Below are 54,473 nucleotides of genomic sequence, written 5' to 3'. Positions count from 1 at the left end.
GATAGACCGCGCGGGTGCAGGCTTCCGCCGGGCGGGTGGACGCAAGCACGCCGCCCGCCAGCGCCAGCCCCATCACCGCCATGCCGAGAAGCGAGCTGGGGCCGAGCGCGGCACCGAGGCCGAGCCCAAGGCCGGCAAGGCCGATGCCGCGCCATTTTACCAAGCCGCGGCCGGCGGCACGCGGAGCGCTCTGGGCTGTGGCATCGCGGCTGAGGGTAGAGCTGGCGCCCTGGGACATGTTCGGCATGGCGGTTCTCTCCGGAGTCGCGCGCGGCGCGCCGCGCGCCAGCATGGCGTCAAGCGGTACGCTGATATGCGATATTCGAGCTTGAGAGAGAAGAATGAAAGAGGAAGATACCGGCTCCACCCACACAGCCGGGTGGAGCCGGTTATCCATGCCCTGTCTGCCCCGAAAAGACATGGACAAGTGGAAGAAAGCACAGGTCGCGGACCGATTCTCTGAGCTGGATCAAATTTGGGTGTGCCAACCCTGGATTTTGTCTAATCGGGAGGCGAGGCGGCCCCGCCGCCGGCCCGCACCGTTGGAGAGACGAGGATGTACGACAAAGAGTCGAAGATGCCCGATGGCATTCCGGTCATTCGCACCATCGCCATGCCGGCGGATACCAATCCGAGCGGGGACATCTTCGGCGGCTGGCTGATGTCGCAGATGGACCTCGCCGCTGGCAACGTCGCCGCCCGCCGCTCCCGCGGCCGCGCCGCCACCGTGGCGGTGGAGGCCATCAGCTTCCTCTCGCCGGTGCTGGTGGGTGACGAGGTGAGCCTGTTCGCCGCGCTCGAAAAGGCGGGGCGCACCTCCATGCGCATCGTGGTGGAGGCTTGGCGTCGCGCCCGCGACAGCGAGGAGACCACCAAGGTCACCGAGGCGGTCTTCACCTTCGTCGCCATCGACGCCGCCGGCCGCCCGCGCGCGCTCCCGCCCGAGGCGTGAACGGCACTGCGCCGTCCGGTCCGTCGGCTCCCGCGCGTGCCCTGTCCCGTTGGCTTCGTCTTCGTCCGGCGCCTGGGGGGCGCCCTAACCCCGTGTGGGGTTAGCCGAAGGCGCATGGTCGAGGCTGCCGGCTGCTGGCCTCAGGTGCCGCGCGGCTTGGCGCGCGTTGTGGGGGGCGCCTCGGCGGGTTCCTCCGGCCAGGGGTGCTTGGGATAGCGCCCGCGCATCTCGGCGCGCACGTCGCGCCAGGAGCCGCGCCAGAATTGCGGCAGGTCCTTCGTCACCTGGATCGGCCGGTGCGCCGGCGAGAGCAGCGCCAGGGTGAGCGGCACCCGACCGCCGGCGATGGCCGGATGCGTCTTCAACCCGAACAGCTCCTGCACCCGCACCTCCACCTGCGGTCCGCCCTCGGCGTCGTAGGCGATGGCGAGGCGCGAGCCGGTGGGCGCGGTGAAATGGGTGGGCGCCTCCGCTTCCAGCCGCGCCGAAAGGCCATAGGGCAGGAGGGCGTGGAGGGCGTTCGACACCACGTCCGCACCTGCGTCGGCTCGGCCGGTCCGCCCTTCGAGGAAAGGCGCGAGCCATGTGCCGGCGGTGGCGGCGAGCGTGGCGTCGGAGAGGTCCGGCCAGTCGTCGCCTTCGGCCGCGCGCAGGAAGGCGACGCGGGCGCGCCACTGCTTCAGGGCCGGGCTCATGGGCAGGCGCGAGAGATCGGTGCCCGCGAGCCCCTCGGCCAGGATGCGGGCGGTTTCCGCGCCGGGCGGCACGGGCTGCGGCGCATCCGCCAGCACCAGGGCGCCGAGCCGCCGCACCCGCCGCGCCCGCACCGCGCCGGCGGCGGCATCGAAGGCGATCTCCGTGCGATCGGTGATGGCATCGGCGAACTGGGCCTCCAGCTCCTCCGCCTCCAGCGCGGCGGCGAGGGTGATGCGGGCGGCCTCGGCGCGGCCGCTCACCTCCGCCACCGCAAGGAACGGCGCGCGGGCGAGGCTGGCGGCCGGGTCCATCACCGCGCCGCGGCCGTTGGCGAGCAGGAAGCGCGTGCCGTCGCCACGCGCCTTCGCCACCCGGTCGGGATAGGCGAGGGCGAGCAGGGCCGCCGGGGAGGGCGCGGCGCCGCCTTTCCCGCCGCCGGCCAGTTCCGCCCAGCGTCCCGCGAGGCGGCGCGCGTCCTCGGCCCGGCGGGAGCGGTCGCGCCGGAAATCGTCCAGCCGGTGCAGCAGGTCCACGCTGTCGCCACCGAGCCCGCGCTCGGACACCAGCGCGGCGATGTCGGCGGCGAGGGGCCCCGCGCCCCGGTCGGCGCCCGTCACCACCATGTGGGCGAGGCGCGGCGGCAGGGGCAGCCGGGCCATGCGCGCGCCGAGGGCGGTCACGCCGTCGTCGGCATCGAGGGCGCCGAGCAGGCGCAGCAGCGCCTTCGCCTCGCTCACCGCCGGCGCGGGCGGGGGATCGAGAAAGGGCAGGGCGGCGGGGTCGCGCACGCCGACGCGCGCGAGGTCCAGCACCAGCCCGCTGAGGTCGGCGGCCAGGATCTCGGGCGTGGCGAAGGCGGGGAGCGCGGCGGTTTCGCCCTCGCCCCACAGGCGGTAGCACACGCCCGGCTCCGTGCGCCCCGCGCGGCCGCGCCGCTGGTCCGCTCCGGCGCGGGAGACGCGGATGGTTTCCAGGCGGGTGAGGCCCACGTCCGGCTCGAAGCGGGGCACGCGGGACAGGCCGCAGTCCACCACCACCCGCACCCCCTCGATGGTGAGGGAGGTCTCGGCGATGGAGGTGGCCAGCACCACCTTGCGCCGCCCCTTCGGCGCGGGCAGCACCGCCCGGTCCTGCTCGGCCTGGTCCAGGGCGCCGAACAGGGCGACGATATCCGTGTCGGGGGCGCGCACCCGTTCGCGCAGCAGGTCTCCCGTGCGGCGGATCTCGGCGGCGCCGGGCAGGAAGGCGAGCACGGATCCGCGCTCGCGCGCCAGCGCTTCCAGGATGGCGTCGGCCATCTGCCGGTCGATGGGGATGCGGGCGTCGCGGCCGAGGTAACGGGTCTCCACCGGGAACGCCCGGCCCTCGCTTTCCACCACCGGGGCGGGCGCTGTGCCATCGCCCATCAGGGTGGCGACGCGGGCGCCGTCGAGGGTGGCGGACATGGCGAGGAGGCGCAGGTCCTCGCGCAGGGAGCGCTGGCTGTCGAGGGCGAGGGCGAGCCCCAGGTCGGCATCGAGGCTGCGCTCGTGGAACTCGTCGAACAGCACGGCGGCGACGCCGGAAAGCTCAGGATCGTCAAGCACCATGCGGGTGAACACGCCCTCGGTGACCACCTCGATGCGGGTGCGGCGGGAGACCTCGGCCTTGAGGCGGACCCGGTAACCCACCGTCTCCCCCACCTTCTCCCCCAGGGTCTGGGCCATGCGGTGGGCGGCGGCGCGGGCGGCGAGGCGGCGGGGCTCCAGAACCAGGATGCGCCCGCCCTTCACCCAGGGCTGGTCGAGCAGCGCGAGGGGCACGCGGGTGGTCTTGCCGGCCCCCGGAGGCGCCACCAGAACCGCGCACGGGGAGGAGGCGAGGGTGGCGGCGAGGTCGCCGAGGACGGCATCGATGGGCAGGGGAGAGGCGAACATCACGCCCGCCTCATAGGGCAGGGCGCCGGCCATTGGCAAAGGGAGGTTCGCCCGCCTCATATAACAATACTTATATGTTAAATATGTAAAACATCAAAGTGTGACGTAAAATAAATTGAATCACTCGACGATGTTGTCTAAGGAGGCGCCCGAACCGTCCCTCGGAGCCCTTCATGCGCGCTGTCGTCCTTCTCGCCGCCGTCCTCGGCCTTGCCGCCCCCGCCGCCCGCGCCGAGCCGCCCCCGGCGCCGCTCAAGATCGGCGTGCTCAACGACCAGTCGGGCATCTATGCGGACATGGCGGGCCCCGGCTCGGTCATCGCCGCGCAGATGGCGGTGGAGGATTTCGGCGGCAGCGTGCTCGGCCGTCCCATCGAGATCGTGGCCGGCGACCACCAGAACAAGCCGGACGTGGGCGCCGCCCTGGTGAACCGCTGGATCGACGAGGACGGGGTGGAGGTGATCGCCGACATCCCCACCTCCTCCGTGCTGCTGGCGGTGCAGGAGATCGGCCGGCGCAAGAACAAGCTGGTGCTGGCCTCCACCGGCGGCTCGTCGGACTTCACGGGCAAGGCCTGCGCCCCCACCGGCATCCACTGGACCTATGACACCTACGCCCTGGCCGCCGGCACCGGAAAGTCGCTGGCCAAGGACGGGCCCTGGTTCTTCGTGACCGCCGACTACGCCTTCGGCGCGGCGCTGGAGCGCGACACCGCCAAGGCGGTGACCGAGGCCGGCGGCAAGATCGCGGGCGCGGTGAAGCATCCCCAGGGCACCACCGATTTCTCCTCCTACCTGCTCCAGGCCCAGGGCTCTGGCGCCAAGCTCATCGCCTTCGCCAATTCCGGCGCCGACCAGGTGAACGCCATCAAGCAGGCCAACGAGTTCGGCATTCCCCAGTCGGGCGTGAAGCTGGCGGGGCTCTACCTCCACATCACCGACATCCACGCCATCGGCCTCGAGGTGGCCCAGGGGCTGATCCTCACCCAGGGCTTCTACTGGGACCTGAACGACGAGACCCGCGCCTGGTCGAAGCGCTTCTACGAGCGGCACAAGGCCATGCCCACCATGGGCCAGGCCGGCACCTATTCCGCCATCCTGCATTACCTGAAGGCGGTGAAGGCCGCCGGCACCACCGACACCGAAAAGGTGACGGCGCAGATGAAGGCGACCCCGGTGGACGACTTCTTCTCCCACGGCGGGCGCATCCGCGAGGACGGGCGCATGGTGCACGACCTCTATCTGCTCCAGGTGAAGGCGCCCTCCGAGCAGAAGTATCCCTGGGACTATCTGAAGCTCATCCGCGTCATCCCCGGCGACGAGGCGTTCCGGCCCCTCGCCGAGGGCGGCTGCCCGCTGGTGGCGGGGCACTGAGGCTCGCGCCAGCGCGCGTCGCGGCCGTGTCCGCGACGCGCTCCGGATTTTGACCGCGGGCATTTTCTTCACGCGAACCGGTATCCACTTCGCTCGAAAATGCTCTAATACCAAGGCCCCGCGCCCGACTCGCGGGCCCTGGTTCAGCCCGTGCGGCGCCGCAGCGTCATCCTTCCGGTGTCGGTCGACGCAGGGGGCGATGGCGGAGCGGGGCGCTGCGCGGCGGTCGCGTTTTCGGAGCTTCGCCCTCATGTCCTCCGCGCCCACCTCGTCCGCCCCCTCCAGCCTCACCGGCAAGGTGCAGCCGTTCTCCGTCGATGGCGAGATCATCGCCGTCGCCTTCCTCGGCGCGGCGCCGGCCTGCGTCACCGGCGGCGGCAAGGTGGTGCTCCAGGGCGCGGCGGCGCGGACGGTGGAGGCCCATGCCGGCGCCATCCTCGCCGCCGTCGGCGACGGCACGCGCCTCGTGACCGGCGGCGACGACGGGCGGGTGGTGGAGACCCTGGCCGGCGGGGAAAGCCGCGTGCTGGCCGAGCACAAGGGCCGCTGGATCGACCGGGTGGCCCTGGGGCCGGACGGCGCGGTGGCCTATTCCGCCGGCAAGACCGCCTTCGTGGTGGGCCCGAAGGGGGAGCCGAAGAGCTTCGAGGCGCCTTCCACCGTGGGCGGCCTCGCCTTCGCGCCCAAGGGGCTGCGCCTCGCCATCGCCCATTACGGCGGCGTGACGCTGTGGTTCCCCAACGCCGCCGGGGCCAAGCCCGAGGTGCTGGGCTGGAAGGGCTCCCACCTCGGCGTCGTCTTCTCGCCGGACGGGCGGTTCGTGGTGACCACCATGCAGGAGCCGGCGCTGCACGGCTGGCGGGTGGTGGACGGCGCCCACATGCGCATGAGCGGCTATCCCTCGCGGGTGAAGTCCTTCGCCTTCACGGCCGACGGCAAGTGGCTCGCTTCTTCCGGCTCGGGCGAGGCGATCCTGTGGCCGTTCCAGTCCAAGGACGGGCCCATGGGCAAGCAGCCCACCATGCTGGCGCCTTCCCCCGCCTCGCGCGTGACGATGGTGGCGCCCCACCCCTCGGACCCGGTGCTCGCGGTCGGCTACGAAGACGGCATGGTGATGATGGCGCGCATCGGCGACGGCGCGGAGATCCTGCTGCGCGCGCCGACCGATGCCGCCGGCGGCGACCGGGTGAGCGGCCTTGCGTGGCATCCGGCGGGCGGGGCGGTGGCGTTCGGCACCGCGTCCGGGAAGGGCGGCCTGCTCGCCTTCTGAGGAGGGCGGAACGATTTGGCCGCATCGCGGAATCCGTGTCGCGGGGGTGTCACGGCCGGGTTTTATTGGCTAGGGCATTTCCCTGTTTCCCGGAATCGGGGAAATGCCCTAGATTCTTGAGTTGACGCGTTTTCTTCATGCGAACCGGTTTCCACTTCGCGCGAAAACGCTCTAACGTGCGATGCCATTCTCGCACCCGCGAGATCCGCGCAGCCGGAGATTTCCGCCGATGAAGATCGACGACGTCCGCCGCACCGCCTATTCGATGCCGCTCACGAGCCCCTCGTTTCCCAAGGGCCCCTACCGCTTCATCAATCGCGAGTTCATGACCATCACCTACCGCACCGATCCCGCGGCGCTGGCGAAGGTGGTGCCCGAGCCGCTCGAGGTGGTCGAGCCGATCGTCAAGTACGAGTTCATCCGCATGCCTGACTCCACCGGCTTCGGCGACTATACCGAGACCGGACAGGTCATCCCCGTGAAGTTCAACGGGGTGGAGGGCGGCTACGTCCACGCCATGTACCTGGACGACGAGGCGCCCATCGCCGGCGGCCGCGAGCTGTGGGGCTTCCCCAAGAAGTTCGCCAACCCCAAGCTGGAGGTGGAGACGGACACCCTGGTGGGCACCCTCCACTACGGCAGCGTGCTCTGCGCCCAGGGCACCATGGGCTACAAGCATGTGGCCGCCGACAAGGAGAAGGTGCTCGCCTCCCTGCTCGCGCCCAACTACATGCTCAAGATCATCCCCCACGTGGACGGCACGCCCCGCGTGTGCGAGCTGGTGCGCTACTTCCTGGAGGACGTGACGCTGAAGGAATGCTGGGTGGGCCCGGCCGCCCTCGGCCTGTTCCCCCACGCTCTGTGCACCGTCGCGCAGCTCCCGGTGCTGGAGGTGCTTTCCGCCGTGCACCTGAAGGCCGACCTCACCCTCGGCCTCGGCACGGTGATCTACGACTATCTCGCCGAGCCGGCGAAGTGAGCCTCGGCCGGCGCCCGTGCGGGGCGCCGGCCACCCGCCTTTCGGAGCATTTGGCGCCCGCGCAGGCTCGCGGCAATTGCTCCAGGCTCTTGAGACCACGCATTTTCCTTAACGCGAACCGGGACCGGCTTCGCTCGAGAATGCTCCAGACGCTGCCGCGGGCACCGGCGCATGGACCGCCGCCACCGCCGCAGTGCCGTTCCATCCCGATGCCAGGACAGATGGTCATGACCGAAAGCCCGCGCGCCAAGAAGCTCTTGCCGCCCGACCTGTGTGACATCGTCAACCAGTATGACCGCATCGCCCTGGTGTTCCAGGGCGGCGGCGCGCTCGGCGCCTACCAGGCCGGCGTCTACGAGGCGCTGGCCGAGGTGGGCTGCGAGCCCAACTGGATCTCCGGCGTCTCCATCGGCGCCATCAACTCGGCCATCATCGCCGGCAACACGCCCGAGAACCGGGTGCCGCGCCTGCGCGAGTTCTGGGAGACCGTCTCCGCCCGCAAGGCCGCGCCCTGGGCGCCGGAAGGCGACATCTTCCGCCAGTGGCGCAACCAGGTGAGCGCCATGCTCACCATCGTGCAGGGCCAGCCCGGCTTCTTCCGCCCGCGCGTGCCGAGCCCCTGGCTGCTGCCGGCCGGCGCCACCGGCGCCACCTCCCTCTACGACACCTCGCCCCTGCGTGACACGCTGCTGAAGCTGGTGGACTTCGATCTCATCAATTCCGGCGCCAAGCGCTTCTCGGTGGGCGCCGTGAACGTGCGCACCGGCAATTTCATCTATTTCGACAACCGGGAAACCGTCATCGTGCCGGAGCACATCATGGCCTCCGGTGCCCTGCCGCCCGGCTTCCCGGCCATCAAGATCGACGGCGAATACTATTGGGACGGCGGCGTCGTCTCGAACACGCCGCTCCAGTTCCTGCTCGACCAGCCCGACCATCCGAGCGCGCTGGTGTTCCAGGTGGACCTGTTCAGCGCCCGCGGCGCGCTTCCGCGCGACATGTACGACGTCTCCGAGCGGCAGAAGGACATCGGCTATTCGAGCCGCACCCGCTACACCACCGATGTGTTCCGCCGCGTGCAGGAGCTGCGCCAGAAGCTCTACGAGGCGCTCCAGCGCATTCCCGAGCAGCTGCGCTCCGAGGAGGACCGGGCGCTCATCGACGACTATGCCTCCTCGGGTCCCGTCAACATCTGCCACCTGATCTACCAGGAGAAGACCTACGAGAAGGAGTCGAAGGACTACGAATTCTCGTACGCCTCCATGCGCGACCACTGGCAGACCGGCTACGAGGATACGGTGAAGACCCTGCAGCGGGGCGAATGGCTGAAGAAGCCCGAGGACATCGGCATCGTCGTGCACGACATCCACCGCCTGTCCGAGTGACGCCGGCGGCCCGTGGGCGTCGCTCACGGGCCGTTCCTGCCGGCTCGCGGTCAAGTCCGCGCGGTGTCCGTGCGAAACCCGCCTGCGCGTGAAGCGCCGCTTGGCGTCGGTCGAGGACCGGGGCCGGTGGCATCGCCCGCATCCCGGCGCATCCGCCGTTCCCGCCGGGCGGCTTCGCCCGCCCCGGTCCCCGCTCCATGTGCCACCGCGCTTCTTGTCGCCGTCTCAGGCGGCGCGGGCGGCGGGCTGTAGCAGCAGGTCACGCGCGTCCGAGAGCGCGGCGGCGATGCGGGCGGGGTCGTCGGCGTCGCGGTCGAGGGGCTCCAGGGTGGCGATCAGGGCGTCGAGGCGCGCCATCGCCGCCCGCGCCGAGAGGCATTCGCCGGGGTTGGCGATCCAGTAGGCGCCGAGCGTCAGGTAGCCGAGGTCGCCGATGGTGGTCTCCGCCTCGTGCCAGGGCTCCAGCGCCGCATCCTCCTCGGTGGCGCGCGTGAGCACCGCATTGTTGGACTGCAGCTCGAACAGCAGCTCCACGCGGGCGCGGCGCCCCTCGGGCGCGAGCGCGCGGCCCGCCTCGATCACCGCGAGGGTGCGCCGGATGGCGGTGACCGTGCGGCGGAACTGGTCGCGTACCAGGCGCCGCGGCGCGCGCAGTCCCGTCACCCAGGTCACGGCCACGGCGATGCCGGCGCCGATGAGGGTCTCCACCAGCCGGTCGAGGATCAGGTCGCGCACGGGCCCGCCGGTCGCCGCCTCGATGGACAGCAGCGACATGGGCGTCACGAAGATCATCGCCACCGCATAGTTGAGCGGGAGCGTGATGCACATGGCGATGACGCAGGCGACGATCACCGCCACCAGCACCCACGGCGCGGGATCGGCGAACCCCACCAGCGCCACCACGCCGAGGCCGAGCACGGTGCCGGCGGCCCGGTGGATCGCCCGGCGGGTGGTGGCGAGGCGCCCGATCCACAGGTGCAGCACGATGGTGGAGGTGAGGATCGCCCAATAGGGATGCCCCAGCGCGAGCCCCTGGGTGAGCGCGCCCGAGATGCCCGCCGCGAGCCCGATCCGCCAGGCCGTGAACCAGGCGATGGAATGCCGGCGGAAGCCGTGGGCGAACAGGTAGGACAGGCTCGGCCGCCCGAGCATGGCCGGCGTATCCGGCTCGATGTGGACGAGGCGCGCGCCGGGGAAGGCGCGGGCGGCGATGGCGGCGCCGAGCCGCCGGTTGATGTCGAGCATGGCGGCCGTGAAGGCGCGCTGGGCCGGCATCCGCAGCGGGCCGATGGCATTGTCCTGGAACATGAGCCAGGCGCGGTTGACGGCGAAATAGGCGCGGTGCCGCAGCACCCGCAGCCCGTGGTCGAGGCCCGCCCGCGCCGCCGCCTCCCGCTCGAATGCCGCCACCGCCTCGCCGGCCTCGAATACCGCCTGCTTCTCCGGCCGGTGCAGGTCCGGGATCAGGAACGCGAGGGTGAGGAGGGCGGTGAGGAGGCAGGCGAAGCCGGTCATGCCCACGGCGTGCCAGCCGATATCGCCGAACAGGCCGAAATAGCTGCCGATGGCGGCGGCGTAGAACAGGTGGAGCGGGCCGGGCCCGCGGGTGAGCACGAAGGCGTAATAGGCGGTGGAGGTGGCGAGGATGATGGCCACCGTGGCCGGGATCACCAGCCATTGCAGCGGCGCGATGAGGACGCCGACCGCCATGGAGAGGGTGATCGCGCTGCCCACCAGCAGGCCGGTCTTGATGCGCGCCAGCAGCGCGCGCCCGCTCTCCCATTGCGCCAGCATGGCGCCGAACAGCGACATGGGCCCGATGGTGGTGCCGAAGATCGCGCAGGCGGTCACGATCGTCACCGAGGAGGTGATCCCCGTGCGCAGCGCGTTCCTCAAGGCGCCGGTCTCCCGGCTGTTGATGATGAAGAGGCCGATGATGAACCGGCGGATGGCGGAGGGCGTGGTCATGCGCGCGCTCGCGCGCGCCGCCGGCCGGGGCGGGGGAGATGGGTCATGATGGGCAGATGGGTCCGGGCGGTCTGGAAGGCTGGTCCTGCGTCCCTCGGGAGGGGCGTAAAATGACCTAATGTTCATTTAAAGTCCAGCCGTCCCCCCGGTCCTCATCCGTCCCCTTCGGGCGGCCCGAAGCACAAGGTGATCTGCGCCGCGAACAGCGCGGCGATGTCCACGCGGTGGAGCGGGTCGATGACGCCGTTGTGGATCACGCCGATCCAGAGCGGCGCCGCCAGCAGGTGCGGGTGGCGCGCCAGGGTGTCGTCCTTCACCTCGCCGCGCGCGTGGGCGCGGCGGGCGAGGGCGCCGAGGTGGGCGAGGAAGGGGTCGTACACCTCCCGTCGGTAGGTCTCGATGAGGAACGGGAACTTCGCGCCCTCGGCGATGACGAGCCGGGCCACCGCCGCCCGCCCGCCCTGCTCGATGGTCTCCATCACCGGCAGCAGGGTGCGCCTGATATAGGCGGCGACGCTCTCGCCGGGGCCGATCTCCTGCTGCTCCGCCTCGCCCAGCGGATTGGTGATGACATCGCTGACGATGCCGGCGAACAGGGCTTCCTTGGTCTCGAAATAGAGGTAGGAGGTGCCCTTCGCCACGCCCGCCCGGCGCGCGATGGAGGCCATGGTGGCGGCGGCGAAGCCGCGCTCCAGGAACTCCGCCATGGCCGCCGCGATGATCGCCGCCCGCGTGCGCGCCGTCTTCTCCCGGCTCGGCCCGCGCGTGCGCGGCCGCGCCTCCTCCTGCTGCCCGCCCCCGGCCACGCTCCACCCTCCGCGACGTTTCGGGTCCCGATGGACCCCTCCGTCATCTGCGCGAGGTCCACCGGAGATTGCAAGGCGGCGTGGGCCCGCGCGGCGCCATGCCCCGCCGCATGGCGGCCGAAGGACGCGGGCGCCGCGCGGGCCCACGGCCGGCGGAGATCCGGTTCTTCCCGTCCGCCCGGCGCATGGCGCGTGCCGGAGGGCGCGCACCCGTGGGAACCGCCCGCGCCTTGCGCGCGCCGGCCGGCGAGACCATGTTTCCCGCCCCGGCGCGCATCGCGGGGGCCGGGCCCGCCCGCCCCGCCGGTGCGCTGGAGGCCGGTGGAATGCAGGTGATGGGGAACGGCATGGCGTCCATCCCACGCGCGCGGGCGGGGGACCTGACAGCGGGGCTTTGCGTCGCGGGCCTGCTGCTGCCCGAGGCGGTGGCCTATGCGGGCATCGCCGGGCTGCCCCCGCAGCAGGGCATCTTCGCCGCCATCGCCGGCTGCCTGGTCTATGGGCTCGCCGGCCGCAGCCGTTTCGCCATCGTCTCGCCCACCTCCTCCTCCGCCGCCATCCTGGCGGCCACGCTGGCGATGCTGCCCGGCTCGGGCGCCGTCAAGGTCGCGGCCACCACGGTGATGGTGGCGTTCGCCGCCGCCTTCCTGCTGATCGCCGCCTTCGCGCGGCTGGGCAACTTCACCGGCTTCGTCTCGCGCCCGGTGCTGCGCGGCTTCGCGTTCGGCCTCGCCGTCACCATCATCATCCGCCAGCTCCCGCACATGGTGGGGGTTGAGCCGCAATCCACCGATCTCGTTCACATCCTCGTCCAGCTCGCGGGGGAGCTGCCGCGCTGGAATCTCGCCGCGCTGGCCACCGGCGGCGGCGCCCTCGCGGCGCTGCTGGCGCTCCGGCGCTTTCCCGCCGTCCCCGGCGCCCTGCTGGTCCTCGCCGGCGGGGTCGCGGCCTCCATGGCCCTCGACCTGCCGGCGCGCGGGGTGGCGGTGGTCGGGGCCATCGACATCGTGCCGGCGTGGCCCGCGTGGCCGTCCCTGACCTGGGCCGAGTATTCGCAGCTCGCCCAGTTCGCGCTGCCGCTGGTGCTCATCCTGTTCGCGGAATCCTGGGGCACCATCCGCGCCATGGCGCTGCGCCACGGCGAGCCGGTGGAGGCGGACCGCGAGCTCGCCGCCCTCGGCCTCGCCAACCTCGCCGCGGCGCTGGTGCAGGGCATGCCCGTGGGCGCGGGCTTTTCCGCCGGCAATGCGAGCGAGGCGGCGGGCGGGGCCACCCGCGCCACCGCCATCGTCACCGCGCTGGGGCTCGCCGCCCTGGTCGCCTTCGGCGGGACCTTCGTCGCTCACCTGCCGGAGCCGGTGCTGGCGGCGGTGGTGATCGCGGCCCTGGTCCACGCGCTGGACCCGGCGCCGTTCGCGCGGCTTTTGACCCTCGGCCGCGACCAATATGTGGCGCTGGCGGCGGCGGCCGCGGTGCTCACGCTCGGCATCCTCGACGGGATGCTGGTGGCCATCGCCCTGTCGCTGGCGGCGGTGGTGCGGCGGCTCGCGGCGCCGCAGGTCCTGCGGCTGGGGCGGCTCGGCGCCACCCATGATTATGTGGACATCGAACGCCACCCGGATGCCGTCCCGCCGCCGGGCATCGCCATCTGGCGGCCGGCGCAGCCGCTGTTCTTCGCCAATGCCGATCGGGTCCTGGGCCTCATCCTCGCCCGCTCGCGCGCCATTGCCGGCCTGACCGCGGTGGTGGTGAGCCTGGAGGAGAGCTTCGACCTGGACAGCACCGCGCTCGAGGCGCTGGTGGAGCTGGATACGGCCATGGCGGGTGCCGGCCTGCGCCTGCAGCTCGCCCGCGCCCATGACCGGGTGCGCGACCTGCTGCTGGCCGCCGGCGCCCGCGATCTCGCCGCGCGCTGCAGCTACAGCGTCGATGACGCGGTGGCGGCGGTGGGCCCGCCGGGCGACACGGCGCCCCCCTCCGCCGGCTGACGGCAGGGCGCGAGAACCCGCCGCGCGGCCCCTTGGGCAAGCCCGCGCGGCGCTGGAGCGAAGGCCGCCCGGCGCGTCCGCGTCTCTCATGCGATGGTGTGCGGTTTCGGCCCCGAACGGTCGTGAGCGGTCGCGGCGCGCCGACGCGGTCGCCGTGCCCCCCTGCGTCCCGTCATGGGGGCCGGGCTCAGCCTCCGGTGAAGGGGGCTTGCGCGCGCCGGTCAAGGACCGGGGTCGATGGCATGCGGCTCCGGCGCGTCCGCGTCTCTCATGCGATGGTGCACGGTTTCGGCCCCGCACGGTCGCGAGGCCGCGGCGCGCAGATGCGGTCGCCGTGCCCCCTGCGTCCCGTCATGGGGGCCGGGCTCAGCCTCCGGTGAAGGCGGGCTTGCGCGCGCCGGTCAAGGACCGGGGTCGATGGCATGCGGCTCCGGCGCGTCCGCGTCTCTCATGCGATGGTGCACGGTTTCGGCGCCGCACGGTTGCGAGCGGCCGGGCCCGCAGGCCCGGTCGTCGTGCCCGCCTGGTCCCGCCACGGGCGCGGCCTCAGCCCCCGGTGAAGGCGGGCTTGCGCTTTTCGTGGAAGGCTTCGACGCCCTCGTTGAAGTCGTGGGACTGGCGCAGGCGGCTGTAGCAGTGGCCTTCCAGCTCGATGGCGATGGACAGGGGGCAGTCCTCGGTGTCGTTCAGCAGCTTCTTGGCGGTGCGCTGGGCGATGGGCGAGAAGGCGACCAGCTCCGCCACCAGGGCGTCGGTGGCCTTTTCCAGGTCGGCGTCGGCCACCTTCTCGGTGGCGATGCCCCAGGCCAGGGCCTCGTCGGCGCTGATGCGCTTGGAGCGCATGACGATGTCCTTGGTGCGGGTGATGCCGACCATCTTCTGCAGCCGGGCCGAGCCGCCGGAGCCGGGGATCTGGCCGAGCTTCTGCTCGGGCAGGGCGTATTGGGTGGTGTCGGTGACGATGCGGAAATCGCACGCCAGCGACAGTTCGAAGCCGACGCCGAAGCAATAGCCGCGGTTGGCGGCGATCACGGGCTTGGCGGCGCGGGCGGGGGCGGCGATGTTCCAGGCGAGCCGGGAGACGTGCTCCGGGGTGGCTTCCATGAAGCCCTTGATGTTGCCGCCGGAGGAGAAATGCTCGCCGATGGCGCGCACGACGATGACGCGCACGCGCTCGTCCTCGTCCAGGGTCTCGAAGGCGATGCGGAGCTGGTCGCGCTGGGCCATGGAGACGACGTTGTAGGGCGGGCGCTCCAGGATGATGTCGGCGCGGGCTTGGGCCTCGTCGATCTCGACGCGGAAGCCGTCCAGGGCCGAAAGGCGCGGATCGGCGAAGGGGTAGGCGGCGGGCATGGATGAGACCTCGTTGTCGGCCCCGGCGGTAGAGGCTTCGGTTTCGGGGCGTGCGCGCGCGGCCTCAGCCCTGGGCGGGCCCCGGCGCGGCGCCGGCCTCGCGCAGGGTGCGGCGGTCGATCTTCAGCAGGGTGGTGCGGGGCAGGCGCTCCGCGAAGGTGATGAAGCGGGGCACCTTGTAGCCGCCGAGGGCGCGGTGCACCCGTTCCCGCAGCTCCGCCTCCAGCGCCGGGCCGCCCGCGTGCCCCGGCCGCAGCACCACATGGGCGCTCACCTGGGTGAGGCCGTCGGCATCCGGCGCCGGCACCACGGCGGCCTCGTAGACCGCCGCGTGGGCGGTCAGCTCGGCCTCGATCTCCACCGGGGAGACCCACAGGCCCTTCACCTTGAACACGTCGTTGGAACGGCCGGCGAACCAGAAGAAGCCGTCCTCGTCGTAATAAAGCTCGTCCCCGGTGCGGGCCCAGCCGCCGCGGAAGGTCTCCAGCGACTTCTCCAGCTTGCGCCAGTAGAAGAGAGCGCCGGTGGTGCTGCGCACCTCCGCCTCGCCCACCACGCCGGGCCCGGTCACGGGCGCGCCGTCGCGGTCCACGAGGCGCAGCTCGAAGCCGAACACCGGCTTGCCCAGGCTGCCGCGCCGGAATTCCGCCGGCCGGTTGGCGATCCACTCGTAGGTCACCTCCGAGGAGCCGATGGAATCCATCAGCTCCACGCCGAATACCTGTCCGAACCGCTCGAAGATCTCCGGTGGCACCTTCTCGGAGGCGGTGATGGCGAGGCGCACCGAGGAGAAATCGGGCGTGTGGCCGGTTTCCTCCACGTGGGCGATGAGGTTCTTCACGATGGTGGGCACGGTGATGAGCTTGGTGGGCCGCTCGCGCTCCACCACGGCGATTACGTTGCCCGGCGCCGCCGGGGCCCGCGAGATGACCGCCCGCGCGCCCCAGTAGAGCGGGATCAGCACGCCCGGCCACAGGCCGTGGGTGAAGAACTTCTTCGAGGTCGCGTGCACCACGTCATCCGGCGTGTAGGACCAGAACGCGCCCTGCCGCTCGGGGATGAGGCGGAAGTCGTGCACGAGATGGGGAATGCCCTTCGCCGTGCCGGTGGTGCCGCCGGAATAGAACATGTAGGCGATGTCGTGGCGGTGCGGCCGTGCCGGCGCCACCGGCGGATGCGCCTCGCCCAGCAGCGCGTCGAGCCGCAGGCGCGGGGGGCCGCCGGCCGCGCTCACCTCTGGGGTTCCGGCGTCGGCGGGGCGCACCAGCACCCGGCGCAGGGTCTGCGGCAGGCGGGCGGCGATGGCGTCGAGCTTGGCGGCCTGCTCGGCGTCGATCAGCAGCACGGCGGCGTCGGTATCCTCCAGGAAATAGAGGAGGTTCTCCGCCCGGTAGGCATCGGAGACCACCACCGGCACGGCGCCGAGGCGCACCGCGCCCAGCCAGAAGGCGATGAACTCCAGGCTGTCGCTGCCGAAGATCAGGAGGCGCTCGCCGCGCCGCAGCTCCACCGCGGCCAGGGCAGCGGCGGCGCGCTCCACCTCGCCCAGCAGGTCGGCATAGGTCAGGTGGCGCCCGTCCACCGAGAGCGCGACGCGCCCGCCGTCGCCGGCGGCCACGTGGCGGTCGAGCAGCAGCGCGGTGGGCTCGAAGCGCTCCTCCACCGGCGGGTCCTGCCAGGACAGCCAGTCGGGGGAGTGGGGGTAGGCGGAGGAATCTCGAAGGGTCATCTGTGCTTCAGCTCGATCATGCGGCGGCGGGCAGGCCCGCTCAGGCCGCCCGGTCCTGGGCCTGCCGGCCGTTCTTGTAGGCGGCGATGATGTGGCGGCGCCCGGCCTCCCGGCGCGGGTCGCCCTGGTGGATCAGCTCGCCGTGGTGCAGCACCGCCGCCCGCTCGGCCACCGACAGCACGAGGTCGAGATCGTGCTCGATCCACAGCACCGAGAGGTCGTTGCGGGAGCGGGCGAGGCCGATCATCTCCGCGATCAGCGGCCGCTCGTCGTGGGCGAGGCCAGAGGCCGGCTCGTCGAGCAGCAGCAGCGCCGGCTCGCTGGCCAGCGCGCGGGCGAGGTCCACCCGGCGCAGGATGCCGAGCGGCAGGTCGGCGCAGCGCTCGTGCGCGGCGCCCGCGAGGCCGGTGAGCTCCAGCAGGGCGGCCGCGCGGGCGGTGTTCTCCCGCTCCTCGCGCAGCGCCCGCAGCGGCAGGAGCAGGGAGGAGAAGGCGCCGAGGCGGAAGCGCGGCACCAGGCCGAGCAGCACGTTTTCCAGCACGCTCAGCCCGCCCACGAGGTGCATGCCCTGGAAGGTGCGGCTCACGCCCGCGCGGATGATGCCGTGCGGGGGCAGGCGATCGATGCGCGCGCCGTCCACCGCGATGCTGCTGCCGGCGGAGGGCCGGTAGATGCCGCTGACGCAGTTCAGCAGGGCCGACTTGCCCGCCCCGTTGGGGCCGATGAGGGCCAGCACCTCGCCCGGCGCGAGATCGAGCGTGATGTGGTCGAGGACGCTGACCCCGCCGAATTCCAGGCTGACGGAGCGGAGGGACAGGCGCGGTGCTTCAGCCATGGGCGGCCTCGCTGGCGGGGGAGAGGCCGAGCATCACGTCGTGGATGGCGTCGAGGTCGCCCTCGTCCAGCCGCGCGAAGTCGGCGACGGGCCGGCCGCGGTCGATCACCACCGCGCGGTCGGCGAGGTGCGGCAGCCAGTTGCTGTCGGATTCCGCCACCAGCGCGGAGAGGCCCAGCTCGGCCCGCAGCCGCCGGAGGCTGGCGCAGAAATCCTCGATGATTGGCACGGCGAGGCCGAGGGTCGGCTCGTCCAGCAGGATCAGGCGGGGGGTGCCGAGCAGGCTCACCCCCAGCGCCAGCATCTGCTGCTCGCCGCCGGAGAGGTTGCCGGCCAGGGTCTCCCGCCGCTCGCCGAGGCGCGGGAACCAGGAGAGCACGTCGTCGAGCCGCACCCGGTCGCCGCGGGCGCGGGCGGCGCCGATGCGCAGGTTCTCGCGCACGGTGAGGAGCGGGAACACCTTCTCGCGCTCCGGTACCAGCGAGATGCCGGCGGCGAGGCGCGCCCGCACGTCCCCCCACGGGAAAAGGCGGCCTTCGAAGTGCTGGGTGCCGGAAATCCGCGCGACGGAGCGCAGGGCGCCGGAAAGCGCCAGCAGCGTCGTGGTCTTGCCGGCGCCGTTGGCGCCCACCAGGGCCACGCTCTCGCCCGCCTCCACCTTCAGGTCGAGGCCGCGGACCGCCGGGCGCAGGCCATAGGCCACCTCCAGGCGGCCGAGGAGAAGACCGGAGCTCATCGCCCGCCCTCCTTCCGCAGCCACGCCAGCACCCGCGACGGCGCCTTCAGCAGGCTCGCCGCCAGGATGGCGCCCAGCGCGATGTTCTCGATGCCCGCCACATGGGCGGCGGCGGGAATGGCGAGCGCCCGCAGCGTCCCGTCGATGGCCACCGGCAGCAGCAGCACCACATAGGAGGCGACGATGGCGCCGCGCAGGCTGCCCGGCCCGCCCAGGGCGACGATGGTGAGGAAGGCCACCGCCAGGTGCAGGGAATAGCTACCGGCCTGCACGTTGCCGAGGTGGTAGGCGGAAAGCACCCCGCCCGCCGCCGTGATGGCGGAGGTGAGGGTGAACACCGCCGCGCGCGCCCGCACCTGGGAGATGCCGAACACGGTGGCCGCCGCCGGGTCCTCGCGCAGGAAGGTCCAGGCGCGGCCCACGTGGCCCCGGCGCAGGAAGGAGAGCCCCGCCCACACCAGCGCCAGCGCCGCCAGCACCAGCCCCCACCAGCGCAGCTGCGTGTCGATGGGGAGGCCGAGCACCACCGGCGGCTCCAGCAGGAAGCCGGTGGCGTGGGTGACCTTGATCTCGATGTCGCTGGCGACGATCTCCACCACATAATGGAAGCCGAAGGTGGCGACCGCGAGATAGAGGCCGGACACCCGCAGCGTGAGCAGCGCCAGCAGCGCGCCCAGCAGCAGCCCCAGCGCCGCCGCCACCGCCACCGCGGGCAGCAGGCCGAGCCCGAGCTGGGTGGCGAGCAGGGCGGCGGTGAAGGCGCCCACCGCCATGAAGGCGGCCTGGCCGAGGGACAGCAGGCCGGCGGTGCCGGTGAGCACCGTGAGGCTCATGCCGCCGATGGCGAGGATGCCGCCGGAGACGGCCAGATGCAGGGCATAATCCCCCAGCAGCACCGGCAGCACGATGCCGGCGGCGGCCGCCGCCGGCCACAGGGCGGCGCGCGTGCTCCATCCATGGGCGGCGGCCGGCGCGGCGGGGGCCGGCGTCGAAGGGGCGAAGGAAACGGTGGCGGCGGGTTCGGCGGACATCGCTCACACCCTCTCGATGCTTTCGGCGCGGTTGCCGATGCCGCGCGGGCGCACGATGAGCAGCGCCAGCAGCGACAGGATGGGCACCACCTGGCTGTAGCGGGCATCGAACCACGCGGTGGTGAGGTTTTCCGCCAGCGCCAGCAGGAGCGCGCCGATGACCGCGCCGGCGGGATTGGTGAGGCCGCCGATGATGGCGGCCACGATGCCCGAGAGCCCCACCGAGGCGCCCTCGATGGAGACCGAGGAGAAGGCCGCCGACGCCATGCCGCCGATGGCGCTGAACACCGCCGCCAGGACCCAGATGCTGAGCAGCCGGCGGTTCACGGGGATGCCGCGCAGGCGGGCGAGGCTGCGGTTGGAGGAGAGCGCCTGGCTCTCGATGCCGAAATCGCTGTGGCGCAGCAGCACCAGCACCGCCACCAGCAGCACCGCGCCGATGGCGATGATGGTGGGGGTGAGCAGCGGCACCCGCGTGCCGAACACGGTGGTGAAGCCGAGGCGGATGGGCAGGCGGGAGATCTCGCCGCCCCAGCCGGCGGCCAGCAGCCCCAGCAGCACCACGCCCACCGCCACCGTGATGATGGTGCCGATGAAGTGGTCGTTGCCGGGATTGAGCCGCTCCACCAGCAGGTAGAGCACCGCGCCGATGGCGGCGGCGGCCAGCAGCGCGGCGGCGAGCCCGGCCGCGAAGCCCGGCAGGCCGGGGCCCGCCAGGGCCCAGCCGTCGCGCAGCACGTAGGCCGCCACCGCGCCGATCTCGCCGACGCAGAATACCAGCACCCGGCTCGCCCGGTAGACGAACACGACCGCCAGGGCGAGGATCGCGTAGACGACGCCGATGCCGAGCGTCGACAGCGCGAAGGAGATCGACAGCATCGGCGCCGGCCTCACTTCTTGGCGACGGCGGGCGCGCTGGTGGCCGGCAGCCACGCGCCGACCGGAGAGAAGCTCTTCTTCTCATGGTCGAAGCGGTAGAGCCGGTAGGCCGAGCTGCCGTAATGGTCGGTGGCGGAGAACTTGACGGGCGCGCCGGAAAGCCCGCCGGTGTCCACGGAAACCTGCTCCAGCGCCTTGGTGAAGGCGGCGCGGTCGCAGGGCTCGCCGCACTTGGCGGCGGCGTCGGCCACCACCAGACCCAGGGTCCAGCCGGCGGCGTGGTAGGTCAGAAGCTCCTTGAAGCCGGCGGACTTGGCGGCGGCGCGCAGGGCTTCCGCCTGGGGGCCGGGGCCCTGGCCGTCCACGATGTAGCGGCTGTAGGTGTAGAGCTTGAGGTCGGGCGCGTCGCGCACCGCGTCGCGCAGGGCATCGACGCCGATGCCGGATTCCATGTTGAGATAGACGCCGTCATAGCCCGCAGCCCCCAGGGCCGGGAGCAGCGACACCACGTGGCCGCGGCCGAAGCAGTCGGTGACCACGTCGGGGTTGATGGCCATCACCTTGTCCACCACGCCGCGGAAGTCGCGCTGGGTGAGCGGCACGATGATGCTCTCCACCTTGGTGAAACCGTTGGCCTCTGCGGATTTGGTGGCGGCCTCGCAGGCCAGGATGCTGCCGGGCGACTCGAAGCCGAGGCACACCAGCGTCTTGCCCTTGGGCGCGATCTCCCGCGCGAACTTGCCGGCGGCCTCGCCGGTCACGGAGAAGATGAGGCCGGTGGCGAAGGCGTTGGGGGTGGCGGGCGGCAGCGCCAGGGGAATGTTGGCGGGATAGGCGGCCACCACCGGCAGGCCCAGCTTCTCGGCCGAGGCGTAGACCGCCGCGTGGGTGTTGGAGACGGCGAGGCCGAGGATGGCGAGCACGTTCGCCGCCGCCAGCTCCTGCACCGCGTTCACGGAGCGCTGGGTGTCGCTCTGGATGTCGCGCACCTCGATCTGGAAGGGGCGCCCATTGACGCCGCCGGACCTGTTGAGCTGGTCCACGAACAGCTGGAACCCGTCGAGGGTCGCCTTGAACGTGCCCTGCATGGGGCCGGACGCGTCGGTGAGATAGCCGAAGCGGAAGGGCTCGGGCGCCGCCGCGGCGGGCGCGGTGGCGAGGCAGGCGAGGGTGAGGCCCAGCGCCAGCCCCCCGAGAACACGGCTTTTTTCAGAGGACATTCCACGGCTGCCTTGATTGATCTGCCAATTCAAGCACTTGGAGAATGCGGCCAGCGCGGCGGGCGGCATCGTCCAGGCGACTATAATTTAATAGATGGATTTTATCATAAATCTGTCAAGCGAATTTTGGTATTCGCAGATGCAAATTCGCGCGCCGCAGGGCCTGAATGAGGAGGAGGGGCTGGAGCGCGGCGCTTCGCAACCGCTGCTTCGGTGCCGAGTGTGCGGGCGGGGTGGCCAGTCGCCCTGGGTCGTGCCCGGCTCCGGCCGGGAGCTTGGCGCCGCGTCGGCGGCCCGCGTGAGGGAATGCGTCCCTCATGCTCTGGAGCGATTGCTGTTAGCCGATGGGGGCGACAGGAGCTTCCGGCCCGCGCGGCGTTCGCGCGGGCCGATGCCTCAGATGTCGACGATCCAGGGCGGCGGAGCGAAGCCCGCGTCGCTCGCCCCCGCGGCAGGTGTCGCGGGCGTCGCCGCGGCGTGGCGGCGGCCGTTGTTGATGAGCGTCTGGATGGTCACGGATTTCAGGGTCGCGGAGGCGATGCGGTCGATCTCGTCGAGCACCCTGTTGACCTCGCGCGCCAGGGGCGGCAGCGCGCCGCCGCCGGGCGGGTGCGCCTCCTCGTGCCCTTCGAGCAGGAGGATGAGATCGTACATGGTGAGCCGCTTGGCGTTGCCCGTGAAGGTGCAGCCGCCGCCGGGCCCGCGCACGGATTCCACGATGCCGGCCAGCGACAGGGTGCGCAGCACCTTGGCGAGATGATGCTGGGACATGCCGTATTTCGCGGCCAGCTCGCTGGCCGAGACCTGCTCGCCCGGCCGCGCCGCCAGCTCGACCACCGCCCAGATGGCGTACCAGGTGGAATAATGCAGCTTCATGGCGGTCAGGCGGATGCGGCCGGGTCGGCCGGCGGGGTCGAGGTGAGCATCTCCAGCTCGATGAAGGGGCCGGCCATCATGCCCTGGCTGCGGAAGAAGGACATCAGCAGGTCGTCCTCCACATGCAGGATGGTGCGCACCTTGCGGATGCCGAGCTGGCGGAAACGGACCCGCAGCGCCTCGAACAGCAGGGCGCCGAGCCCTTCCTGCCGCGCGTCCGGGTCCACGCCGATGGCGTAGAGCCAGCCGGAGGGCGGGGCGCCGAACTCCCATTCGCGCACCTCGCCCAGCACATAGCCGAGGATGCGCTCGGCATCGTGCGCCACCAGGAATGGCCGGGCGTGGGCCAGGTACTTGGCCGAGGAATACTTGCCGTACCAGAGGTCGGGCTTCGAGATGCCGGTGATGCGCGCGTCGATGTCGATCACGCGCGCCACGTCCGCCACCTCGGCGTCGCGGATGAGCATGGCCGTCCTTTCCGGGTCCATGGCTGGGGTCGGGTGTCCGAAGGCGGTTGTCAGGGTGCCTTTATTCGTATACTCGTACTATAATTCAATTTAACAGCGCGGCCCCAATTTTTGAAGGATGCCGCGGGAGTTCCGCCTTGCCGCCTGCCCTCCAGCCTCCTCCGCACGGTCGCCGGGTCTCTCCCGCCCGCCGGGAGCGCCGTCCATGACGGTGCCCCTGGGCGGGGGCGTGCTCGGCCAGCCGGTCCCGCGAATCGAAGATACCGCGCTCCTGACCGGTCGGGGAAGATATGCCGACGACCTGCCTGCCCCCCGCGGCACGCTGCATGCCCATGTGGTGCGCTCGCCCCACGCCCATGCGCGCATCCTCTCCATCGACACCGCCGCCGCCCGCGCCGCCGAGGGCGTGGCGGCGGTATTCACGGGCGAGGACCTGCGGGACATCACCTCGCCGTTCATGGTGGTGCTGAAGGCGCCCATCGACCAGTGGCCGCTGGCCCTGGAAGAGGTGCGCTTCGTGGGCGAGCCGGTGGCGCTGGTGCTGGCCGAGAGCCGCTATCTCGCCGAGGATGCCGCCGAGCTGGTGGAGGTGCGCTACGCGCCGGAGCCGGCGGTGCTCACCATCGCCGAGGCGCTGCGGGAGGGGGCGCCGCTGGTGCATGCCGCCGCCGGCGCCAATGTCATCTCCACCCGCGACTTCACCTATGGCGACCCGGACGGCGCCTTCGCCGGCTGCCACCGGCGCGTGCGCATCCGCTCGGAATATCCGCGCAGCTCCTTCACCCCCATGGAATGCTTCGTGGTGGTGGCGCAATACGAGCCCGCCGACGACAGCTTCGACATCCAGGCCAACTTCCAGGGCCCCTACACCGTCCACCCGGTGATGGCGCGGGCGCTCCGGGTGCCGGGAAACCGGCTCCGGGTCCGCACCCCGCCGGACAGCGGCGGCAGCTTCGGCATCAAGCTCGCCATCTTCCCCTACATGGTGCTGATGGCCGCCGCCGCGCGCCGCGCCGGTCGGCCGGTGAAGTGGGTGGAGGACCGCAACGAGCACCTCGTCGCCGCCAATTCCGGCCCCAACCGCCTCACCGAGATCGAGGCGGCGGTGGCGGCGGACGGGCGCGTGCTGGCCCTGCGCTTCGACCAGATCGAGGATTACGGCGCCTTCCTGCGCGCGCCCATGCCGGGGCCGCTCTACCGCATGCACGGCGCCACCACCGGCGCCTACGACATCCAGAACCTCTTCGTCCGCAACCGCGTGGTGCTCACCCACCGCGCGCCGGTGGGGCTGGTGCGCGGCTTCGGCGGGCCGCAGCTCTACCTCGCCCTGGAGCGGCTGATGCACCGCGTCGCGGTCGAGCTGGGGCTCGACCCGCTGGACGTGATCCGCCGCAATCTCGTTCCGGCCGGCGCCTTTCCCTATCGCACGGCGGCCGGCGCGCTCTACGATTCCGGCGACTATCCGCGCGCGGTGGATGAGACCGTCGGCGCGGGCCGGCTGGAGGATCTCCTGCGGCGGCGCGCGCGGGCGCGGGCGGAGGGGCGCTTCTACGGCATCGGCTTCGCCGCGGTGGTGGAGCCGGGCATGTCCAATATGGGCTACCTCTCCAACATCCTGCCCGCCAGCGTGCGCGAGCGGAACGGGCCCAAGAACGGCGCCGTCTCCCTCGCCACCGTCAGCATCGATCCGCTAGGCGCGGTGCTGGTGACGGCGGACGTGACGGTGCAGGGCCAGGGGCACGCCACCGTGCTCTCCCAGGTGGTGGCGGACGCCCTCGGCCTCTCCATGGACCGCATCAAGGTGGACCTGGAGCTGGATACCCGGAAGGATGCCTGGTCCATTGCCGCCGGCACCTATTCCTGCCGCTTCTCGCCGGGCACGGCGGTGGCGGCGCATCTCGCGGCCATGAAGCTGCGCCGGCGCCTCGCCCGCACCGCCGCCGGGCTGCTGAACGTGGACGCCGCCGAGCTGGAGTTCGCCGACGGCCGCGTGTTCAGCCGCGCCAATCCGGCCAACGGCCTCGATTTCGCCCGCGTGGCCGGCACCGCCCACTGGGCGCCCGCGCTGCTGCCGGACGGCGTGCCCGCCGCCCTGCGCGAGACCGGCGTGTGGAACCCCGAGCAGCTTTCCGCCCCGAGCCCGGACGACCGCATCAACACCTCGCTCACCTACGGCTTCGTGTTCGACATGTGCGGCGTGGAGGTGGACCCGGTGACCTTCGAGGCGCGGGTGGACCGCTACGTCTCCATGCACGACGCCGGCCGCCTGCTCAATCCGCTGATCGCGGAGGGGCAGATCCGGGGTGCGTTCGTGCAGGGGCTGGCCACCGCCCTCTACGAGGAGTTCGTCTACGACGCGGAGGGCGCCTTCCTCACCGGCACCTTCGCCGACTATGTGGTGCCCTCGGCGCGGGAGGTGCCGGCGCTGGAGCTGCTGCACATCGAAAGCCCCTCGCCCTTCACGCCGCTCGGCGCCAAGGGGCTGGCCGAGGGCAATTGCATGAGCGTGCCGGCCTGCGTCTCCAACGCCATTGCCGATGCCCTCGGCCTCGCCGACGTGCCGCTGCCGGCCACCCCGCGCCGGCTCCACGCCGCCATGGCGCCGGCGGAGGCGGGGGCGCCGGTTGCCGCGAACCCGGGCGTGGACGCCGATGCGCCGGCCAGCGCCGGCTTCGGCGGGCGCAGTCTGCGCGGCACCGGCGCGGTGGAGGTGGCCGCCCCGCCGCAGGCGGTGTGGGCGGCGCTGCTCGATCCCGAAACCCTGCGCCGCGCCATTCCCGGCTGCAGCGCCCTCACCGCCACCGGCCCCCATGCCTATGCGGCCGAGGTGGCGCTGGGGGTGGGCCCGGTGCGCGGGCGCTTCTCCGCGCAGGTGGAGCTGAGCGATCTCGACCCGCCCCGCTCGGGGCGCATCGGCGGCGCCCTCTCCGGCCCGCTCGGCACCGCCGCCGGCGGCGGGCGGCTGGTGCTCACCCCCACGGCGGAGGGCACCCGCATCGCCTACGACTTCTCGGTGGAGGTGGGCGGCAAGGTGGCCTCGGTGGGCGGGCGCATGCTGGATGGCGCCGCCCGCATCGTCATCGGCCAGTTCTTCGAGCGGCTGGCCGGCGCGCTCGCCCCCGCCGATGCCGCGCGCGCCGGCTGGCTGGCGCGGCTCCTGCGCCGTCTCGCGCGCCGCCGGAGGCCCTCATGAAGCCGCGTCCGTTCGATTATGCCCGCCCCGACACGGTGGACGAGGCGCTGGAGCTGCTGGCCGCCCACGGCGAGGCCGCGCGCATCCTGGCGGGGGGGCAATCGCTGATGGCCCTGCTCAACCTGCGCCTCGCGGAGCCGGCGCTGCTGGTGGACATCGCCCGCATTCCGGAGCTGCGGCGCATCACCCGGCGCGGCGGGTTCGTGGAGTTCGGCGCCGCCGTCACCCAGAACGCGGCGCTGAGCTGGCCGGAGCTGGCCGACGCGGTGCCGCTGCTGGCCCGCGCCCTGCCGTGGGTGGGCCATTTCCAGACCCGCAACCGCGGCACCCTGTGCGGCTCGGTGGCCCATGCGGACCCCTCCTCGGAGATCCCGCTGTCGCTGGCCGCGCTGGAGGGGGAAGTGGTGCTGCGCTCGGTGCGCGGCACGCGGGTGCTGCCGGCCTCCGCCTTCCAGAAGGGCCTGCTCTCCACCGCCCGCGCGGCGGACGAGATGATCGTGGCGGTGCGCTTTCCCGAGCTGCCGGGGACCGGCGCCGCCTTCCGCGAGGTGGCGCGGCGGCATGGGGATTTCGCCATCGTGGCGCTGGCGGCCGTGGCCGGGCGCGACGGCGCGGTGCGGCTCGCGGTGGGCGGGATGGCCGACCGGCCCCTGGTGCGCCGCCTCGCCCCCGCCGAGACCGGGAGCGACGCGGCGCTGGAAGCCGCGGCGGACGCCCTCGCGCGCGCTGCGGGCGGGCAGGACGATGTGCACGCCAGCGCCCATTACCGGCGTGATCTGGTGCGCCGGCTGGGGCCGGCGGTGGTGCGGGAGGCGCTTGCATGCGCAGCGTGAAGAAGGACGAGCGGCCCGTCATCCGCTTCACCCTGAACGGGCGTGCCGTGGGCGCCCCGGCCGAGCCACGCCTGCTGCTCACCGATTTCCTGCGCGAGCGCCTCGACGCCACCGGCACCCATGTGGGCTGCGAGCATGGCGTGTGCGGCTGCTGCACCGTGCTCATCGACGGGGTGGCGGCCCGCGCCTGCCTCACCCTCGCGGTGCAGGTGGAGGGCCGCGACGTGCGCACCGTGGAACACCTCTCGCCGGACGGGCGCACGCTGGGCGCCCTGCAGCAGGCCTTCCACGCCCATCACGCCCTGCAGTGCGGCTTCTGCACGCCCGGCATCCTCATGTCCTTCACCGACCTCCTGGCGCGCGATCCCGATCCCGGCCGGGCGCAGGTGGAGGACGTGATGGGCGGCCACCTGTGCCGCTGCACCGGCTACCACGCCATCGTCGAGGCGGTGCTCGACGCCGCCCGCGCCCTGCGCGCGGCCCCCATGGAGACCACGCCATGAGCGACCTTGCGCCCTCTCCCGCCTCCGCCTCCGTTCCTTCCGACAAAGTCTCCCCCGCTTCCTGGAGCCTGGAGGAGGTGGCGCCCGGCGTGCTGCGGCTCCACATGCCGCTGCCGTTCCGGGGGCTGAAGCAGGTGAACCTCTGGCTCATCCACGGGGCCGAGGGCTGGACCATGGTGGACTGCGGCTTCGGCTCGCCCGCCCATCGCGAGATGCTGGAGGAGGCATGGCGCGCCGCCCTCGGCGGGGGCAGGATCGCGCGCCTGGTCGTCACCCATTTCCACCCGGACCACATGGGCAACGCCGGCTTCATCGCCCGCCGCTGGGGGCTGACGCCGGAGATGACGCAGCTCGAATGGCTGGCCGCCCACGCGGCCTGGCACGACGGCTACAGCGACGACATCGCCGCCTCCCAGCCCTTCTTCCGCCGCCACGGGCTGGACGAGGCGCTCATCGACACCTACCGCGAGGGCTTCCTGCGCTATGGCGCCAGCGTCGAGCTGCCGGCCGCCTACCGGCGCATCGCCGACGGGGACGTTCTGCGCCTCGGCGGCGACGACTGGCGGGTCGTCACCGGCGCCGGCCATTCGCCGGAGCTCGCCACCCTCCACGCGCCGCGCCTCGGCCTCTACATCGCCGGCGACCAAGTGCTGCCGGGCATCACCCCGAACGTCAGCGTCTATCCCGGCGAGCCGGACGCCGACCCGATCGCCGCCTATGTCGCGTCCCTCGGCCATATCCGCCGCGCGGTGGCGGACGACGTGCTGGTGCTGCCCTCCCACAAGCTGCCGTTCCGGGGCCTCCACGGGCGCCTCGACGCGCTGGGCGCCCACCACGAGGAGCGGCTCGCCCACCTGAAGGCGGCCTTCCCCGCCGATGGGCGGCCCATCGCCGCCGCCGCCGCCATGGCGCACCTGTTCCCCTTCGCCCTCGACGGACACCAGGTCTCGTTCGCCATGGGCGAGACCCTCGCCCACCTCAACCATCTGCGCCGGCGCGGGGAGGCCCAGGAGCTTTCCGTCGGCGACCGGCTTCTCTACCGCCTCACCCCCTCCGCACGGGACGCCCTGCCATGACCACAGCGAAAAGCACGTCCAAAAGCACCGCGAAGTCCGCCGCCAAGAACACCGCGAAGACCGCGGCGGAGCCGGCCACCTATACCGAGAAGGTGACCATCAACGGCAAGAACGTGGTGATCGCCCACCATGCCCCGCCGGTGGCCAATGCCGGGGTGCTGGAGAATGGCGACATCTTCCGCCTCATCAACGTGTTCGACGAGAAGTTCGCGCCCACCAACGCCACCCGCGCCGACGGCACGCCGCTGCGCCTGTTCACCTCTCCCCGCACCAAGGTGGACGTCTCCAAGCGGCGCACGGAGGACATGTCGTTCTGGCACCGCAACGTCGATGCCCACGAGATCATCTTCTGCGTGAAGGGCGCGCTGGCCTGGGAGACGGAGCTGGGCAACGTCACCATGAAGCCGGGGGACATGCTGTTCATCCCCCGCGGCATCGCCCACCGCTCGCGCCTCGCTCCCGAGTCGACGGACGAGAACGTGCTCATCGAGCTCAAGATCGCCGACGAGCTCGAATATGTGGGCGAGAACCACTGATCCGGCGCCGGGGAGCACTTTCATGCACGTCACCGTCAACGGCATCCGCCTGAATTACGAGATCGAGGGGCCGCAGGACGCGCCCGTGGTCACCTTCGCCCATGCCCTCGGCAACAGCCTCAGGCTGTGGGACGATGTGGCCGCCGCCCTCAAGGACCGCTACCGCGTGCTGCGCTACGACCAGCGCGGCCACGGCCTGAGCGCGGCCAAGCCCGGCCCCTACACCTTCCCGGAGCTGGAGGACGACGCCCTCGGCCTGCTCGACGCCCTCGGCATCGGCAAGACCCATTGGGTGGGGCTCTCCATCGGCGGCATGATCGGCTACGGCCTCGCCATCCGCGCGCCGGAGCGCCTCGCCTCCCTCGTCGCCTGCGACGCGCGGCCGGACGCGCCGCCGGACTATGCCGCCTATTTCCAGTCGCGCATCGACAAGGCGCGCACCCTGGGCATGGCGAGCCTCGCCCAGCTCTCGGTGGAGCGCTGGTTCACGCCGCGCACGGTGGCCGCCGACCCGCCGGTGCTGGAGAAGATCCGCAATCTCGTCGCCACCACCGATCCGGTGGGCCACGCGGGCTGCTGCGAGGCGCTGAAGACCCTGGCCTATGGCCCGCGCCTCCACCTCATCCGGGTGCCCACCCTCATCCTCGGCGGCGCCGAGGACCTGGGCGCCCCGCCCGACAAGCTGGCCGAGGCGGCCGCGAAGATCCCCGGCGCGGTCCACGTGACCCTGCCGGACGCCGGCCACATCACCCCCATCGAGGCGCCCGAGGCCTTCCTCGCCGCCCTCAATGACCATCTGGCCCGTCACTGAGCGGCCATGGAGAGCGCGCCCATGCCGCACGCCGCCGGGCAGGCCGTGCCCGTCACCCTCTCCGACGGCGCCAGCCTTCACCTGCGCCGCGCGGGCCGTCCCGATGGCCCGCGCCTGTTCCTCTCCCACGGCAACGGCTTCGCCATCGACGGCTACCGCGACTTCTGGGAGCCCCTGGCGGAGCGGTTCGAGCTGGTGCTGTTCGACATGCGCAACCACGGGCAGAGCCAGCCCGCCGGCGGCGACGGGCATCATTATCGCCAGCTCGCGCGGGACCTCGAAAGCGTCGCCGCGGCGGCGGGGGCGGCCTTCGGCGAGAAGCCGGGCATCGGGGTGTTCCACTCCATGTCCGCCCGCGCCGCCCTGAAGCAGGCGGTGGAGGGGCCGCGCCTGTGGGCGGCGCTGGCGCTCTACGATCCGCCGAGCGTGCCGCCCCCCGCGCACCCGCTCCACGCGGCCATGCGGGCGTTCGAGATCAGGCTCGTCTCCTTCGCCCTGGACCGGCCCGAGCGTTTCGCGAGCCCGGATGCCCTGGAGGCGCAGTTCGCCACCGGCCGGGCCCAGGCCCGCTGGACGGCGCGCAGCCGCGCCGAGATGGCCCGCGCCATCCTGCGGCCCGACGGCGCCGAATGGACCCTGCGCTGCCCGCGGGAGCTGGAGGCGGCCATCTATCTCCAGGCCCTCACCCTCGACCTCTGGCCGAAGGCGGCGCAGGCGCCGCTGCCGGTGAAGATCATCGGCGCCGACCCGGATCTGGAGGGCACCGGCCCCACCGGCCGGGCCAATGCCGCGCTCGCGGCCGAGGGCGGCTTCCCCTACGAGGCGGTTTCCGGCACCGGCCACCTGCTGCAGATCGAGCGGCCGGAGGCCTGCCGCGCGGCCCTGGTGGGGTGGCTCGAAGGGCTGGGGCTGGCCTGATCGCGGCCCGCCCCGTCACGGCGCCGGGCCCGGCCCGGCATCCCCGCGCCCGGTGATGGACACGCTGGCGGTGAGGCCGGCGGCGAGGGTGAGGGCGGGCGGCGGATGGTCCAGCGCCACCCGCACCGGCACCCGCTGGGCGAGGCGAACCCAGGTGAACACCGGGTTCACCGTGGCGAGGCCGGAGGCATCGGCCTGGGCATTGGCGATGGCGATCCCCCGCCCGATGCCGGTGACATGGCCGGCGAGCGTCTGCGGATACGCCATCAGCCGCACCGCCGCGGCATCGCCCACATGGATGTCGTTCAGCACCGTCTCCTCGAAATAGCCGTCCACCCAGAAGCTGTCGGCGTCCACCACCGCGAGCGCGCGCTGGCCGCTCGTCGCATAGTCGCCGGGCTGGATGACGAGGTTGGTGACGTCGCCGTTCACCGGCGAGACGATGCGCGTGCGGTCGAGGTCGAGCTGCGCCTTGTCGCGCGCGGCCAGCGCCTGCCGGTACGCGGCCTCGGCGATGGCGGCCGCCGCCGCGTAGCGCTGCTGCTCCTCCTGCGAGACGGAGAGCGTGGTCTGCAGCGCCCGCCGCCGGGCCTCCGCCTGCTTGTCGTCGAGATCGGCCTTCGCGCGCGCCACCTGCGCCTCGGAGGCGGCGAGGGCGATGCGGTAGTCGTCGGGCTCGATCTCCATCAGCAGGTCGCCCTTGCGGACGCTCTGGTCGGCCTTCACCGCGAGCCGCGCGATGCGCCCCGAGACCTGGGGCGTGACGGTGACCACATAGGCCCGCACGGTGCCGTCGCGGGTCCAGGGCGTGGCCATGTAGGCGTCCCACATGCGCCAGCCGAGCCCCCCGGCGAGGGCAAGGACGCAGAGCGTGGCGAGCACCGCCGGCAGGCGGCGCGGCCAGACGGGGCGGGCGGCGTCCAGGGCGGTCATGGGCGGCCTCCCGCGCCGAGCACGACCAGGGACAGCACGATCACGTAGACGCACAGGCCGAACAGGCCGGGATGCCAGACGCGCCGGGAAACGCCCCAGCGGTCGCCCGCCATGCGCAGCGGGATGGCGAGCAGCCACGCCGCCAGCATCATCACCACGAACGGCGCGACATAGACGCCGAGAATGTCGATCTCCCTGAACATGGCTTCTCCTCCCTCGGATGGACGATCTCAGATGGATGGGGGCGAAACGCGCTCACGCCCCGCGAGCAGCCCGGCATGGGCGTCGATGGCCTCGCGGATCACCGTGATCCGGGCCCGCAGGTGCGGGTTCGCCGGCGCCCCGGCGCTCGTGGCCTCCAGCGCCGCGAACGCCGTGCGCGCATCGGCGACGCGCCCGGCGGCGAGGGGGGCGAGGGCGGTGGCGAGGCGGCGGCGTGCCTCGCCGCCGGGCAGCCCCTGCGCGAGATCGATGATCGCCCGGCCGAGCGCCAGCAGGGCCATGAGCGCCGCGGCATCCTCCGCCGGGGCCTGCGCGGGCAGGGCTTCGAGGCGGCCGGCCATGAGCGCGGTCCAGCGCGCGGGACCGGCCGGAAGGGGGCCGCCGGCCAGCCGGCGGAAATCCCGAAGCGACAGGGCGAGCAGCCGCCGGGCGCGGGCCTGCGGGTCCATCACCGGCATGGCGACGAAGAACAGGGTGCCGGAGACGGTGCCGGCGATGACCGCCAGCGCCAGGTTGAGATAGCCGGCCGCGTCGTAGGCGGCGGGGTTGCCCACCCCCAGCAGCGGCAGGCTGGCGATGGACATGGCCAGGAACGCCACCGGGTGCCACGCGCCGGCCTGCATGATGCCGAGCGGCACGAACAGCGCGGCCAGCACGGCGGCCAGGGCCGGGAAGGTGGTGAGCGAGGGCAGCACGCAGAAATAGAGCACGGCGCCGAGCGCCGCCATCACGGCGGCGCCCGCCGCATAATCCCCGGCGCGGGCGCGGGCCTCGTCGCCGAACGCGCCGAAGATCAGCGTGGTGGCGGCGGCGAACACCATGGCGAACGGGCCGGCGGGCCATGCCGTGGCCACCCAGAAGGCGGCGGTGGCGGCCACCGCCGCGAACGCCCGCGCCCCGTTCAGCACGGCGGGAAGCGGGTCCGCGATCACAAAGGGGGCCCGCCAGCGCCGCCGCGCCCCGCGCCCCGCGCGCAGCAGGACGATGCCGGCGGCCATGGCCTCGATGCCGGTGGCCACCGCGAGGGCGGCATCCGCCACCATGCGGGGCGTGGCATCCTCGCACCTGATGGCGCGGATGTCCGCGATGGCCTGCCGGCAGTCTTCCGCGCCGCGTTCCGGGTCGCGGCCGAGGTCGGCGGGATCGATGCGGGCGAGCGCGGCGGCGAGCGCGTGCCTCAAGCCGGCGCAGTCCGCGCCGCGCCCTTCGAGGTGGTCGCCCATGTCACGCCAGGCCACCAGCGCGTCCAGCAGGGCCGCGGCGGCGGCCCTGAGGTTGCCGGCGCGGGCGCGCAGGAAGGCGGATTCGCCGATCGCCGCGTCGATGGCGGCATCGAGGGCGCCGAGCGTGCGCACCAGGTCGTGCCGCGCCGCGCGGATCTCGGGTGTGTCCGCGCCCGCCGCCAGCGTCTCCATGAACCCCTGCGAGAGCCGGGCCGCCGCGTGGCCCAGCAGGCCGGCGAGCTGGCGCCCGGCGGCGCCCGCATCCGTGAGCAGCGCCACCACGCCGGCCGCGAAGATGCCGATGGCGATCTCGCCGACGCGGACCACGGCGAGAAGGAAGGCCGAGGACGGATCGGCCAGCGTGTCGGCGAAGATGATGGCTGAGGTGATGCCCGCGAGCGCCGCCGCGTAGGAAGCGAAGCCGCGCAGCGCCACCGCCGCGAAGCCGCAGGCGCCGCACCACAGGGCGAGGCCCAGGATCAGCGCGGCGCGCTGCTGGGGAAAGAGCGCCAGCAGCGCCACCATCGCCAGCCCGCCGAGGATGGTGCCGAGGGCGCGGTGGCGCCCCTTCTGCAGCGATGCGCCGAGGCTGGGCTGGCACACGGTGGCGGCGGTGGTGGCGGCCCAGAAGGGGTTTTCCAGCTCCAGCCCGTAGGTGACGAACAGGGCGAGGCACACCGATGCGGCGAGGCGGATGCCGAACAGCACGCGCGGGAGGAAGGGCGCCGCCGCCGCGATCGTCCCCGCGCCGGCGGGGGCGCGGGGCGGGGGCGCGTGCTGGGGGCGGGCATCGGCGGCGGCGTGCATCGCTGTCTCGTCCGGGCTCAAGGTGTTCCGCGGATGAGGATAGGCGGCGGCGGGCGCGGGGAAATCATACTTGGCAGCGCGGCGATGATACATTGGTGTGCTTCAGGCGCCGCCGCGAATGCCTGCGCCGCGTCTTGGAAGGGCGTTTCAGAAAGGCGGAGTGCGGTCGCCACCGGGCGCGCCGCCCTCAGCCCAGCGTCTGGCCCAGCCGCTGGCCATAGGCGACGATGGCGCGCCCGTCCGGGGCGCGCGCGGCATCGAGGTCGGCGTGCGCCGGGATGCCGCCTTGGCTTGCTTCAGGCGCCGCCGCGAATGCTTGCGCCGCGTCTTCGAAGGGCGTTTCAGAAAGGCGGAGTGCGGTCGCCACCGGGCGCGCCGCCCTCAGCCCAGCGTCTGGCCCAGCCGCTGGCCATAGGCGACGATGGCGCGCCCGTCCGGGGCGCGCGCGGCATCGAGGTCGGCGTGCGCCGGGATGCCGCCTTGGCTTGCTTCAGGCGCCGCCGCGAATGCTTGCGCCGCGTCTTCGAAGGGCGTTTCAGAAAGGCGGGGGCCGGCTGCCATCGGTCGCGCGGCCCTCAGCCCAGCGTCTGCTCCAGCCGCTGGCCATAGGCGACGATGGCGCGCCCGGCGGGAACGCGCGCGGCCTCGTAGGCGGCGAGCGCGGCTGTGGGGTCGGCGTGGGCTGCCAGCGCATCGCGCAGGGCGAAGGCGTCGCCCGCCGCCTTGGCGACCCCCATGGCGGTGTGCGGCCGCGCCACGAAGGCTGCATCGCCGAGCAGCGCGATCCGCCCCGCCGCCATGCGCGCCGGCGCATAGTCGAAGATGGCGTGGATGAAGGGGCGCGGCTCGGCGGCCACGGCGGCGGCGAAGGCGGGCGGCAGCAGGCGCTCGGCGTCCGCGCGCATGGCCGCCACGGTCTCGGCGCGCACCCGCCCCGGCGCCAGGGAGAAGGGCCGGCGCACGCCCTCCACGTCGGTCAGCACCGCGTCGAGCGCTTCGGCATCGTAGCGGCGGTACCAGACCCAGTTGTAGCGGCGGCGGCCCGGCTCGATGGAGCCGTCCGGACCCGGAACGAGATAGCCGAGGATGTGCGATCCGGGCATCTCGTAGAAGGCGAAGCGCTCGAACAGCCGGCGCGCCGCCGCCTCGGGCACCGCCGCCTCGGGAACGAGGCCGCGCCAGGTGGCGTAGCCCACATAGGCGGGCCGCGCGCCGGGGCCAGACACCGCTGCCCGGACCACCGAGCCGATGCCGTCGGCGCCCACCAGCAGGTCGGCCCGCGTCTCGTTGCCATCGGCGTGGCGCACGCGGGCGCCGTCCGCCTCGGCGATCGCCTCCACCACCCGTTGGCCCTTGTGGTAGCGCGCATCTGGCAGCATCTCGCGGAAGGTGCGGAACAGGACGTCCCAGGAGAGCTGCGTCTGCGGCGTGTGCTGGCGGTGGACGATGTCTCCGGCGCGGTCGAGATGGATCCGCTCCTGCGCCACCACGCCGAAGCGGGCGAGGTGCTCCACGCCCACCTCGCGCAGGATGGCGAACACCTCGCGCTGGGCGACGAGGCCCGCGCCCCGCCCCTCCAGCCCGTGGACCGAGCGCTCGGTGACGGTGACGTCGTAACCGGCGCGGTGCAGCAGCACGGCGGCGAACAGGCCGCCGATGGATCCGCCGACGATGAGGATGCGCGGGCTCATGGCTGTGGTTCTCCATTCCTGTCGGGCGTCGCCGGGGAGGGGCCGGCCGCCGGGCACGGCCGCCCTGCGACCGTGAACGCGTCCTTGAATGCGCTCATGAATAGGCGGCCGGCCCGCGTGCCTCTTCCGAAAAAGCATAGAATAGCTGCGTCCGGCCCCGGTCGTTTCCGCGCGTGGCGGCGCCGGCCGCAGCGCCCCGCGGACGTTCCTATCGCGGGCGCGCGTCTCACGCTCGGGCGCACGGCTTTTCCCGAAGGGGCCCAGGCCCGGCGCAGCCGCGCGGGCGGTTCCTGGGAGGGGTGTTGCCGGCACGGCTGCCGCGTGGCGGCCTTCCCGGCGCCTCGAAGGGCGGTTCATACTTTGGTTTTGGCCGCGCGCTGGGAAGTATATCTTCGCCAGATGCTTGGATAATGGAAGGCGAAGGCACCCGCTTCTACATTGAGAACATCAAGAACGGAGTGCCTGACATGACCATCAAGACCTATCTTCTCGCCGCCGGCGTCGCCCTCACCCTCGCCACCGCCAGCGGCACCGCCTACGCCGATCCATATATCGGCGAGCTGAACCGCGAGCAGGTCGCCGTCTCCGCCCAGGAAACGCTGCTGCCGGCCTCCCGCGCGGCCGCCCTGCGCGAAGAGCAGAAGATCGAGCGCCCGAGCGCGTTCGGCACCCCCGGCCCCTATTATGCGCCGTCCGCGCCTTTCCAGTCGGGCGATGCCCACTGGGGCCCCGCCCATGACGCCGACGACGAGTGAGGCGCCGCAACACGATCGTGCAAGAGGGGCTGCTCCGGCGGCCCCTTTTTCCTGTCCGCCGGGGCCGGCGGCCTCACGCCTCGCCCAGCTCCAGGGGCAGCGCCGCGTCGGCGGTCCATTCGGCGAGGGAGCCGTCATATTCCAGCGTCGGCTCGTAGCCGATGACGGCGAGCGCCAGCGCGCCCACGGCCGAGGCGACGCCGCCGCCGCAATAGGTGACCACCAGCTCGCCCGCCAGCGCCGTGCGCGCGCGGAACAGGGCCAGCAAGGCCTCGGCGGGCTTCAGCGTGTTGTCCTCCTCGCGCACCAGCGCGGCGAAGGGCAGGTTGGCGCTGCCGGGAATGTGGCCCGGCCGGGCGCGGCCGGAGACCCGGCCCGAGAAATCGTCCTTCTGCAGGAAGCAGATGAGCCGTCCCTCACGCCGGCCGCGGACGATGTCGAGCACCTCCGGCATGGTCGCCACCGTGTCGCGCGGGAGCGGCAGGGGGTAGCTGGTCTTCGCATAGGGCGTGAGGCCGCGCTCCACCGGCCGGCCCTCGGCGCGATGCTTGCGCAGGCCGCCGTCCAGCACGCTCACCCGCGCGTGCCCATAGGAGCGCAGCACCCACCACAGGCGCGCGGCCCACTGGTTCGCGAGGTTGTCGTAGACCACCACGTGGGAGCCGCGGCCGATGCCGAGCCGTCCCGCCGCCGCGGCGAGCTGAAGGGCGCTCGGGCGGGTGAAGGGGAAGGGGGCGAGCGGATCGGAGAACTGGGTGAACAGATCGGCGAAGCGCGCGGAGGGGATGTGCCCCTCATGCTCGTAGGCATCCAGCCCGCTGCGGAACTCCGCCCGCGCGCCGTCGGGTCCGGGTTCGAGATAGACGCTGGCGTCGAGGACGATCAGGCTGTCGTCGTGGAGGTGATCGGCCAGCCAATCCGTGGAGACGAGGGGCGGGGTCTTGTGCATCCTGGAGATCCGGTCCGGAATGGAGCGGCGGCTTGCGTTGCCGGACGAGGCGGGCTAAATTCTAAATTAGATTTATCTTTAAACTGAAGATAACACGGGAATGCGCGGCGCACCAGCCAGGACGGACGCGGCGAAGTCGGACGCGGCGAACGACCGCGGCGATCCCGCGTCCGAGGAGGGCGCGCGCGCCTCCGCCCGCTACGCTCCCTCCGTGAAGGAGCTGGCCGTGGACGAGGTGGAGCGGCGGCGGCTGCGGAACCCGCGCGACCGGACCATCTACCGTGAGGTCGCCCGCCAGTTCGGCGTCGGCGAGCAATCCCTGCGCCTGTGGGTGAAGAAGAAGGATGCCGCGCGGCTGGAGGCGCCTCACTCGGCCGCAGCCGGCGCCGCCATGTCGCCCGAGCAGATGCAGAGCGAGCTTCACGCTTTGCGCCGGCAGATCCAGAAATTGCGCACCGAGAACGAGGTGCTGAAGCGCGCCTTCGTCGTCTTTTCGTCCGAATGGGGGGAGGGCGAGCCGCGCGCCGCCGCCCCGGCCGCCGTCGGCGCGGAGCCGGGCGCCGAGACGGCGGAGCCCGCCCCGGATCAGGCTTCGAGCGGGCGCTCGGGGTCCTTCGACCACTCCGAGAGCGAGCCGTCGTAGACGCGCACCCGCGCGTGGCCGAGGGCGCGCAGGACGAAGCCGTCGACGGTGGCGGCGATGCCGCTGCCGCAATAGGCGATGACGTCCGCCTCGCCGCCGATGCCCTGGGTGTCGAGCGTGGCCTTGATCTCATCGAAAGGCTTCAGGCTGTTGTCGGCGGCCACCAGCGATCCCGCCGGCAGGCTGAGGCTGCCGGGGATGCGCCCGCGCCGGCCGTGGGGGCCGGGGGTGGCGCCGCTGAAATGCTGCGGGCTCAGGGCGTTCAGCAGGGTCGCGCCGCCCTTCTCCACCGCCGCCGCCACCTCGGGAAGGTCCGCGAACAGGCCCTGCGGCCGGGGCGTGAGGGCGTCGGCCGCCGGATAGGGCACGGCGCGGCCGGCGGCGGTGGGGCGCCCTTCGGCCACCCATTTGGCGAGCCCGCCGTCCAGCACCGCCACGCGGGTGAAGCCGATGTCGTTGAGCAGCCACCAGGCGCGGGTCGCCCAGCCGTAGGTGGAGGTGGAATAGAGCACCACCGCGCTGTCGGGCCCGATCCCCGCCCGGGCAAAGGCGGCGGCGGCGGCGTCCGGGGCGAGGCGGGTGAAATCGAGGCCGGAGGTGCTGTCGGAAAGGTCGTTCTTCAGGTCGAGGTAGCGCGCGCCGGGAATGTGCGCCGTCTCGAACACCGCCCGCGCCGGCTCGCTCTCCCCGGCGCCCGGCGCGATGGCGGCGCCGGCGGTGGCATCGAACAGCCGCAGGCCGGGTGCGGAGAGGTGCGCGGCGAGCCACGGGGTGGAAACGAGGAAGGGCGAGGGGAGGCTGGTCATCGGGGGAGTCTTTCCTTGGAAAATGCGCCGCCGTTCAGGCCGGGCCGGCCGGCGAGCGGGTGGAGTGGCGATGTCCGCTCAGCTCCTGCCCGGCGCCGGGCTTGAGGCCCAGCGACACCGGCACCGCGGCGAGCACGGCGGCGGCGAGCACGAGGAAGGCGAGCGCATAGTCGTCGCCCTCGGGGTGGGGGCGCTGCGCCGCCCAGGCCGAGAGGTTCACCACCGTGACCGAGAAGGAGATGCCGACCATCACCGCGAGCTGCTGGAAGGTGGTGTTGAGCGAGGTGGCCGGCGCCACCGCGCGGCGCGGCAGGTCGGCATAGGCGATGGCCGCCAGGGCATTGAGCTGGATGGCTCGGAAGAAGCCCCCGGCGGAGGCCACCAGCGCGATGAGGGCGAGGCTCCAGCCGGCGGCGAAGGCGGCGCAGCCGGCGAGCGCCAGCCCGCACAGCAGGCCGTTCCAGATGATCACGCTGCGAAAGCCGAAGCGGGCGAGGATGCGGGCGGTGAAGGTCTTGGTGACGAACGCCACGAGGCCGCTGGCGAGCAGGACCAGCCCACTCTCGATGGCGGTGAAGCCGAGGCCGAGCTGGAGCTGCAGCGGCAGCAGGAACGGCAGCGCCCCGTAGCCGACCCGCACCAGGCACCCGCCCCAGAACGACACGCGGAAGGTCGGCACCTTCAGCAGCGCGATGTCCAGCAGCGGCGGGTGGGTGCCGGCGCGCAGGCGCCGCCCGTAGGCGAGGCCCGCGAGCGCGAGCGCCGCCGCCAGTGCCCCGTACACCTCAAGGCCGATGCCGGGATGGCGCACCAGGGCGAGCATGGCGGCGCCGGCCGCCAGCATCACCGCGAGCCACGCCCATTGGCGCAGGTCGATGGCCGGCGGCGTCTCCTCGCGGACCTGCGGCATCAGCCGGCCGGCGGCGATGTAGCCGGCGATGCCCAGCGGCAGGTTGATGAGGAAGATCCAACGCCAGGAGGAATAGGTGGCGATGACGCCGCCGAGCAGCGGCCCGACCAGCGGCCCCAGCATGGCGGGGGTGATCATCCAGGCCAGCGCCATCACCAGGTCGGCCTTGCTGGTGGCGTGGATGATGGCCATGCGCCCCACCGGCATCATCAGCGCGGCGCTGGCGCCCTGGAGCACGCGGGCGGCGATCAGCATCGGCAGGTTCTCGGCGAGGCCGCACAAAGCGGAGCTGAGCGCGAACAGCACCAGCGAGCCCTTGAAGACGGCGCGCGTGCCGAGCCGCGCCGCCAGCAGCCCGCTCAGCGGAATGACCGCCACGTTGGCCAGCAGGTAGACGGTCATCGTCAGGTCCAGGCTCAGCGGGCTCACGCCGAAGGCGGCGGCGATCTGCGGCAGCGCGGGGGCGATGATGGTCGAGTCGAGCTGGTCCATGAAATAGGCCAGCCCCACCAGGACGGAGAGGGGCCGGTAGCCGGCGGTCTGGGCGGTCATGGGAGCGTTCGAGGGTTGGAAAAGGTTATATCCATATAGTCCATCAATTTTATAAAATAAATGTTGAAATTAGAATTTTAGCCCGCTAGCGTCGGGATGTTCCGGCCGCGCCCTTCTGGCATCGCCGGCACCGCTCCGGCGCCACGGGAGCCCGAAAGCCCCCGCATTGCGTCCGCCGCGAGGACGCACCGCGTCCCCGCCCGCCCCCGCTGGAGCGCGAACAAGATTTCGAACGCCGTTGGAGCGAAACATGAGTGCCCTGCCGCAAGCTTCCGAAGGAGCCGCCCCGCAGGCCGCGCGGGTGCTGCACATCCCCGTCGAGCGGCTCGACAGCGTCCAGGCCAAGGTCCTGTCCATCGCCGATTATCGCGGCGAGCGCGAAGCCTTCCGCGACGTGGTGGTGGAGCCCTATTCGCCTGTGGTGGGCGCGCGGGTGCGGGGGCTCGATCTCTCGGCCGCCGGCGCGCAGGAGCCGGCGCTGGCCCAGTTCCTCCACGACCGGCTGGTGCGCTACGGCTTCCTGTTCTTCGAGCCCGGCGTGGTGCGGGTGGAGGAGTTCGGGCGCCTCGTCGGCCTGTTCGGCAGCGCCCGGTTCGCCGGCACGCCCTATACGCCGGCGGCGCGGGAGAATGCGGACATCAACACCATCGATTCCTCGGTCAAGAAGACGCGGATGAACCTGATCTGGCACGTGGACCAGGCGTTCGTGCCCGATCCGCCGCGCTTCACGGCTCTGTTCGGCAAGAATGCCCCGCCGGCCGGCGGCGACACCCTGTTCGCCAACGCCACCGCCGCCTACGACCTGCTCGATCCGCAGTTCGCGCGCTATCTGGAGAGCCTCACCGCGGTCCACGACGTGGAGACCCAGGGCTTCCTGAGCCTCGCCTACCAGGACCCGCAGGCGCTCGCCGCCCAGCGCGCCAAGTATCCGCCGGTGGAGGCGCCGGTGATCCGCGTGCATCCGGACACCGGCCGCAAGCAGATCTTCGTCAGCGAGCTTTATACCCAGCGTATTCTCGGCGTGCCGCGCACCGTCAGCGACCACCTGCTGCAGATCCTCTTCGACTATGTGAAGTCCCCGGACGTGCAGACGCGGGTGGCCTGGCAGGAAGGCGCCGCGGTGATCTGGGACAATCGCGTGGTGCAGCATCGCGGCGTCGGCGACTACGGCGACGGCCTGCGCGTGCTCTATCGCGCCATCGTCCAGTAGGCCCCCGCCGTCCCCCTTCGCGAGCCCTCGACGGGCGGAGTGTCCAAGATGAACAGAAGAGACAGCCTCAAGCTCCTCGCGGGCGCCGCGGCCGCGGCCCTGCTGCCGGTGCGGGGCGCCCTGGCCGCGCCGGCGCCGGTGCGCGTCACCCTGCCGTCGCCCGGCAGCGCGGGTTCCGTGTGGCGGCCCCTGGTGGCCCGGCTCGGCCTTGCCGAGGCGCTGGGGCTCGACATCGAATGGGTGGTCGCCGATCCCGGCAAGATGCAGACCCAGCTCACCGCAGGCTCTATCGATGTCGGCGTGTTTGGCCCGGTGGGGCTGAGCGGCATCGTCAACAAGGGCGGCGACATCGTGCTGTTCGGCCCGGCGCTGGACAACAACACCCGCTGGGTGGTGCGCGGCGACAGCCCCTACAGGACGCCGAAGGACCTCGCGGGCAAGACCGTCGCCTCCACCGCCGAGACCAGCGAGACCTACCAGCAGGCGCGGATCGCCGCCTCCCTCGCCGGCCTCGACTTCTCCGATCTCAAGATCGTGTTCGGCTCTCCGCTCGCCAACCTCGCCATGTTCGAGCGCGGCGACGTGGAGGCGATCCTGACCCTGGAGCCCACCGCGACGCGCCTCGTCGCCCGCGGCGCGCGCGACCTCGCCCTGGTGGCGCAGGAGTGGGAGAAGGGCACCGGCCTCAAGGGCGCGCCACTGCTGGTCGGCCTCGCCGCCAACCGGGCCTGGCTCGACGCCAACAAGGACACCGCCGCCAAGGTCGTGGAGCTGTTCAAGCGCGTCAATTCCGCCATCCGCGACAACCCCGGCCTGCTCGTGGACGTCGCCGGCGAGATCGGCATCAAGCCCGACGAGACGAAGGCCCTGGCCCTGCTGCCGGAACGCGCCCGCGCCTCCTATGCCACCGCGTGGAACGAGGAGGTCTTCAAGGGCATCGACAAGCAGATCGAGGTGGCGGTGCGGCTCGGCCTGCTGAAGCAGGCGCCGGCCGGCAGGATCTACGTTCAGGTCTGAAGAAACCCGATGGATGCTCCGGGGCGGGGCCCCGGCGATGAGAAAGAGGAAAGATGTCGCTCCTGGACAAAGCGGACACGGTGAAGGCGGACATGCCCGCGCGCCGCCTGCGGGCGGCGTGGGTGCCGGCGGTGGCGCGCGCGGCCGGCGCGGTGCTGCCGTTCCTCGCGTCGTTCGTGTTCATGGCCACGGCATGGGAGCTCATGGCCCTGTGGCTGCGCTCCCCGCTGGTGCCGGATGTCTCGGCCATCGCGCGGGAGTTCGTCCTGATCTGCGCGAGCGGCAAGGCGTTCCACGAGATCTGGGTCACCTTCTACCGCATGGGCCTCGGCTTCCTGCTGGCGGTGGTGGTGTCGTTTCCCATCGGCATCGCCGCCGCCGTGTCCCGCACCGCCGAGCGCTTCCTGGAGCCCGGCGTCATCCTCGGCCTCACGGTGCCCGGCCTCGTGTGGGCGCTGCTGTGCGTGATCTGGTTCGGGGTGAGCCTCGCCTCGCCGGTGATCGCGGTGGCGCTGGGGGTGCTGCCGTCCATGGTCATCACCGTGCAGCAGGGCGTGCGCTCGCTGTCGTCGGACATCGTCGAGATGACGCGGGTGTTCCGGCTGAGGCGCACCACGGTGCTGCGGCGCATCTGGTGCCCGCTGCTCTACGCCACCACCGTTTCCGGCGCGCGGGTGGGCTTCTCCATCGCCTGGAAGGTGATCGTGCTGGTGGAGATCTTCGGCATGTCGAACGGGGTGGGCTACCAGCTCAATTCCCAGTTCAGCCTGCAGAGCGTGGAAGGCGTCATCGCGTGGACGCTGGCCTTCTGGCTGGCGATGATGGCGGTGGAATACCTGGTGTTCCGCCCCATCGAGAACAGCACCAGCCACTGGAAGAAGCGGGCCTATGAGTAGCGACATCCTCATCGCCGGGCTCGGCAAGGCCTATGCCGCGCGCGGCGGGCGGCGCCCCTCCGTCATCTTCGAGGGGCTCGACATGCGGATCGCGGCCGGCGAGCTGGTGGCGCTGGTGGGGCCTTCCGGCTGCGGCAAGTCCACCCTGCTCAACCTCATCGCCGGGCTCGACGCGCCGGACGCGGGCTCCATCCGCTTCGAGGGGCACGGCGGGCCGGGCAACCTCGCCATGGTGTTCCAGCAGCCGCGCCTCGTGGACTGGCTGACGGTGGAGGAGAACGTCGCTCTGGTGTTCGAGCGCGAGGGCGACCGCCCGCCGGGCGACCCGCGCGAGGTGGCGCGCGCGCTGCTGCGCAAGGTGGGCCTCGCCGACCATGCCGGCGCCTATCCGCAATTCCTCTCGGGCGGGCAGCGCCAGCGGGTCGCCATCGCGCGGGCGTTCGCGGCGGCCCCCGACATCCTGCTCCTCGACGAGCCCTTCAGCGCGCTCGACGAGCTGACCGCCCGCCGCCTGCGCCTCCTGCTCCAGAGCCTGTGGGCCGAGGCCGAGGGCCGCCGCCCCACCGGCGTGCTGGTGACGCACAACATGCTGGAGGCGGCGCTGCTCGCCGACCGCATCTTCGTGCTCTACGGCCATCCCGGCCGCTTCGCGCAGGTGATGGACATCGACATCCCCCACCCGCGCGATCCCGAGGACCCGGCCCTGTTCGCCATCCACCGCCAGGTGCTGCACGCCCTCGGCGAGGCCTGAGGGCGAAGCCCCGGTCTTCGGCCGGCGCCGGTCGCGTGTCGCTCAGGCGTGGCGCGGGTCTTCGGTCGGAGGCGCCGATCCGGCCGTGGCGAACCACGCCCCCGGATAGGCCGGCGGCCGCCGCGCGATCCAGGCGTCGAGCCCCTCGCGCAGGTCGGCGGTGGGCGCCATGCGGGCGAACTGCTCCGCCTCCACCAGCAGCCCTTCGGCGATGGGCAGGTTGATGCCCCGCGTCACCGCCGTGAGGATGGTGGCGACGGCGAGCGGGGAATGCTGGAGGATGCGCTCCAGCAGCGCCCGCGCCGCCGGCAGCAGCGCCTCGTGCGGCACCACGGCGTTGACGAGCCCCAGCTCCAGCGCCCGCGCGGGCGAAAAGGCCTCCCCGGTGAGCAGCAGCTCCATGGCGCGCTTGCGCCCGGCGAGGCGCGGCAGGCGCTGGGTGCCGCCGAAGGTGGGCGGCATGGCGAGGCGGATCTCCGGCTTGGCGAAGACCGCGCGGTCGCTGGCGATGGCCAGCGGCGCGGCCTCCGTCACCTCGCATCCCCCGCCGTAGGCGAGGCCGTTGACCGCCACCACGATCGGCTTGCGGAACGCCTCGATGCGGGCGGTGAGCCGCTGCCCGCGCGCCACGAAGTCCCGCAGCGCCGCTTCCGGTCCCTGCGCCACCGAGCGCGAGAATTCGGGGATGTCGCCCCCGGCCGAGAAGGCGCGCCCGGCGCCGGTGAGGATGACCCCGCGCACCGCGTCATCGCCCTCGATTCCGTCGAGGAACGCCAGCAGGGTGTCGACGGTCTCGTAATCCAGGGCGTTGAGCTTTTCCGGGCGGTTGAGCGTCAGCGTCGCGATCGCGCCGTCGGTGGTCTTCAGGACGGGTTCGGTCATGGGCGTCTCCTGTGGTCCGGCCGGGTTCCGGCGAGGAGGGCAGGATGGCGGCGGAGCCGCCTTGAGTATACTCACTGTACGGTATACTTTCAGGATCATGCCCAGGCACCCCGACACGCGCGGACGCATCATCAAGGCTGCCTCCAGGCTGTTCTACGCGGAGGGAATCGGCCGCGTGAGCGTGGACGCGGTGGCCGAGAAGGCGGGCGTCACCAAGCGTACGCTCTACTATCATTTCCAAAGCAAGGACGAGCTCGTCGCCGCCTATCTCGACGCGCGCGACCAGCCCAACCTGAAGCAGATGGCCGCCTGGTTCGAGGCCGCGGAGGGCGGGCCGGAGGTGAAGGTGCAGGCCGTGTTCGAGGCCCTGGCGCGCAGCGCGCGCCACCCGAAATGGAAGGGCTGCGGCTTTCTGCGCACCACGGCCGAGCTCGCGGCCCTGCCGGGCCATCCGGCGGTGCGGATCGGCGCCCGCCACAAGAGCGCCTTCGCCGCTTGGCTCGCGGGCGAGCTGAAAAGCGCCGGCCTTGCCGCGCCCGAGGCGCTGGCGCGGCAGGTTTTGCTGCTGCTCGACGGCGCCTTCTCCGCCTCCCTGGTGCACCGGGAGGCGGAATGGTTCGAGGATGCCGGGCGCGCGGCCCGCGCTTTGGTGGCCGTTCATCCCCGCCGTCCGGCAACCGGTGTGGACGCGCCCGGCTGATCCGCCGGCGGCCGCCCGCCGCGCGGACGCGACGGGATGGGCGCTCAGTCGTCGCGCCGGACGGCGCCGGCCGCGCCGAGCACGGCCTTGAGGGAGGCGGCGGCCACGTCCGCGTCGATGCCGACCCCGAACACGCGGCGTCCCTGCGCGCTCACGCATTCCGCATAGGCCACCGCCTGCGCGTCCGCGCCCCGGCGCAGGGCGTGCTGCTGGAAGTCCACCACCTCCAGCGCGATGCCGAAATGCCCGGCCATGGCGGCCACCGCCGCCGAGACGAGGCCGTTGCCGCGCCCGGCCACCGGCACCTCACGCCCGCCGTGGCGGATGCGCCCGGCGAACAGCCGCTCGTGCCCCGCCGGCCCGCGCGCGCCGTCCTCATAGGCGAGGAGCGTGAAGGCAGGGTCATCCAGTCCGTAGGCGCGGCGGAATTCGGCCCAGATGTCGGCGCCCGAGAGCTCGCGGGAGGTCTCGTCCGCCAGCGCCTGCACGCGGCGGCTGAAGTCCACCTGCAGGGCGCGCGGCAGCTTCAGCCCGTGCTCCTGCTCCAGCACGAAGGCGACCCCGCCCTTGCCCGACTGGCTGTTGACCCGGATCACCGCCTCATAGGTCTCGCCGATGTCGGCGGGATCGATGGGCAGGTACGGCATCTCCCACAGGCCGTCGTTGCGCGCGGCGTGGGCGGCGAAGCCCTTGCGGATGGCATCCTGGTGGGAGCCGGAGAAGGCGGTGTGCACCAGCTCGCCCGCATAGGGGTGGCGCGGGTGCACGGGCAGGCCGGTGAGGCGCGTGACGCTCTGCGCCACCTGCCGCAAGGCGGGGAAGGAGAGGCCGGGGTCGATGCCCTGGGTGTAGAGGTTGAGCGCCAGGGTCACGAGGTCCACGTTGCCGGTGCGCTCGCCATTGCCGAACAGGCAGCCCTCGATGCGGTCGGCGCCCGCCATCACCGCCAGCTCGGCGGCGGCCACGGCGGTGCCCCGGTCGTTGTGCGGGTGCACGGAGACGACCACGCTGTCGCGGCGCGAGAGATGGCGGCAGAACCACTCGATCTGGTCCGCATAGACGTTGGGAGTGGCCACCTCCACGGTGGCGGGCAGGTTCAGGATGGCCTTGCGCGCCGGGGTCGGCTGCCACACGTCCAGCACCCGCTCGCAGATCTCCAGCGCGAATTCCGGCTCGGTGAAGCAGAAGGTCTCGGGCGAGTATTGGAAGGTGAAGTCGGTCTCCGGCCGCTTCAGGCTCTCCTCCAGCATGGCGGTGACGCCGGAGACGGCCAGCGCGACGATCTCGTGCCGCTCCATGGAGAACACCACCCGGCGGAACAGGGGCGCGGTGGCGTTGTAGAGGTGGACGATGGCGCGCGGCGCCCCCTCCAGCGCCGCGAAGGTGCGGGCGATGAGGTCGGCGCGGGACTGGGTGAGCACCTGGATGGCCACCTCGTCCGGAATGCGCCCCTCCTCGATCAGGGCGCGCACGAAGTCGAACTCGGTCTGGGAGGCCGAGGGGAAGGCCACCTCGATCTCCCTGAAGCCGGCGCCGACCAGCATGTCCCAGAAGGCGAGCTTGCGGGCCACGTCCATGGGGTCGGCCAGCGCCTGGTTGCCGTCGCGCAGGTCGGTGGAGAGCCAGCGGGGTGCCGCCGTGATGCGCCGGGAGGGCCAGGCGCGGTCGGGCAGGTCAACGGGCGGGGCGAAGGGGCGGTACTTGGTTTCCGGCTGCTTCAGCATGGGGAAGTCCGTCGCGAGCGAGGGGGGATCGATGAGGTCGCGACGCGGTACGGCCGCCGGCGTGTCGCTGCTTCCGGCGGCCGCCGGTAAGTCGCAGGCCCGCGAGGCGCGCTTGGAGCGCGCGGGCGGACTGCGAGGCGGCGGCGATGGGGAGCGACACGGGGCTTTCCTTCCTGATGCCCCTTGCATAGGCCGGCGGCGCGCGGAATTCTCGCGCGGAGGAGCCATTCATCGTCGTGATCGGATCATAGATGGAAGTTCATGCGGCCACGCCGGGCGTCGCGGTCATCCGCCGCGACGAGCCGCGCTTCGAGAGCCCGTGGCATGCCCACGAGGCGGCGCAGCTCATCTTCGCGGTGGCGGGCGTGGTCGCGGTGACGACGGACCGCGGCACCTGGGTGGTGCCGCCGAGCCGGGCGGTGTGGGTGCCGGCGGGCATCGTGCACCGCACCGCGAGCCGGGGCCTCGTGCAGTTCCGCGCCCTGCTGGTGGAGGCGGGGCCCGCGCGCGGCCTGCCGGCGGGCTGCGCGGTGGTGGCGGTGACGCCGCTGCTGCGGGAGCTGATCCTGAGGATGGCCGAGGCGGGATGCCCGGCGGACGTGGCCGCGCTGGCCGCGCGCCTCGCGCTGAAGGAGCTGGCGGTGCTGCCGGTGGAGCCGCTCAGCCTGCCCATGCCCGCCCACGCGGGGCTCGCCGCCTTGTGTGCGCGCCTCGTGTCGGCGCCGGCGGAGGAGGTGGCGCTGGAGGCGGCTGCGGCGGAAACCGGCCTCAGCCGCTCCGGCTTCATCCGCCTGTTCCGCCGGGAGACGGGGCAGAGCTTCGGCCGCTGGCGCCAGCAGGCGCGCCTGCTCCACGCCCTTTCCCTGCTGGCGCAGGGGCAATCGGTGCTGACGGTAGCGCTCGACTGCGGCTATGAGAGCCCGAGCGCCTTCACCGCCATGTTTCGCCGCACCCTTGGCCGCGCGCCGAGCGAGTATTTCGCCGCCGCGCGGGGGTGAGGCGCGCCCGGCCGGGCCGGACGCGCGGACGATTCACGAGCGGTCCTTGCTCACGGGCGCCGGCTCTCGTTCCGCGGGTTCTCCAGGGCCTCGCGCAGCAAGGTGCGCAGGGCGAACTTCTGGATCTTGCCCGAGGCGGTGGAGGGGAGCTGGTCGCGCACCTCCAGCCGCTCGGGATAGTATTGCCTGGCAAGCTGCTGGCTATCGAGGAAGCGCACCATCTCCTCGAAGGAGAAGCTCCTGCCCTCCTTCGGCACCACGAAGGCGCAGGCGCGCTCGCCCAGGCGCGGGTCGGGATAGGCGACGATAGCCACCTGCTGCACCGCCGGGTGCCGGTAGAGCACCGCCTCGATCTCCACCACCGGCAGGTTCTCCGCACCGCGGATGATGACATCCTTGGTGCGCCCGCAGATGCGGATGTAGCCGGCCGCGTCGATGCGGGCGATATCGCCGGTGTCGAACCAGCCCTCGGCGTCGGTGGCGTTCCACTGGGGCCGCTTCAGGTAGCCCACGAAATTGGAGCAGCCGCGCACATAGAGCGCGCCCTCGCAGCCGGCGGGCAGCACGGTGCCGTCGGCGGCGCGGATCTGCAGCTCCATGCCGGGCAGCGCCAGGCCGTCGGTCTCCACGGAGCGGACATCGGGCTCGGACGGGGGCACGACGGTGACGGCGCCGTTCTCCGTCATGCCCCAGGCCGAGACGATCCTGGTGCCGAGCACGCGGTGCGCCCGCTCCACCAGGGCGCCGGGAATGGCGGTGCCCGCGCACAGGAAGATGCGCAGCGTGGGGGTGCCCGTGCCCTGCGCCTCCACCGTGTCGGCGAGGTCCATCAGGAACGGCGTGGAGGCCATGGTGAAGGTGACGCCCTCCTGCGCGATCAGGCGCGCGGCCAGGGCCTTGTCCCAGCTGTCCATCAGCACCATCGGCGCCTTCAGCATCACCGGCAGCAGGAAGCCGTACATGAAGCCGGTCTGGTGGGCCATGGGCGAGGCCATCAGCACCACGTCGGCGGCGCCGAGCCCGAGCCGCGCCGCATAGGCGACGAGGTTGGAATACATGGTGTTGGCGGTGTGCATCACGCCCTTGGGCTCGCCGGTGGTGCCCGAGGTGTAGATGAGCTGGCACACGTCGTTGGCGTCGCCCCGGTCGCGGGCGCTGACGGCGCGCGCGGCCTCGATCTCGGCGTCGAGGGCGCCATCGAGCAGCAGCGTCTCGAAGCCGGAAGGCCCGCCATCGCCGGCGACGATGACGTGGCGCAGGTCCGGCAGCTCGGCCTTGAGCGCCTCGGCCATGGCGGCATGGTCGAAGCCGCGGAACACCCTCGGCACCACGAAGGCGCGCGCCTCGCCGTGGCGCAGCATGAAGCGCAGCTCGTGCTCGCGGAAGATGGGCATCACCGGGTTGAACACCACCCCCAGCCGGCGGCAGGCGATGTAGAGGACGATGAATTCCCACCCGTTGGGCAACTGGCTCGACAGCACGTCGTTGCGGCCGAGGCCGAGGCGGCGCAGCCCCGCGGCGGCGCGCCAGGCGAGGCGGTCGATCTCGGCATAGGTGAGTGCGCGGCGCGCGCCGGTGGCCGCCACCACGCTCACCAGCGCCAGGGCGTCGGGCTTCTCGGCGAGGCAGGCCTCGAAATAGTCGAGGAGCGTCCTGCCCGGCCAGAAGCCCTCGGCCTCCATGCGGGCGCGGCGCGGCTCCAGGAGCACGGCGTCGAATTCCATGGGTGTCCTCCCGTTGTTCCGGCTCAGCCGATGGCCGCCCGGCCCGCCCGTTCACGGGCGATGATGTTCTTCATGATGTGCGCGGTGCCGTCGCCGATCTGGAGGCCCAGCACGTCGCGCAGGCGCTGCTCGAACGGCAGCTCGTTGGAATAGGCGGCGTGGCCGTGCACCAGCAGGCAGGCGTGGATGGCCTCGTAGGCGAGGAGCGGCGGCCACCACTTGGCCATGGCCGCCTCCGCCACGTGGGGGCGGCCGTTGTCCTTGAGCCAGAGCGCGTTGTAGGCGAGCAGCCGCGCGCCCTCGACGCGGGTGTCGAAATCCGCGAGCTGGTGGGTGATGCCCTGGAAGGCGGCCAGCGGCTTGCCGAAGGCGCGGCGCTCGCCGATGTAGGCCCAGGCCTCCGTGAGGGACTGGCGCGCCGTGCCGAGGCATTGCAGGCCGATGAGCGAGCGCGAGAAGTCGAACCCCTGCATCACCTGCACGAAGCCCTTGTTCTCCTCGCCCAGCAGGTGATCGACCGGCACCCGCACGTTGTCGAAGAAGATGGAGCCGCGGCCGATGGCATGCTGGCCGAGATCGGTGAAGCGGGTGGTGGAGATGCCGGGGGTGTCCATGGGCACGAACACGGCGGAGATGCCGCGCGCCCTGTCCTCCGGCCTGCCGGTGCGGGCGAACACCACCGCCGCCGCGGCTTGGTCCGCCGCCGAGATGGAGGTCTTCTCGCCGTTGATGACGTAGTGGCCGCCGTCGCGCTCCATCCTGAGGCCGAGGTTGGCCGCGTCGGAGCCGCCGCGCGGCTCGGTGAGGGCGATGGCGAGCATGATCTCGCCGGCGGTGAGCTTCGGCAGCCAGTGGGCCTTGATCTCGGGATTGGCGAAGCTGGCGAGGATCTGGCCGTTGAGCGAGGCCAGGATGTTGACGTAGCCGAAGTTGAAGTCGCCGCGCGCGATCTCCTCGATGATGACGCCGGAATAGATGCTGCCCGCGCCGAGGCCGCCGAATTCCTCCGGCAGCTCGGGGGCGATGAGGCCGAGGCGGCCCATCTCCCGCACCAGCTCCTTGCCGAAGCCGCCGGTGCGCTCGCGCTCGCGGTAGCCGGGGGCGAGGCGCTCGGCGGCGAACTTGCGGGCGAGGTCGCGCAGGGCGTTCAGGTCGTCGGTGTCGAAAACCGTGGGGTACATGGTCGGGTCCTGCCTTCGGGTTTCCTGCGAGTTCGACCACGCGCCGCCTTGCCGGCGGTCTTGCGGGGTGGTCGTTGCGGAGTGGCCGCGTGGGGGCGGGCGGATGCGCGGGGCACACCGCTCCGGCCCGCCGCGGCGGCGCGGCGGGGGAGGGCCCGCGCCGCGCGGGCCCGAGGGCGGCTGGCGCCGCCCGCGGGGCCGGGACGCCGCCTACTTTCCGAACCTGCGGAAGTCCGGCTTGCGCTTCTCGCGGAAGGCGACGCCGCCCTCCTTGCTCTCGTCGGTGTCGTAATAGAGGCTCAGCGCCCGCATCCCGAGGGCGGAGATGCCGCGGATGTTCTCGCTGTCGGCGTTGAAGGAGACCTTGGCGAGGGCGAGGGCGGTGGGCGAGCGCTCCATCAGCTCGGCCACCCAGCGCTCCACCTCGGCGTCCAGCTCCGCATGGGGCACGACGGCGTTGGCGAGGCCCATGGCCAGCGCCTCGGCGGCGGTGTAGCGCTTGTTGAGGTACCAGATCTCGCGGGCCTTCTTCTCGCCCACCACGCGGGCGAGATAGGCGGTGCCGAAGCCGGGGTCCACCGAGCCCACCTTGGGCCCCACCTGGCCGAACTGCGCCTTGTCCGAGGCGATGGTGAGATCGCAGATGGTGGCGAGCACGTTGCCGCCGCCGATGGCGAAGCCGTTGACGCGGGCGATGACCGGCTTCGGTACGTCGCGGATGAGGCTCTGCAGTTCGTCGATGGGCAGGCCGATGACGCCGCGCCCGTCATACTGCCCGTCGTGGGCCGACTGGTCGCCGCCGGTGCAGAAGGCCTTGTCGCCGGCGCCGGTGAGCACGATCACGCCCACCTTGCGGTCCCAGCCCGCGGCCTGGAAGGCGTGGATCAGCTCGTCCACGGTGTGGCCGCGGAAGGCGTTGTATTTGTCGGGCCGGTTGATGGTGATCCAGGCGGCGCCGTTGCGGATCTCGTAGAGGATGTCGGTATAGCTCATGGTTTCCTCCCTCAGCCGTGCATGGTCAGGCCGCCCGACACCGAGATCACCTGGCCGGTGATGAAGGCGGCGTCGTCGCTGGCGAGGAACAGGATGGCGCCGGGCAGGTCCTCCGGCTTGCCGAGGCGGCCGAGCGGCACCGCGCGGGTGAAGGCGGTGCGCAGCTTCTCCTTGTCGCCGGCGGCCTCCATGAAGCTCTCCAGCATCGCGGTCTCGGTGACGCCGGGGCAGACGGCGTTGAAGGTGATGCCGTGGCGGGCATGCTCGCGCGCCAGGGTCTTCATGAAGGCGATGACGCCGGCCTTGCACGCGGCATAGACCGCCTCGCCGGAGGAGCCGACGCGCCCGGCGTCCGAGCCGATGGACACCACGCGCCCGGCGACCTTGCGCGCCACCATGGAGGCCAGCACCGGCTTGGTGACGTTGAGCACCGCGCGCAGGTTGATGTCGATGATCTTGGTCCAGAAGTCGGGCTCCGACTTCAGGAAGGGGACGAACAGGTCCCAGCCGGCGTTGTTCACCAGGATGTCGACGGGGCCGAAGCTGGCCTCCACCTGGGCGACGGCGGCGGCGGTGGCCGCGTGGTCGGTGAGGTCCACCACCATGGCGGTGGCGTCGCCGCCGGCGGCGGTGATCTCCGCCACCACCTTCTCCGCCTGGGCCGCGCCGATATCGGCGACCACGACCCGCGCGCCTTCCTCTGCGAACCGCCGGCAGGTGGCGGAACCGATGCCGCCGCCGCCGCCAGTTACAACAACTACTTTACCTTTAAGTCCGCGCACGATGGGTTTCCTCCCGCGTCTCAGGATGGTGGCGAATGGGCCGTGTTGGCGCATTTCGTGCCATTTTGTGGGCCACTACGGCGCAGAGCCTGCGAGGCCTTCGTGAGGATGAGCTATATCCGTCGCGCAAAAATAGGTCAATATATTTCCTTAAAAGACGGCGTGAGCCGCCCTTGACCTCGCCGCGCCGGGCGGCCAGAGTGCCGGCATGACGACGGATGGCGACGGATCGCGGGGCATCTCGCCGGGGCTGAGCAACAGGCTCTTCTTCCGGCTCTACCAATGCGCCAACATGCTGCATAAAACAGGCACGCGGGCGCTGGACGACTACGAGATCACCACCCAGCAATGGGCGGTGCTCGGCGCGCTCACGCGTCCGGCCTTCGCGGACGGGGTGGCGGTGGGCGATCTCGCCGCCTTCCTGCTGGTGAGCCGCCAGAATCTCGCGGGCGTGCTCCAGCGCCTGGAGGCCATGGCCTATGTGGAGCGCGCGGTGGACGCCAACGACAACCGCTCGCGCCTCATCCGCCTGACGCCGAAGGGGCGCAGCCTGTGGGACGCCAACATGCGTCCCGTCATCGCCGACTATTACGACGCAGCGCTCGCCGGCTTCTCCACCGAGGACAAGATCCACATGATCCATTACCTCGACAAGATGCTGAGCAACTTCAAGGCGATAGACCCGGAGGCCAGTGCCGCGCGCAAGGCCGGGGAATATGCACCCGAGGCCGCGCCCGGTTCCGCGAAGGCCCCCGCCTCCCGCAGGTGAAGGGGCGCCCCGGCGGCCGGCCCATGGCAACGCCGCGCGGAACGGTAGGGTCGGGCGCCTGCATCGCGGCGGCGCGGCGTAACCTGGAATGCTATTGCGCGACCACCTCGGCGCCGGTGCATTCAATAGCGTGATTTTTCACGGAAAATGCGCCCCGGCTGATTTTCGTCCGGGTATATACGACAATATATTGAATTATCTGTCGGGCCGCCGCATCGTTCCGGAGCCGCCGATCGCGGTGCCCCGTCCGATTTCGAAATCCTTCCCCGCACCGCGCGAGCACACCATGAGCCAAGCCCGGAATCCCGCCATGACTCCTGCCATGACCTACGAGAGCATCCTCGTCGCCACCGACGGCCCGGTCGGCATCATCACCCTCAATCGGCCGGAGGCGCTGAACGCGCTCGACAGCCGGATCACGGCCGAGGTGTCCGCGGCGGCGGCGGCTCTCGATGCGGACGCCGCCGTCGGCGCCATCGTCGTCACCGGCTCGGAGAAGGCCTTCGCGGCCGGCGCGGACATCAAGGAGATCAAGGATAAGACCTTCGCCGAGGTCTATGAGGAGCAGTTCGTCACCGCCACCTGGGAGGGCCTCTCGCGGGTGCGCAAGCCGACGCTCGCGGCGGTGTCCGGCCATGCCATCGGCGGCGGCTGCGAGCTGGCGCTGATGTGCGACATCATCATCGCCTCCGAGACGGCGCGCTTCGCCCTGCCGGAAACCACCATCGGCATCATTCCCGGCGCGGGGGGCACCCAGCGCCTCACCCGCATCGTCGGCAAGGCGGTGGCCATGGACATGATCCTCACCGGCCGGGCCCTGCCGGCGGCCGAGGCGCTGGCGCTGGGGCTGGTGAGCCGGGTGGTGCCGGCGGGCACCCATCTTCAGGAGGCGGTGGCCCTGGCGCAGCGCATCTGCGCCTCCTCCCGGCCGGTGGTGCGGCTCGCCAAGGAAGCGGTGAACCAGGCCTATGAGACCCGCCTGCAGGAGGGCCTCTATGTGGAGCGGCGCCTGCTCTACGCCACCTT

51 protein-coding genes (2 of these 51 only partly in view) are annotated in these 54,473 nt (G+C 72.1%); 23 read left to right on the top strand and 28 right to left on the bottom strand.

All coding sequences use genetic code 11. The features are described from left to right. Nucleotides 1-73, bottom strand: the 5' end (the start) of a protein-coding gene (locus V5F75_RS02530) for a linear amide C-N hydrolase (RefSeq protein WP_394033624.1). It extends 992 nt beyond the left edge of the window; only the first 73 of its 1,065 coding nucleotides appear in the window; it begins with the start codon at nucleotides 71-73; its stop codon lies off the left edge, out of view. Nucleotides 74-556: 483 nt separating this feature from the next. On the opposite strand from V5F75_RS02530, the gene V5F75_RS02525 reads away from it, so the two are divergent. Next, complete coding sequence (locus V5F75_RS02525; protein WP_394032948.1) at nucleotides 557-952, top strand: acyl-CoA thioesterase; 396 nt, start codon at nucleotides 557-559, stop codon at nucleotides 950-952. A 140-nt stretch (nucleotides 953-1,092) separates the two neighbouring features. On the opposite strand, the gene hrpB is transcribed toward V5F75_RS02525, so the two are convergent. Next, nucleotides 1,093-3,597 (bottom strand): ATP-dependent helicase HrpB, encoded by a 2,505-nt coding sequence (hrpB, locus tag V5F75_RS02520; RefSeq protein ID WP_509212137.1) that lies wholly within the window; start codon nucleotides 3,595-3,597, stop codon nucleotides 1,093-1,095. A gap of 140 nt (nucleotides 3,598-3,737) precedes the next feature. Between hrpB and V5F75_RS02515 the strand changes: the two genes are divergently transcribed. The 4 genes from V5F75_RS02515 (at nucleotide 3,738) to V5F75_RS02500 (ending at nucleotide 8,571) form a co-directional block, all read left to right on the top strand. Further along, the gene (locus V5F75_RS02515; RefSeq protein ID WP_394032946.1) at nucleotides 3,738-4,937 is read left to right on the top strand and encodes an ABC transporter substrate-binding protein; all 1,200 of its coding nucleotides are present in this window, start codon (nucleotides 3,738-3,740) and stop codon (nucleotides 4,935-4,937) included. A 250-nt stretch (nucleotides 4,938-5,187) separates the two neighbouring features. Continuing rightward, the gene (locus tag V5F75_RS02510) at nucleotides 5,188-6,207 is read left to right on the top strand and encodes a WD40 repeat domain-containing protein (RefSeq protein ID WP_394032945.1); all 1,020 of its coding nucleotides are present in this window, start codon (nucleotides 5,188-5,190) and stop codon (nucleotides 6,205-6,207) included. A 229-nt stretch (nucleotides 6,208-6,436) separates the two neighbouring features. Next, the gene (locus V5F75_RS02505; protein ID WP_394032944.1) at nucleotides 6,437-7,186 is read left to right on the top strand and encodes an acetoacetate decarboxylase; all 750 of its coding nucleotides are present in this window, start codon (nucleotides 6,437-6,439) and stop codon (nucleotides 7,184-7,186) included. Nucleotides 7,187-7,413: 227 nt separating this feature from the next. After that, nucleotides 7,414-8,571: a patatin-like phospholipase family protein gene (locus V5F75_RS02500; RefSeq protein WP_394032943.1), complete on the top strand. Its 1,158-nt coding sequence runs from the start codon at nucleotides 7,414-7,416 to the stop codon at nucleotides 8,569-8,571. A 225-nt stretch (nucleotides 8,572-8,796) separates the two neighbouring features. Here the strand turns inward: V5F75_RS02500 and V5F75_RS02495 are convergent, their stop codons facing one another. Together V5F75_RS02495 and V5F75_RS02490 are read right to left on the bottom strand one after the other, a co-directional pair. After that, entirely contained in the window at nucleotides 8,797-10,539 is a 1,743-nt protein-coding gene (locus tag V5F75_RS02495) for an FUSC family protein (protein ID WP_394032942.1), read from the bottom strand. 152 nt (nucleotides 10,540-10,691) lie between these two features. Beyond that, entirely contained in the window at nucleotides 10,692-11,345 is a 654-nt protein-coding gene (locus tag V5F75_RS02490) for a TetR/AcrR family transcriptional regulator (protein WP_394032941.1), read from the bottom strand. Between the two features lie 347 nt (nucleotides 11,346-11,692). Here V5F75_RS02490 and V5F75_RS02485 point away from each other — a divergent pair, with 347 nt between their 5' ends. Continuing rightward, on the top strand, nucleotides 11,693-13,333 hold the full coding sequence (locus V5F75_RS02485; RefSeq protein ID WP_394033623.1) for a SulP family inorganic anion transporter: 1,641 nt from the start codon (nucleotides 11,693-11,695) through the stop codon (nucleotides 13,331-13,333). 546 nt (nucleotides 13,334-13,879) lie between these two features. On the opposite strand, the gene V5F75_RS02480 is transcribed toward V5F75_RS02485, so the two are convergent. From V5F75_RS02480 to V5F75_RS02440, 9 genes are all read right to left on the bottom strand, one after another. After that, the gene (locus V5F75_RS02480) at nucleotides 13,880-14,686 is read right to left on the bottom strand and encodes an enoyl-CoA hydratase/isomerase family protein (protein ID WP_394032940.1); all 807 of its coding nucleotides are present in this window, start codon (nucleotides 14,684-14,686) and stop codon (nucleotides 13,880-13,882) included. 64 nt (nucleotides 14,687-14,750) lie between these two features. Beyond that, nucleotides 14,751-16,415 (bottom strand): AMP-binding protein, encoded by a 1,665-nt coding sequence (locus V5F75_RS02475; protein ID WP_394032939.1) that lies wholly within the window; start codon nucleotides 16,413-16,415, stop codon nucleotides 14,751-14,753. A gap of 40 nt (nucleotides 16,416-16,455) precedes the next feature. Further along, nucleotides 16,456-17,250 (bottom strand): ABC transporter ATP-binding protein, encoded by a 795-nt coding sequence (locus V5F75_RS02470; protein WP_394032938.1) that lies wholly within the window; start codon nucleotides 17,248-17,250, stop codon nucleotides 16,456-16,458. Then, nucleotides 17,243-17,986: an ABC transporter ATP-binding protein gene (locus tag V5F75_RS02465; RefSeq protein WP_394032937.1), complete on the bottom strand. Its 744-nt coding sequence runs from the start codon at nucleotides 17,984-17,986 to the stop codon at nucleotides 17,243-17,245. Before V5F75_RS02465 ends, V5F75_RS02470 begins: the two co-directional genes overlap by 8 nt. Then, nucleotides 17,983-19,017, bottom strand: a complete 1,035-nt coding sequence (locus tag V5F75_RS02460) for a branched-chain amino acid ABC transporter permease (RefSeq protein ID WP_394032936.1) — start codon at nucleotides 19,015-19,017, stop codon at nucleotides 17,983-17,985. Before V5F75_RS02460 ends, V5F75_RS02465 begins: the two co-directional genes overlap by 4 nt. A gap of 3 nt (nucleotides 19,018-19,020) precedes the next feature. Then, on the bottom strand, nucleotides 19,021-19,896 hold the full coding sequence (locus V5F75_RS02455) for a branched-chain amino acid ABC transporter permease (RefSeq protein ID WP_394032935.1): 876 nt from the start codon (nucleotides 19,894-19,896) through the stop codon (nucleotides 19,021-19,023). 11 nt (nucleotides 19,897-19,907) lie between these two features. Then, complete coding sequence (locus V5F75_RS02450; protein ID WP_394032934.1) at nucleotides 19,908-21,116, bottom strand: ABC transporter substrate-binding protein; 1,209 nt, start codon at nucleotides 21,114-21,116, stop codon at nucleotides 19,908-19,910. A gap of 396 nt (nucleotides 21,117-21,512) precedes the next feature. Beyond that, nucleotides 21,513-21,992 (bottom strand): RrF2 family transcriptional regulator, encoded by a 480-nt coding sequence (locus V5F75_RS02445; RefSeq protein ID WP_394038097.1) that lies wholly within the window; start codon nucleotides 21,990-21,992, stop codon nucleotides 21,513-21,515. Between the two features lie 5 nt (nucleotides 21,993-21,997). After that, nucleotides 21,998-22,459, bottom strand: coding sequence for a GNAT family N-acetyltransferase (locus V5F75_RS02440; protein ID WP_393988736.1), 462 nt, complete (start codon nucleotides 22,457-22,459; stop codon nucleotides 21,998-22,000). 205 nt (nucleotides 22,460-22,664) lie between these two features. Here V5F75_RS02440 and V5F75_RS02435 point away from each other — a divergent pair, with 205 nt between their 5' ends. The 7 genes from V5F75_RS02435 to V5F75_RS02405 are packed head-to-tail and all read left to right on the top strand — an operon-like array spanning nucleotide 22,665 to nucleotide 30,329. After that, complete coding sequence (locus V5F75_RS02435; protein WP_394038095.1) at nucleotides 22,665-25,652, top strand: xanthine dehydrogenase family protein molybdopterin-binding subunit; 2,988 nt, start codon at nucleotides 22,665-22,667, stop codon at nucleotides 25,650-25,652. Beyond that, nucleotides 25,649-26,485, top strand: a complete 837-nt coding sequence (locus V5F75_RS02430) for an FAD binding domain-containing protein (RefSeq protein ID WP_394038093.1) — start codon at nucleotides 25,649-25,651, stop codon at nucleotides 26,483-26,485. The genes V5F75_RS02435 and V5F75_RS02430 overlap by 4 nt, the downstream gene beginning before the upstream one ends. Beyond that, entirely contained in the window at nucleotides 26,473-26,988 is a 516-nt protein-coding gene (locus tag V5F75_RS02425; RefSeq protein WP_394038091.1) for a (2Fe-2S)-binding protein, read from the top strand. Before V5F75_RS02430 ends, V5F75_RS02425 begins: the two co-directional genes overlap by 13 nt. Beyond that, nucleotides 26,985-28,064: an MBL fold metallo-hydrolase gene (locus tag V5F75_RS02420; protein ID WP_394038089.1), complete on the top strand. Its 1,080-nt coding sequence runs from the start codon at nucleotides 26,985-26,987 to the stop codon at nucleotides 28,062-28,064. The genes V5F75_RS02425 and V5F75_RS02420 overlap by 4 nt, the downstream gene beginning before the upstream one ends. After that, a complete protein-coding gene (locus V5F75_RS02415) occupies nucleotides 28,061-28,600 on the top strand; it encodes a cupin domain-containing protein (protein ID WP_394038087.1) in 540 nt (179 codons plus the stop codon). The genes V5F75_RS02420 and V5F75_RS02415 overlap by 4 nt, the downstream gene beginning before the upstream one ends. Nucleotides 28,601-28,622: 22 nt before the next feature. After that, nucleotides 28,623-29,411, top strand: a complete 789-nt coding sequence (locus V5F75_RS02410) for an alpha/beta fold hydrolase (RefSeq protein WP_394038085.1) — start codon at nucleotides 28,623-28,625, stop codon at nucleotides 29,409-29,411. Between the two features lie 21 nt (nucleotides 29,412-29,432). Further along, complete coding sequence (locus tag V5F75_RS02405) at nucleotides 29,433-30,329, top strand: alpha/beta fold hydrolase (protein ID WP_394038083.1); 897 nt, start codon at nucleotides 29,433-29,435, stop codon at nucleotides 30,327-30,329. A 15-nt stretch (nucleotides 30,330-30,344) separates the two neighbouring features. On the opposite strand, the gene V5F75_RS02400 is transcribed toward V5F75_RS02405, so the two are convergent. The 6 genes from V5F75_RS02400 to V5F75_RS02375 form a co-directional block, all read right to left on the bottom strand. Further along, nucleotides 30,345-31,262: an efflux RND transporter periplasmic adaptor subunit gene (locus V5F75_RS02400; RefSeq protein ID WP_394038081.1), complete on the bottom strand. Its 918-nt coding sequence runs from the start codon at nucleotides 31,260-31,262 to the stop codon at nucleotides 30,345-30,347. Beyond that, the gene (locus tag V5F75_RS02395; protein ID WP_394038079.1) at nucleotides 31,259-31,465 is read right to left on the bottom strand and encodes a DUF1656 domain-containing protein; all 207 of its coding nucleotides are present in this window, start codon (nucleotides 31,463-31,465) and stop codon (nucleotides 31,259-31,261) included. Before V5F75_RS02395 ends, V5F75_RS02400 begins: the two co-directional genes overlap by 4 nt. A gap of 27 nt (nucleotides 31,466-31,492) precedes the next feature. Continuing rightward, nucleotides 31,493-33,607, bottom strand: a complete 2,115-nt coding sequence (locus tag V5F75_RS02390; RefSeq protein ID WP_394038077.1) for an FUSC family protein — start codon at nucleotides 33,605-33,607, stop codon at nucleotides 31,493-31,495. A gap of 94 nt (nucleotides 33,608-33,701) precedes the next feature. Further along, nucleotides 33,702-33,881 carry a hypothetical protein gene (locus V5F75_RS02385; protein ID WP_394091623.1) on the bottom strand — a complete coding sequence of 60 codons (180 nt, stop codon included), beginning with the start codon at nucleotides 33,879-33,881 and terminating at the stop codon, nucleotides 33,702-33,704. 14 nt (nucleotides 33,882-33,895) lie between these two features. Then, nucleotides 33,896-34,075 (bottom strand): hypothetical protein, encoded by a 180-nt coding sequence (locus tag V5F75_RS02380; protein WP_394091624.1) that lies wholly within the window; start codon nucleotides 34,073-34,075, stop codon nucleotides 33,896-33,898. 14 nt (nucleotides 34,076-34,089) lie between these two features. Beyond that, complete coding sequence (locus tag V5F75_RS02375; RefSeq protein WP_394037770.1) at nucleotides 34,090-35,205, bottom strand: FAD binding domain-containing protein; 1,116 nt, start codon at nucleotides 35,203-35,205, stop codon at nucleotides 34,090-34,092. 467 nt (nucleotides 35,206-35,672) lie between these two features. On the opposite strand from V5F75_RS02375, the gene V5F75_RS02370 reads away from it, so the two are divergent. Continuing rightward, nucleotides 35,673-35,960, top strand: coding sequence for a hypothetical protein (locus tag V5F75_RS02370; RefSeq protein ID WP_394037772.1), 288 nt, complete (start codon nucleotides 35,673-35,675; stop codon nucleotides 35,958-35,960). Between the two features lie 73 nt (nucleotides 35,961-36,033). On the opposite strand, the gene V5F75_RS02365 is transcribed toward V5F75_RS02370, so the two are convergent. Beyond that, nucleotides 36,034-36,909 (bottom strand): sulfurtransferase, encoded by an 876-nt coding sequence (locus V5F75_RS02365; RefSeq protein ID WP_394037774.1) that lies wholly within the window; start codon nucleotides 36,907-36,909, stop codon nucleotides 36,034-36,036. A gap of 100 nt (nucleotides 36,910-37,009) precedes the next feature. Between V5F75_RS02365 and V5F75_RS02360 the strand changes: the two genes are divergently transcribed. Beyond that, nucleotides 37,010-37,552: a transposase gene (locus V5F75_RS02360; RefSeq protein ID WP_394037776.1), complete on the top strand. Its 543-nt coding sequence runs from the start codon at nucleotides 37,010-37,012 to the stop codon at nucleotides 37,550-37,552. On the opposite strand, the gene V5F75_RS02355 is transcribed toward V5F75_RS02360, so the two are convergent. After that, nucleotides 37,495-38,358 carry a sulfurtransferase gene (locus tag V5F75_RS02355; protein ID WP_394037778.1) on the bottom strand — a complete coding sequence of 288 codons (864 nt, stop codon included), beginning with the start codon at nucleotides 38,356-38,358 and terminating at the stop codon, nucleotides 37,495-37,497. The genes V5F75_RS02360 and V5F75_RS02355 overlap by 58 nt on opposite strands. A 34-nt stretch (nucleotides 38,359-38,392) precedes the next feature. Continuing rightward, nucleotides 38,393-39,820, bottom strand: a complete 1,428-nt coding sequence (locus V5F75_RS02350) for an MFS transporter (protein WP_394037780.1) — start codon at nucleotides 39,818-39,820, stop codon at nucleotides 38,393-38,395. A 250-nt stretch (nucleotides 39,821-40,070) separates the two neighbouring features. On the opposite strand from V5F75_RS02350, the gene V5F75_RS02345 reads away from it, so the two are divergent. The 4 genes from V5F75_RS02345 to V5F75_RS02330 are packed head-to-tail and all read left to right on the top strand — an operon-like array spanning nucleotide 40,071 to nucleotide 43,694. Continuing rightward, complete coding sequence (locus tag V5F75_RS02345; protein ID WP_394037782.1) at nucleotides 40,071-41,030, top strand: TauD/TfdA dioxygenase family protein; 960 nt, start codon at nucleotides 40,071-40,073, stop codon at nucleotides 41,028-41,030. Between the two features lie 48 nt (nucleotides 41,031-41,078). After that, nucleotides 41,079-42,047: an ABC transporter substrate-binding protein gene (locus V5F75_RS02340; RefSeq protein ID WP_394037784.1), complete on the top strand. Its 969-nt coding sequence runs from the start codon at nucleotides 41,079-41,081 to the stop codon at nucleotides 42,045-42,047. Nucleotides 42,048-42,100: 53 nt separating this feature from the next. Further along, on the top strand, nucleotides 42,101-42,943 hold the full coding sequence (locus V5F75_RS02335; protein ID WP_394037786.1) for an ABC transporter permease: 843 nt from the start codon (nucleotides 42,101-42,103) through the stop codon (nucleotides 42,941-42,943). Next, entirely contained in the window at nucleotides 42,936-43,694 is a 759-nt protein-coding gene (locus V5F75_RS02330; protein ID WP_394037788.1) for an ABC transporter ATP-binding protein, read from the top strand. The genes V5F75_RS02335 and V5F75_RS02330 overlap by 8 nt, the downstream gene beginning before the upstream one ends. Nucleotides 43,695-43,736: 42 nt before the next feature. On the opposite strand, the gene V5F75_RS02325 is transcribed toward V5F75_RS02330, so the two are convergent. Further along, nucleotides 43,737-44,576, bottom strand: a complete 840-nt coding sequence (locus V5F75_RS02325) for a crotonase/enoyl-CoA hydratase family protein (RefSeq protein WP_394037790.1) — start codon at nucleotides 44,574-44,576, stop codon at nucleotides 43,737-43,739. Nucleotides 44,577-44,673: 97 nt separating this feature from the next. Between V5F75_RS02325 and V5F75_RS02320 the strand changes: the two genes are divergently transcribed. Continuing rightward, on the top strand, nucleotides 44,674-45,276 hold the full coding sequence (locus V5F75_RS02320) for a TetR/AcrR family transcriptional regulator (RefSeq protein ID WP_394037792.1): 603 nt from the start codon (nucleotides 44,674-44,676) through the stop codon (nucleotides 45,274-45,276). A gap of 44 nt (nucleotides 45,277-45,320) precedes the next feature. Here V5F75_RS02320 and leuA read toward each other — a convergent pair whose 3' ends face one another. Further along, nucleotides 45,321-47,000 carry a 2-isopropylmalate synthase gene (gene leuA, locus V5F75_RS02315; protein ID WP_394037794.1) on the bottom strand — a complete coding sequence of 560 codons (1,680 nt, stop codon included), beginning with the start codon at nucleotides 46,998-47,000 and terminating at the stop codon, nucleotides 45,321-45,323. A 251-nt stretch (nucleotides 47,001-47,251) separates the two neighbouring features. Here leuA and V5F75_RS02310 point away from each other — a divergent pair, with 251 nt between their 5' ends. Further along, on the top strand, nucleotides 47,252-47,998 hold the full coding sequence (locus V5F75_RS02310; RefSeq protein WP_394037796.1) for an AraC family transcriptional regulator: 747 nt from the start codon (nucleotides 47,252-47,254) through the stop codon (nucleotides 47,996-47,998). A gap of 50 nt (nucleotides 47,999-48,048) precedes the next feature. On the opposite strand, the gene aliA is transcribed toward V5F75_RS02310, so the two are convergent. From aliA to V5F75_RS02290, 4 genes are all read right to left on the bottom strand, one after another. Next, the gene (gene aliA, locus V5F75_RS02305) at nucleotides 48,049-49,722 is read right to left on the bottom strand and encodes a cyclohexanecarboxylate-CoA ligase (RefSeq protein WP_394037798.1); all 1,674 of its coding nucleotides are present in this window, start codon (nucleotides 49,720-49,722) and stop codon (nucleotides 48,049-48,051) included. Nucleotides 49,723-49,745: 23 nt separating this feature from the next. Next, nucleotides 49,746-50,903 (bottom strand): cyclohexanecarboxyl-CoA dehydrogenase, encoded by a 1,158-nt coding sequence (gene aliB / locus V5F75_RS02300; RefSeq protein ID WP_394037800.1) that lies wholly within the window; start codon nucleotides 50,901-50,903, stop codon nucleotides 49,746-49,748. Nucleotides 50,904-51,113: 210 nt separating this feature from the next. Next, the gene (badI, locus tag V5F75_RS02295; protein ID WP_394037802.1) at nucleotides 51,114-51,896 is read right to left on the bottom strand and encodes a 2-ketocyclohexanecarboxyl-CoA hydrolase; all 783 of its coding nucleotides are present in this window, start codon (nucleotides 51,894-51,896) and stop codon (nucleotides 51,114-51,116) included. 11 nt (nucleotides 51,897-51,907) lie between these two features. Next, entirely contained in the window at nucleotides 51,908-52,732 is an 825-nt protein-coding gene (locus tag V5F75_RS02290; protein ID WP_445329416.1) for an SDR family NAD(P)-dependent oxidoreductase, read from the bottom strand. 154 nt (nucleotides 52,733-52,886) lie between these two features. On the opposite strand from V5F75_RS02290, the gene V5F75_RS02285 reads away from it, so the two are divergent. Together V5F75_RS02285 and V5F75_RS02280 are read left to right on the top strand one after the other, a co-directional pair. After that, complete coding sequence (locus V5F75_RS02285; protein WP_394037806.1) at nucleotides 52,887-53,447, top strand: MarR family winged helix-turn-helix transcriptional regulator; 561 nt, start codon at nucleotides 52,887-52,889, stop codon at nucleotides 53,445-53,447. 322 nt (nucleotides 53,448-53,769) lie between these two features. Further along, nucleotides 53,770-54,473 carry the 5' portion of an enoyl-CoA hydratase-related protein gene (locus V5F75_RS02280; RefSeq protein ID WP_394037820.1) on the top strand. 73 nt of this gene lie beyond the right edge of the window, so only the first 704 of its 777 coding nucleotides appear in the window; the start codon lies at nucleotides 53,770-53,772; its stop codon lies off the right edge, out of view.

It is taken from the genome of Xanthobacter albus, assembly GCF_043194895.2.
In the GTDB taxonomy this organism is placed as follows: Bacteria; Pseudomonadota; Alphaproteobacteria; order Rhizobiales; family Xanthobacteraceae; genus Xanthobacter.
The sequence above is the reverse complement of the archived record's forward strand: the minus strand, read 5'-3'. Positions and strand labels throughout refer to the sequence as shown.

Excerpts from the sequence above, each read along its gene's own strand:
- V5F75_RS02290 (WP_445329416.1), bottom strand. The coding sequence starts at position 52,732 with ATGCGCCAACACGGCCCATTCGCCACCATCCTGAGACGCGGGAGGAAA.
- V5F75_RS02310 (WP_394037796.1), top strand. The coding sequence starts at position 47,252 with ATGGAAGTTCATGCGGCCACGCCGGGCGTCGCGGTCATCCGCCGCGAC.
- V5F75_RS02510 (WP_394032945.1), top strand. The coding sequence starts at position 5,188 with ATGTCCTCCGCGCCCACCTCGTCCGCCCCCTCCAGCCTCACCGGCAAG.
- V5F75_RS02505 (WP_394032944.1), top strand. The coding sequence starts at position 6,437 with ATGAAGATCGACGACGTCCGCCGCACCGCCTATTCGATGCCGCTCACG.
- V5F75_RS02495 (WP_394032942.1), bottom strand. The coding sequence starts at position 10,539 with ATGACCACGCCCTCCGCCATCCGCCGGTTCATCATCGGCCTCTTCATC.
- V5F75_RS02365 (WP_394037774.1), bottom strand. The coding sequence starts at position 36,909 with ATGCACAAGACCCCGCCCCTCGTCTCCACGGATTGGCTGGCCGATCAC.
- V5F75_RS02525 (WP_394032948.1), top strand. The coding sequence starts at position 557 with ATGTACGACAAAGAGTCGAAGATGCCCGATGGCATTCCGGTCATTCGC.
- aliA (WP_394037798.1), bottom strand. The coding sequence starts at position 49,722 with ATGGAATTCGACGCCGTGCTCCTGGAGCCGCGCCGCGCCCGCATGGAG.
- V5F75_RS02425 (WP_394038091.1), top strand. The coding sequence starts at position 26,473 with ATGCGCAGCGTGAAGAAGGACGAGCGGCCCGTCATCCGCTTCACCCTG.
- V5F75_RS02485 (WP_394033623.1), top strand. The coding sequence starts at position 11,693 with ATGGCGTCCATCCCACGCGCGCGGGCGGGGGACCTGACAGCGGGGCTT.
- V5F75_RS02340 (WP_394037784.1), top strand. The coding sequence starts at position 41,079 with ATGAACAGAAGAGACAGCCTCAAGCTCCTCGCGGGCGCCGCGGCCGCG.
- V5F75_RS02350 (WP_394037780.1), bottom strand. The coding sequence starts at position 39,820 with ATGACCGCCCAGACCGCCGGCTACCGGCCCCTCTCCGTCCTGGTGGGG.
- badI (WP_394037802.1), bottom strand. The coding sequence starts at position 51,896 with ATGAGCTATACCGACATCCTCTACGAGATCCGCAACGGCGCCGCCTGG.
- V5F75_RS02370 (WP_394037772.1), top strand. The coding sequence starts at position 35,673 with ATGACCATCAAGACCTATCTTCTCGCCGCCGGCGTCGCCCTCACCCTC.
- V5F75_RS02420 (WP_394038089.1), top strand. The coding sequence starts at position 26,985 with ATGAGCGACCTTGCGCCCTCTCCCGCCTCCGCCTCCGTTCCTTCCGAC.
- V5F75_RS02335 (WP_394037786.1), top strand. The coding sequence starts at position 42,101 with ATGTCGCTCCTGGACAAAGCGGACACGGTGAAGGCGGACATGCCCGCG.
- V5F75_RS02320 (WP_394037792.1), top strand. The coding sequence starts at position 44,674 with ATGCCCAGGCACCCCGACACGCGCGGACGCATCATCAAGGCTGCCTCC.
- V5F75_RS02460 (WP_394032936.1), bottom strand. The coding sequence starts at position 19,017 with ATGTCCGCCGAACCCGCCGCCACCGTTTCCTTCGCCCCTTCGACGCCG.
- V5F75_RS02445 (WP_394038097.1), bottom strand. The coding sequence starts at position 21,992 with ATGAAGCTGCATTATTCCACCTGGTACGCCATCTGGGCGGTGGTCGAG.
- V5F75_RS02475 (WP_394032939.1), bottom strand. The coding sequence starts at position 16,415 with ATGACCCTTCGAGATTCCTCCGCCTACCCCCACTCCCCCGACTGGCTG.
- V5F75_RS02355 (WP_394037778.1), bottom strand. The coding sequence starts at position 38,358 with ATGACCAGCCTCCCCTCGCCCTTCCTCGTTTCCACCCCGTGGCTCGCC.
- V5F75_RS02400 (WP_394038081.1), bottom strand. The coding sequence starts at position 31,262 with ATGACCGCCCTGGACGCCGCCCGCCCCGTCTGGCCGCGCCGCCTGCCG.
- V5F75_RS02465 (WP_394032937.1), bottom strand. The coding sequence starts at position 17,986 with ATGAGCTCCGGTCTTCTCCTCGGCCGCCTGGAGGTGGCCTATGGCCTG.
- V5F75_RS02405 (WP_394038083.1), top strand. The coding sequence starts at position 29,433 with ATGCCGCACGCCGCCGGGCAGGCCGTGCCCGTCACCCTCTCCGACGGC.
- V5F75_RS02470 (WP_394032938.1), bottom strand. The coding sequence starts at position 17,250 with ATGGCTGAAGCACCGCGCCTGTCCCTCCGCTCCGTCAGCCTGGAATTC.
- V5F75_RS02325 (WP_394037790.1), bottom strand. The coding sequence starts at position 44,576 with ATGACCGAACCCGTCCTGAAGACCACCGACGGCGCGATCGCGACGCTG.
- V5F75_RS02395 (WP_394038079.1), bottom strand. The coding sequence starts at position 31,465 with ATGTTCAGGGAGATCGACATTCTCGGCGTCTATGTCGCGCCGTTCGTG.
- V5F75_RS02380 (WP_394091624.1), bottom strand. The coding sequence starts at position 34,075 with ATGGCAGCCGGCCCCCGCCTTTCTGAAACGCCCTTCGAAGACGCGGCG.
- V5F75_RS02390 (WP_394038077.1), bottom strand. The coding sequence starts at position 33,607 with ATGTATCATCGCCGCGCTGCCAAGTATGATTTCCCCGCGCCCGCCGCC.
- V5F75_RS02375 (WP_394037770.1), bottom strand. The coding sequence starts at position 35,205 with ATGAGCCCGCGCATCCTCATCGTCGGCGGATCCATCGGCGGCCTGTTC.
- V5F75_RS02440 (WP_393988736.1), bottom strand. The coding sequence starts at position 22,459 with ATGCTCATCCGCGACGCCGAGGTGGCGGACGTGGCGCGCGTGATCGAC.
- V5F75_RS02450 (WP_394032934.1), bottom strand. The coding sequence starts at position 21,116 with ATGTCCTCTGAAAAAAGCCGTGTTCTCGGGGGGCTGGCGCTGGGCCTC.
- V5F75_RS02360 (WP_394037776.1), top strand. The coding sequence starts at position 37,010 with ATGCGCGGCGCACCAGCCAGGACGGACGCGGCGAAGTCGGACGCGGCG.
- V5F75_RS02410 (WP_394038085.1), top strand. The coding sequence starts at position 28,623 with ATGCACGTCACCGTCAACGGCATCCGCCTGAATTACGAGATCGAGGGG.
- V5F75_RS02330 (WP_394037788.1), top strand. The coding sequence starts at position 42,936 with ATGAGTAGCGACATCCTCATCGCCGGGCTCGGCAAGGCCTATGCCGCG.
- V5F75_RS02500 (WP_394032943.1), top strand. The coding sequence starts at position 7,414 with ATGACCGAAAGCCCGCGCGCCAAGAAGCTCTTGCCGCCCGACCTGTGT.
- V5F75_RS02285 (WP_394037806.1), top strand. The coding sequence starts at position 52,887 with ATGACGACGGATGGCGACGGATCGCGGGGCATCTCGCCGGGGCTGAGC.
- V5F75_RS02430 (WP_394038093.1), top strand. The coding sequence starts at position 25,649 with ATGAAGCCGCGTCCGTTCGATTATGCCCGCCCCGACACGGTGGACGAG.
- leuA (WP_394037794.1), bottom strand. The coding sequence starts at position 47,000 with ATGCTGAAGCAGCCGGAAACCAAGTACCGCCCCTTCGCCCCGCCCGTT.
- V5F75_RS02415 (WP_394038087.1), top strand. The coding sequence starts at position 28,061 with ATGACCACAGCGAAAAGCACGTCCAAAAGCACCGCGAAGTCCGCCGCC.
- V5F75_RS02515 (WP_394032946.1), top strand. The coding sequence starts at position 3,738 with ATGCGCGCTGTCGTCCTTCTCGCCGCCGTCCTCGGCCTTGCCGCCCCC.
- V5F75_RS02345 (WP_394037782.1), top strand. The coding sequence starts at position 40,071 with ATGAGTGCCCTGCCGCAAGCTTCCGAAGGAGCCGCCCCGCAGGCCGCG.
- V5F75_RS02435 (WP_394038095.1), top strand. The coding sequence starts at position 22,665 with ATGACGGTGCCCCTGGGCGGGGGCGTGCTCGGCCAGCCGGTCCCGCGA.
- aliB (WP_394037800.1), bottom strand. The coding sequence starts at position 50,903 with ATGTACCCCACGGTTTTCGACACCGACGACCTGAACGCCCTGCGCGAC.
- hrpB (WP_509212137.1), bottom strand. The coding sequence starts at position 3,597 with ATGGCCGGCGCCCTGCCCTATGAGGCGGGCGTGATGTTCGCCTCTCCC.
- V5F75_RS02455 (WP_394032935.1), bottom strand. The coding sequence starts at position 19,896 with ATGCTGTCGATCTCCTTCGCGCTGTCGACGCTCGGCATCGGCGTCGTC.
- V5F75_RS02480 (WP_394032940.1), bottom strand. The coding sequence starts at position 14,686 with ATGCCCGCCGCCTACCCCTTCGCCGATCCGCGCCTTTCGGCCCTGGAC.